The sequence below is a fragment of the Mesoplasma sp. JKS002658 genome (assembly GCF_023566355.1).
GTDB lineage: Bacteria > Bacillota_I > Bacilli_A > Mycoplasmatales > Mycoplasmataceae > Edwardiiplasma > Edwardiiplasma whartonense.
The window spans coordinates 1-57,671 of the sequence record NZ_JAKNSW010000002.1; the positions used below are offsets into that span (position 1 = coordinate 1).

Consider the following 57,671-nt stretch of genomic DNA (forward strand, 5'->3'; position numbering starts at 1 on the left):
CAATGCAATTAGCCAAGTGGACCTATCTGATTTAACAGATATTGTCAAAGAAGTATCAAGTACAACAACAAAAGACAATGCTTTCCAAACATTCTTAGATGCTAATAAAACGCATTACCCAGATTTAGCAGGTAACCTAGTGTTTGACGAAAACTCATTTATTGAATCGACTCATTCAAGTGCAGGTTCTTATAGGATTAATGCAATCCCAAGTGGTAAATACAAAGGAAGTGTTGAAGTAACTATTGCAATAAAAGTTAAAGTTGAACTATCTTCTGTAATTACAACAACTGAAATTACTGGAAGCATTAATCAAGATCAAGTAATTGAAGCCGTTTTACAGGCAAATCCAAATTCTGGTCTTGTTGCTAGTGATCTTGAAGTTACAGATTTTAAAGCACCAACAATTGGTGAAGTAGGTTCAGCAACAATTAAGGCTGTCGATTCAAGTGGATTTATTGGTTCAGCAAATATCACAATCGTTCTCTTTTCTGAGGATTTACAATTAACAGAGATTATTAATAAAATTAAATCTACTCCACCAGGAACCTTAGCTGCTGTTGAAGTTTGAAAAGAATATTTTGCATATTATTCAGAAGATAAGATTCAATACATAATTGATCTTATGGATAGAAAATATACTGTTTCTCCAACTCAATCAGATGCTGATAAGGAGGCAAGTTTAACAACACAAGTGCAATTTAGCGTGGCAGACTTGCTTCATGAAGTAATGGTACTTAAAGATGGTCTAAACCCTGGGTATGATAATTTTAATATGTGGAATCCTGTTGTTGTTAATTTAGATACAACAAATAATACTTTTACAGTTAAAATCTCATTAAACTTTATCTGATATAAATGAAACAATGTGACAGAAACAAGAACGATTACTATTAATTTTCAACAAGTTGAATAATCATAACCTAATTACGACAATACCTTGATTCTTTTAGATATGTTATTTTTAAAATAAAAAAGAAGGATATCATTATCCTTCTTTTTTGTTAGTTTCTAAAAATTCTTTAAGAATTTGGTTGTTTGCTAATCCTGTTTTTAAGTTAAAGATTTGATGATGACCTGGATAAACATTGAGATTATCATCTAATTGAGTTAATTCAATTAATGATTTCTTAAAAAATTTAGTATCACAATAATCAATATCGTGGAAACCGATTTTATCAGAGAAAATAGTATCACCAACAAAGACGGCATTGTATTCTTTAATCAAGAGATATTGACTACCCGGGGTGTGACCAGGGATATGAACAATATCAATGGTTAAATTAGCTAAGGTAATTGTAGTGTCGCCTTTTAAGGTAATTAAGTTTTTAATTGGACCTTTAATGGTGATATTCAAATTACGTTTTGTTGAAAAATTACGTTTAGGATTAAATAAACAATCCTCATCCCATTGGTTGATATAGATTGTTATTTCTGGAAAGGTAATTAAGAGTTGATCAATACCTAAAATATGATCAAAATGACCATGGGTGATGATTAAACTAGTAATAGTAATTTTATTTTCTGTGGCATATTTAATTGCTTCTAAGACAGCATTAGAAGCGTCAACTAAAATTGCTTCTTGATTTTTAATTACTAAGTATGTTCCTTGATTATTAATTTTAGGATCAATAAATTGTTTAATATTTTGATTAAATTTATTCATTAGTTCTACTACCTTTTCTCTGGTCTAGAAGTTATTATAAACATAATAAAAGAGATTAAAAAGTAAAATAATATCTCTGTTCTCGCTATTGTTTATTTATTGACATTTAAAACATAGTTATTACAAATACTTTAATTTATCCTGTAAAATTTTTGTGTAAAAAAATAGAGGGAGAAATAAATAATGGATCATCAAAGTTTAAGTGGAGGGGCAGTTTTTGGTATAGTTATCGGAGTCATTATTGGATTGTTTCTTTTTATCGTTAATCTTGTTTTTCTAATTCAAGGAATCAAATACTTTATTCTTCGCCAAAGAGAAATTTACAAAAATAATCCTGATCTTCTTCCTGAAGTGCAAAATCAGGAAGAAATAGATGAAAAAGCTTCCTAAAAAGTGGGCGTACTAAGAAAACACGTTTAGGATTCATTGGTAAGATTACAAAAATTCTTGTATTTTTCCTTGTTTTTGATTTAATAATCGCACTTTGTAATCTTGAAAAAAGGAAAAAGAAATCAAATCTGAGGTAAGTTTCTTTTCTAAATTTGAAGATGAACAAACTTACCACTCATAAGGTTTTTTTATTTTTCTAACTGCTAAAATCAAATTAACACCAGTACCTTAATTCTCATCTTAATGATTACAAGTAGTTTGGAATGGGAAAAATAAAAGTGAAGGGAATGAAAAATATGAAAATACTTTTATCAATGTTAGCTTTAACTGGAGGAACATCAACAGCGGTGATACCACCTATTGCTGGATTTGTCCAAAGTTCAAATAACGATGATTCGGTGCGAATTAATGGTTATGAAAATCTTGATCAAATTAATGATCCAATTTACATTGAGAACCAGATTTTATCCCGAGAAAATCGTTCTTTTCAACATTCGTATTTAACACCAACCGGGTATTTCTTAGAAAAAGGAAAAGAATACACGGTTGAAATAAATAAAGATGCTCAAGTTAACGATTTGTTGTACCTAAGCATTGGTCAATATGGTACTTATCAAGGTTTAAATGATGGTAAGAATGTGGATTTTGAAACCAAACAGATTATTGGCAATCAAGTTGTTATCACTCCAAAAAATTCAGGAATGTTGTATTTAAAAGATTATCGTTTTACTAATGAAGTTAAAATTTTAAAAATCAGTAATGATCCGATTAAAGTTCCAACCTTTATTGTTGATCAAACTAATCAAGTTGATTTCTTTAAGGAAATTGTGACAACAAAATCTTTTTTTGTGGAAGTAATTTCTAAACATGTTTTTGGTACTTTCCAAACCCAAATGTTTAAAAGTCAAGTTGTTCCTGCTACAGGAGTAAATATTAATGAAACCATTTCTGCTTGGGATAAAGTTTGAGACTATACTAATGAAGCTTATGGTTTAAAAGAAACCTATTCAGGAGTAGCTAAGAAACATCCGCAATTTATTCAAATTGCTAATCCTGATACTGGGGGAGGTTATGCTTATTCTACTAATTATTATCTTTCTTTTCAAAAACAAACCTATGCGAGTAGAGATCTTTTTACTAGAAAACCTAGTGACCAATGGGGGTTATGACACGAAATTGGTCACACTTACCAAACTCCTCAATATAATTGGTCAGGATTGGGTGAAGTTACAGTTAATATCAGTTCTTTATATGTTCAACAAAAATTGGTTGGTGGAAATAGTAGAGTTGATCAACCAGCCCTTATTACCAAGATGAAGCAATTGTTTGCAACCCCTATTGCTGATAAAGATTACAATAGCCAATCTGACCTATTTGTAAAAGTGGCAATGTTTTGACAATTACAAATGGCATTTGGCGACAATTTCTACCCAACTTTATCACAACTTTATCGCACTAATCATCTTGGTGTTAGTGATAAACAACAAGATTTTGTTCAAATTACTTCAAAACTGGTTAACCGTAACTTGTTGCCTTTCTTTGAAAAGTGAGGTGTACAAGTCAGTGATGAAACCAAAGCAATTGTGAGTGAATTACCACCTTTAAAAACTAATATTTGAGAAAATATCATCAATGGTACCCACCAAGCAGTAGTAGAATGACAATTACCAGAATATCAAATCAGTACCCTTACTGATACCATTACTGCTAAAAAAGTAATTAACTTTGGGACTGTTATCAACAAAAATAATTTTGCTGATAATTTTGATTTAGGCCTTAATAAAGGCATTCAAACTGATGAGGTTTACTTTAATTGAATGGATTATTACATTAAAGATAACAAGTATTATGTTCCTGTTAGTTTTGCGGTGCAAACTGATCAAGATTTAAAGAATAATTATTGATTTTATATGCAAGTTTCTTTTGAAAATAGTATTGCTTTAATTGGTTATGCTTATTATCAACGTGGTTTTGTTGGTTTAAACTTATCAACGCACCAGTTTTACTTTGCAGGTTCTAATATTGGTTTGGATGCTACAGAAAAACCAAACATTTACTATACGATTACTGTTCGTAATCAAAATAACCAAGTAACTAAAGAATTCACTTTGACTGGAGCAGATAATGTTGCTGATAGTATCAGACGTTACAACCTACTTAACATTAGCTATCAAGAAGGTTACACTCTAGAAATTAAAACTAAAGTTATTAACAAGAGTCGATTGTTTAATAAAACCCAAAATACTTGAGTTGGAGTTAATAGTTATGACATCAAGTATAAGATTAATAACGACACTTTAATCCGAATCTAAAAAAAAGATTAACCAAACAAAAACTTAGCATTTTGCTAAGTTTTTGTTTGGTTATAGTTTAATTTCTTCTTCTTGAGACTTAAGTTTTCTTTGTTTGTACTTATATTGGTAGTTATTATAGTAATAATAAATTAAGAACAAAACTAAGAAGAGTACAAGAATAATCGCAAAGTAAATAAAGAAATTACCAATATTTTCTTTGATGTTTAAAAAGAAGTAAGGATAAGAATATTTAACCTCGTTGTTAACTACTTGACCTACAAACGTTCCTTTGATTAAAGCATAAGCTAAGTAAATAAATAAGTAACTAATTGCAATTGGTAAGGTTTTAATCGCACTTGGCTTAATGGCTCATTTAACAAACCCACTAGTTAATAGATAATAACCAATCATTGCTAAGGGAGTGAATAAGTGCAATAAGAAAGTATTGAAAAAACTTAATAGTGCTACTGAATCATGAAAATCAGTGTTATTGATAGTGTTTTTAAACAAACTACTTCAAAAAATTACAAAGGTAATTGTGATATAAATTGTCACACTAAATTTAAATCGTCCCAGGTTAATTGTTGGGATTCTATTCTTTTTAAAATAATTAACCAGAGCAAGAATAAAAAAGATTAATACCATCAGATTGGTTTGAATTGTAAAAGTGGATAAAGAATTTCAAAGGTTGGCGCCAAATCCAGAAGGGTACCAAAGGTTGTGCGGGTTAGTAACTACTGGAGCAGTCACGCTTGTTAAGGCATCAACCACCACTGAAATAATTAAGGCACTACTAATGACGATAATTGCACCAATCATTCAGTTTCTTGCTCAGATGGGTTTTTGTTTTGTAATTATTGTCATTTTAACCTCTATTTAATTCGTTATGTTAATCCTCTTATAACCTACAAGAGTAATCACTTTCGTCGCGAGAATGATTAATAAGATTATAAATAAAAAATCCCACTATTTTATTAAAGAATAAATTTGTAAAACTTTGGTAGATAAAATAATCTTTACTTTTATCCAGAGAATTTTCCAATTTTGTACCAAATCTTGTAAAAACGCTTGTTCTTGGCAATTTAAAAGTCCTTATTTGCAACGACTTCTTATCTTCTTTTTTGGTGATTGTAATCAAATCTTAAAGCAGTATTATCACAGCAAGAAGGAAAAAATGTTGCTTGGGTTGGTAAGGCTCGCAACTTTTCTTACTTCGAAGATGAAAGAGGAAACATATGAGAAAAATTTTAACAATTTTAGCAGCAGTTGGTTTAACCACGACTGCAACAACAAACATTATGGCCTGTACACTATCCCCTTCCCTACCAGTTGTAACTCCAGATCCAGATTCTGAGACCCCTGCTTGGGTTTTACAAAAAATCCAGGATAGTGATGATTTCAAAAACTCATCAACAATTGACTTTACTTTTAAGAGTACAAATAAACGAGGATTAAGTTGAACTAAATTTTTGGCATATATTAAGACGATTAAAGCTAATCTAAATATTGATACAATTCCTGCAACTACCCGAGGAACAATGGTGCACCACTTTGCTCACGATTGGTTTAGTGATCATAGTCTTACTCCCCAACAAGTGATGATTAACAATGGGGTTGTTGATGCAGATAAACCAGATGTTGAAGGTTATTTAAATAGTATGGATGGCTGACTTCACCGTGGTGATGCAAATAGTCAATGGTTTGGCTCAGAAGTAAAGGCTGGTGTTGCTGCTTTAAACATGGCGGGATTATTTGACGCGTTATTGTATGAAAACGGGAAGTTTATCATTGCTGATTTTAAAACTGATAGTGATAAGAACATTCAAGACAAGTTTTTACCATACCAACTATCGTTTTATGCCAAAATTTTAAATACGATTTTAGGAGACGATGTTTTTGTGCAAGGAAGGTTGATTCAAATTAAAGCTGATGGTGGTAAGTATGTTGACTATAACTTTGATTTAACCACTTTAAATTCGCAACTAGATACTTGATTAGATCAATACAATAGCACTCATTAACTAAAGTAAAAGATTAAGAAGCAGTAATATCACTGCTTCTTTTTTTGGTGTTTACAGAATTAACCATTGTTATTTTTTGAACAGAGAATTTTCCATTTTCCTAACCAAGGTTAAGAAAATGACAGTTTTTAGCAGTTTTAAAAGTGCTTATCTACAACAATTACCTAAATTATTTTGAAGTGGTTGTAATCAAGCCCTGGTGAAGTAGTATCAAGTCAAGAGAAAAAAGCAGACCAACCTTGGTTTCTTATTTATCTCGAAAATGAAAGAGAAAGGTAGTAAAGTTTATGTCAAAATTACTTACATTATTAACGCTTGCAAGTCTAAGCAATCCAGCTCCTGTTGTTGCAGAAGCAGGAGCAAATCAGAAAAGTACTTCTGAAAGTGATTTGCAACAGATGATCGCTAGCAAGTTAGCAGCCGATGGAGGAGTTCAAGCAACTCTTAATCCGATTGATTATCCCAATTATCCAGCTCCTAGTCATCCGATTGGTGATCCTGCAAACAAGCCATTTCAATGGTACTCACCAATCAATACTGAGGATGGTGGTCTTAATGCTTGAGCCAATGACCCAGCAACAATTTTGTATGATGAAGACAGTGGGTTGTACTACAGTTGAATGTTATTTAGAAACGGGAGAGATTTTCCTTCTGGATGAATTGAAATGACTAGTCCAGATATGAATAACTGAACCCAGGGAGAAGAACGAATTAAAGAAGGACGAGAATTCTTTCCAAAAAGTTTCCACCCCTCAGCAATGGGTGGATCAGTATGATTGGATCGAGAAGGACAGTACTTTGATAAGGGTGATTTAATCTTTGCGATTTCAATGCAAGATTGTACTTTAATGGGAGGAGCCAGCATGACTGGAGACAGTGGAATTGCCTATTACGTGTCTCATGGTTTTGGTCAACCAATCTATAAAGCAGGAATCATTACCCCACAATACATTAACCCAACTGGAACTGATTGACGTGATTCGTTCTTGTACAACACTGATGATGGTTTATACTTTGCTATTGCTGCTGATACTAGGGTCGAATTCTGAAGAATTAATTCTTTTAACGAAAGAGATATTACCAAGGTTGGTGAAATCTATGTTCGTAGTATTGGAGTTGAAGTACCAAACGTTGTTAGATTCGGAGAAAACGAATGGTATATATCTTGTTCTATTCAAGATGCTCACCTTGGTGGTCCTTACCAAAGTTGTGAATGGTTCTTGTGTCACATGGAAGGAGAAACATTTGTTCCCTATGCTCAAGGTTTCCATGAATATGGAACTGAAGGTTATGCCCAACGAGTAGTTAACCCTTACCAAAGTAGAATTGCTGAGTTTGCAATTTCTCGTAGTATGGCTGCTAATTGAACTTATAATACTGATATTTGATCATGAAAAGGTGGGTGTTATGGTTCTGAAAGAATGATTATTCGTGATGACAAACCTTATCTAGAACCATATGATCTAATCGGTGATTACCAAGATAATGGAACTTATGTTTACAAAGTTAAGGCCAGTGATTTAGCGAATGGTTATACTCTTCACTTTGATAAGGGAGATTTCATTTTCTATTATGGTGATGACCGAATCACTTGAGATAACCAAGTAGTTACCGATTTAAGTAAATGAACTACAATTGGTGGAGCAGCAACTGATGATGATGACATTACGATTGTTATTAATAAGTGTACGTTAACTTTCTATGATGAATGACAAGGATGAAACGCCCACTTTATGTTACCAGAAGCAGTAGTTCATGTACCAAATGATGGGGTAATGAGCATTTTACCAAGTCCAACTACTGTTTAGTTGAATATAAAGCAAAATCATTAGTTAAAAAGCTAATGATTTTTCTATCTTACTTGACTACTTTACTACGATTAAACAAATCACCAAAGTTAGTATATTTCTTGTAGTTACTAAAACAAAAAACATCAGTGAAAGTTAGTTTGTCACTAGTTCAATAAATATTAATTCAAATGTTTGAAAGGGTATTTCTCACAATATAATCAGCAGGATTCATGATTTGAAAAGTAGAATTATTTAACGGATCTTGATCATAAAAAGCTTTATATAAGTCAGTAGCAAAAGGATATTTTGTTCCTGGTTTTAAATGAGTCGAATCATTAAAATAAGTATTGCCATCAATTGTGGCAGGTAGATAGTTAGCATTAGAAGCTAAGGTTGATAATGTTAAAGGATTTCCTAATAATCAATCCATAAATAGTTTGACAGTTGCTTCTTTTTCCTGATAGTTTTTTCCAACAGACTTGAATCCACCAATCCCAATTCCTTGACTATAATAAAGGTTATCTCCTCCGTTCAGACTGGCGTTTTTAACAATTGCTAAATCAGTTTTATAGTCATAAGTGGTATTTTTTTGAAAGGCAAATAGTCCTGCACTACTACTAGCAGTGTAAACCATCTTTCCTTTTAAAAATTCATTGGAGGTGTAAGTTTTTACTCCTCCTTTAATCATTGAAGTTGTAAATAATCCACTCTTTTTTCATGATTCAAAATAAGTCGCAATTTGGGGGTTAATATTGTAGCGAAGGTCATAGTTTTGGTATTTGTCTGTGGTGCGATATGAAAAGGTAAAGTTAGGATTATCAGTAGTACCAACTGCTTTACTGTTGTTGTTTTGACTCAAGTAAAGCTGGTTGGGCAAATCATCAAAACCAATTAATGGATCCTTTTTATCAATTTCGAGTTCTTGACCTTTTTTGATAATTTCATCTAAATCTTGATAACTTAGAGAATTGAGTTTTTTAGTATCTCAATCAAACCCTAATTCCTTTAAACGTTTAACGTTAATAACTCCACAATCAAAACTTTTATATAAGGGCAATCCTAATAACTTTTGTTCGCTACCAAATTCATATTCGGCTAATAAGTTTGGATTATAATAATGAGCATAATCACTAAAACTTCGCATATTCTTTCTTTGACTAGAAGCATTATAAATTGGTAGATTGGATGGTTTGGTTAGATATAAATCAGGAAGTTGATAATTACTAATTGTTTTAGTTAAAATGTCTTTGTTATCCCAAAAGATTCTAATTTTAGGCAATTTTTTATCAGTTAAGGTTTGGTTAAACTCGTCTTGTAAACCACTTCAAGCTTGAAATGGCCGACCACTTTGAGCCATCACATCAGCACTTAAAACTACTTGAACTTGGTCATCGCGTTTTGGATGAAAGGGAGTTAAAGCTAAAGTTGCTACCACGCCCCCAATTAAAGGAAGAGAAATTAATAAACTTAAAGTTATTTTTTTCATTCTTTTAAGATTCCTTTCATCAGTTGACGATTTAACCCAATAAAGAGCACAAAAATTGGTGCCATTGATAAAGTGGTGGTAGCCATTTTTAAATTAACTGTACTTACCACTTTATCAATATGAGCAACCTTACCATAACTATTAACTAAAGTGATTGGATCAATGGTATTAATCTTGTATAAGAGCACAGGAATTGTTGCTCACTTTGAATTTGGTTGGAGAATTAAAACAGGTCAAAGCGTACTATTTCAACTGGTGATAAAACATAAAATAAAACTGGTAATGATTGAAGGTAAAATTGCTGGCAGGGCGATGGTTCAAAAAAACTCGTTACTATTCATCCCATCAGCTAAAGCGGCTTTTTTGGTATTTACTCCGATACGATAAAAAGTACTGCGAAACTGATAAATCGTAAAGACATTTCCGACAAAGGGTCAAATTAAAGCAAAGGGAGTGTTTTGTCATCCTAAATTACTATTAAAGATGAAGCGACCTAATAATAAACTTTCAAAAGGAATTGCCATTAAGGCTGTGAAGATTCACATGACGATTTTACCTACTCACGTTTGGTAATAATATAAGGCAAACCCGCCCATTGCAGAAAAAAACATTTGCACCAAGGCTAAACAAAGTGTGGTTCACAAACTGTTTAAAAAGTAGCGTCAAATCGGGTTTCCATCACTTTTAGCAATTGCAAACAAAACCTTATAAGCGTCTGTAGTTCAGTGATGGGGTCAAAGCTTATTACCACTTGCTAGTTCATTAAAACTTTTAAAACTAGTAATGATCATGAAGAAAAAAGGACTAATTACCAGAAGAGCTCCCAGTGTTAGTAAGCCTATTGTGCTGATTTTTTTTATTTTTTTCATAGTTAGTCTTTTTCTTTCTAGTTCAGATTAAACGGTTAATAATAGTCAAGATTAGGATAAAAAACATCAGGGTTACTGATGATGCCCCAGCCTTACCATAGTTTTGAAATTCATTAATTTGTGAATAAATGTAATAAACAATTGTGTGTCCACCTTTTGCTACGGATTGATCATAAGAAAAGAACAAACCAAAGGGGAGAAATTTAAAACCATTAATAATCCCGGTGGTTAACGAATAGAGAATAACGGGAAATACTTCAACGAGATCGATTTTAAAAAATTGTTGTCAGTTAGGAATTCCATCCGCACTTGCAGCCCGATAAAGGTTTTTATCAACAGCAAGAAAGGCGCTGGTAAACATGATAATCCGAAATGGTAGCGCGCCAAAAGTACCAAAAACAATAAGAATTACTTTAATCGTAGCGTCATTTTGGTTTTGGGGAGCAAACAAAACTTGAAAGATCATTCCAATTGCTAAGGTTGAGGTTAGAAAGGGGAGAAAAAAAGCTGATTGTAAAATTCTTGGATGAGCTAGTTTAGAAATTCCCTTAGCGATTAATAAACTGATAAATAAAGTTAAAGGAATCGCACAAACTGTATAAATTGTCGTATTGATTAAAGCGTTGGTAAAGTTGACATCAACAAAGATCTGTTTAAATTGGTAAAAAGAGAACTGATACAATCCTGAATTTGGACGACCGTTAGTAGCATTGTGAAAGACGACATAAATAGGAAAAGCTGCAAAAACCAAAATAAAAGCCAATGCTGGAAATAACCAGTTTAGTTGATAGATTCACCCATATTTAGGCTTCATGGATTAATTCTCCCTTCAAATCAAAATAAAGTACTTTATTAGAACTTAAGAAAAATTCTTCGTTTGGTAATGTTCGGGTGTTGATGTTAAACCCGTTTGATAGTTTTAATTTAAAGTGACTACCTAGGTTTTCGATGTGTTTGATTTTTACTTGACCAAATTGATATTCCCCATCATCATTGAGTTTCAAGTTTTCTGGTTTTACTCCTACATAACCTGTTGAAGTTTCAAGAATGTTAGTTTCACCTATGAACTTAGCAACTCAGGTATTAATTGGGCGATTATAAATTTCGTATGGTTTACCAAATTGAACAACTTCTCCATCCTTCATCACATAAATATAATCACTAATAGAAAGTGCTTCTTCTTGATCGTGAGTAACTAGAAGGGTAGGGATTTTTAGTTTTTTAATTAAATCATGGACCCAATCTCGAGTTGAAACCCTTAGGTTGGCATCAAGAGCACTAAACGGTTCGTCTAATAATAAAATTGAAGGAGTTTTAACAATCGCTCGGGCTAAAGCTACCCGTTGTTTTTGTCCTCCTGAAAGAGTGGCAACATTTTGCTTGACGTGTTTTTCTAAACCTACCAGTTTAGCATATTTTGTTGCTTGTGTTTTTTTATCTTTCTGGTTGCGAATCGGAGTCATGATGTTTTGCAAAACAGTTTTGTTGTTATATAACGCATAATCTTGAAAGACAACTCCAATTCTGCGTTTTTGGGTGGGAAGATTATTTCACACCTGGTTGTTATAGTTTAAACTACCACTTTTAACGTCTAAAAATCCAGCAATGACATTTAGAGTAGTGGTTTTCCCTGAACCTGATGGTCCCAGAATCGAGACGATTTCCCCACTTCTGACCTCTAAATTAACATCTTTTAAAATTTGACAATTAACCTTTTCTAAGGCTAAACAATAAGAAAATTGCGAATCAAAATCGTTCACAATCTGAATTGCAAGCTCAGATTTTTTATCCTTAGCATGGTTTCTTTTTCACTGTTTCTTTTTCATGTTTTTGATTTTACTGTAAATAAAAGTTGAAATGGTTTAACTGTCGATTTTACAGTCCGAGATTATTAGACAGAGAATAAAGGGAATAATTTTTCAGGTAAATATATTAGAAAAGAACAAGTTTTTAATTGGAAACTGCTTTGGAAAAAATGGAAAAACTTTTTTAAAGTTTTTTGTTCTTAACTGTTTCTTAAACGAGTTTTGTTAAAATGAAAGCATACAAGGAGAATTGAGTTCATGGAAAATTATAGATTACGTTATGCCCCTAGTCCGACAGGATATCTACACATTGGAAATACAAGAACAGCATTAATGGATTATTTGTTTGCGAAGCATTATCAGGGAGAGTTTATTTTAAGAATTGAGGATACTGATTTAGAGCGTAATGTTGATGATGCGATTAGTTCTCAATTTAGTAATTTAATGTGGTTAGGGATTGTTCCTGATGAGGCGATTGTCGAAGCAAATTCGCCAATTAGTCAAACTAAATACGACCAATTAGTAGCTAAGTATGGTGAATACCAACAATCAAAAAAATTTAGTCACTATGAACAGTTAGCTCATGACTTAGTTAATGATAATAAGGCTTATTATTGTTTTTGTACACCCCAAGAGTTAGAACTTGATCGTGAAGTCCAAATTGCTCAAGGTAATCCTGCTCCAATTTATAATCAGAAGTGTAGAGTTTTATCTTCAGAACAAGTGCAAGCAAACCTGGATGCGAAGAAACCTTATTCAATTCGTTTTAAAGTTCTTCAAAAAAAGGAATATGCTATTGATGATTTAGTGCGGGGACGAGTTAGCTTTGATTCACAAAACATTGGTGACTTTGTGATTTTAAAAACAAATAAAATTGCCACTTATAATTTTGCTGTAGTGGTTGATGATCATGATATGAAGATTAGTCATGTTGTTCGGGGTGAAGAACATATCTCCAATACTCCGCGTCAGTTAATGATTTATGAAGCTTTTGGTTGAGATGTGCCTGTGTTTGCCCATCTAACTTTAATCGTTGATGAAAACCATAAAAAACTTTCAAAGCGTTCAGGTAATGCTCTATTCTTTATCGAGCAATATAGAACTCAAGGTTATTTGCCTCAAGCGTTATTTAACTATATCGCTTTATTGGGATGATCACCAAAAGGTGAACAAGAAATTCTTTCTAAAGCAGAGTTGATTGCTCAATTTGACCCCCAACGTTTTAGTAAGTCACCAAGTACATTTGATTTAAAAAAGTTACAATGAATGAATTCGGTTTATATGAAAAAGATTAGTGAAGTTGAGTATCTAACTTTTATTAAACCTTTTATTGATAAAAATAAGTTTCCTTGAGAAGAGAAAGATGTTGACCTGGTTTGACTGGATGCAGTTTTATTGTTATTTAAAAACGAAATTGAATATGGAGAACAAATTAATAATCATCTTGGTTTATTTTTCAATCAAACCAAGTTTAGGAGAGAAGATTTAGCAGAAATTAAAACTTTTGGTGACTTTAGTCAATTAATTGACATTTTAGAAGACCAGTTAAACAGTCTAGATACTTGAAAAGTAGAGTCAATTCAAGAATTGATTAAGAAGGTTGGAATTGAAGCAGAGAAAAAAGGAAAAGCTTTGTTTATGCCCATCAGATTATTTACTACAAAAAGTCTCCACGGACCAAGTCTTGCCCAAAGTCTGTACTTGTTAGGAAAAGCACAAGTGATGGAAAACATTCGCATAGTAAAGGAACAAAATCATGACTAAGAAGAAAAGTTTAATTATTCGCGATGCAGTTCATGGTGATATTTATTTTGACCATCCTGTGTTTGCCGAATTAATTGATAGTGCAGAATTTCAACGTCTCCGTAGGGTTGCTCAACTTGGTGGTGCTCAATTTGCTTATCCTACTGCCACGCACACGCGTTTTACCCATTCGATTGGTGTTTATTGAGTGATTAAAATGTTTTTAAAAAATCCTCAAATCAGCAGTGCTTTAACTGTTCACGACCAAGAGTTGGTTTTAATTGCAGGGTTATTACACGATCTTGGTCACGGTCCGTTTTCTCATAGTTTTGAAAACATTACTAACCTTCACCATGAAGAATACTCTCAAAAAATTATTGTTAATCCTCAAGGTAACATCGCTTTGATTTTAAATAAGTATGGTTATAATCCTCAAGATGTAGCTGATATTATTCAAGGAGTTTATCCTAACCAAATTGTTAATTTACTAGTTAGTAGTCAACTCGATGCTGATAGGTTAGATTATTTGAAACGTGATGCTTATTTTGCGGGAGTCAACTATTCTTCACTTGATGTGAGTTGGTTAATTAATAATGCGATGGTAGTTGATCAAAAAATTGCTTTTAATTCTAAAGCAATTTATGCGGTTGAATCATATCTTTTAGGACGCTATCACATGTTTAAACAGGTTTATAACCATAAAATTTCACTTGCTTTTGATGCTTTGATTCAAGTTTGATTTAAGCGAATCAAGGATTTATATCAATTAAATTATCAGTTTGTTCATCCTCGCATCCTTTACTTTTTTGAAAGTTTGTTAAAAGGTGAAGAACTGAGTTTAGAACGTTATTTGCAGTTAGATGATTTTACAATGGATGAAATTTTTAAGTTAACTGCTAGTGAGAGTGATTTGATTCTTGCAGATTTATCAACCAAAATTCTTAACCGTCAGTTCTTTAAAATTTATAAAGAAAACGAAATTGATAAGCAAACAATTCAATCAAGGTTGAGAAAACAAAATTTAGATCCTACCTATTACACTTTTCAATCAGAACCTAAAAAACTTTATGTTTATCAAAACGAACATGTTGGAGGTAAGGATGAAGAAATCTATTTTTACCAAAATGACAAGCAATTAATTACTCTTAGTGAGCTATCAGAATTGAATAGTTCTTTTGAAAAAATCAACAAAGAAAAAGTGCAACAATATATTTTTATTTTTTAAATATTAGTGTAATATAAAGAAATGATTTTACTAAAGGAGCGAAGTGATGGCTAAGTTATCCAATGTGGAAATTGCCTACCAGTTTTTACAAGATCATCCCGAAGGAGTAGAGTTCAATACGGTTTGGAATGAGATTGTCCCTAATATTCATGCTGATAATGAAGATAAAAGTCGCTTAATTGCTGACTTATATGCTGACATGGTGCTTGATAATCGGTTTGGATTAACAAGCGATGGGAAGTGAGCATTAAAAAGTTCACTTAGTCTTGATGACGTTAAGAGAAAATATGACTTTGTTGATTCGTTTGATTATGACGCCGATTTTGATGATATTGATGATGAGGAATTACCTCATGAGCATAGCGACGATTCTCTTGATGGCGAAGAAACCAACATCGATGAGGATGAGGACCAAATTACTGATTTTGATAGTGAAGACTCATACGATGACCACGACGACAACTAGTTGTTAGAACCTATGTTTTAACGACTATTTTTATTTAAAGGAGAAAATAATGGGTAAAGGAACAAAATTTATTTTTATCACAGGAGGAGTGGTTTCTGGTTTAGGGAAAGGAATTACTGGGTCTTCTTTGGGTCGATTGTTAAAGAATACTGGTTTAACCATTTTTATGCAAAAAATGGATCCTTACTTAAACATTGATCCTGGAACGATGAGTCCTTTTGAACATGGTGAAGTTTATGTCACTGATGATGGTGGAGAAACTGACCTTGATTTAGGTCATTATGAACGTTTTATTGATACAAATTTAAATAAACAGTCTTCAACTAGTGCGGGAAAAATCTATGAAGAAGTTTTGACTAAAGAACGCAAGGGTGATTGAGGAGGAAAGACTGTTCAAGTCATTCCCCACATCACTGATGCAATTAAGCAAAAGATTTATCGTGCTGGTGAAAGTTCGCAAGCTGATGTCATTATTACTGAAATCGGAGGTACGGTTGGTGATATTGAATCTCAACCCTTCATTGAAGCAATTCGTCAGGTGCGGATGGAATTAGGAAGAGAAAACGTTTTATTTTTACATGTTGGTTTGTTACCTTATCTTTCTGCTTCTAAAGAATACAAAACTAAACCAATTCAACATTCAGTAAAAGAATTATTGAGTTTAGGAATTCAACCAGATGTGATTATTACCCGTTCAGATAAACCTGTTGAAGTTGATTTACTAAAGAAGATTTCCTTATTTTGTAACATTCCTTTAAACAATGTAATTCAAAATACGAATGCAGACACTATTTATAAAGTTCCATTAGAATTGGCAAGTCAAGACTTACATAAAATTGTCATTGACCAGTTAAAACTAACTCCGCCCCACGAGTTGGAAATGAAAGAGTGAAATAACTTTGTTGACAAAATTAATGGTGTTCAAGGTGAAATTACTATTAGTGTAGTTGGAAAGTATGTTGACTTACCAGATGCTTATCTTTCAGTGGTGGAATCTTTAAAAATTGCTGGTTATGAAAACCATCGCCAAGTTTTGATTAAATGAATTCAAGCTGAAGTATTATCTGCAGATAATGTTGATAAGTATTTAGGCAATGCCCAAGGAATTTTAATCCCTGGGGGTTTTGGTTCTCGGGGTGTTGAAGGAATGATTTTAGCATCAAGTTATGCTCGTGAACACAACATTCCTTATTTGGGAATTTGTTTGGGAATGCAAGTAGCTACAATTAGTATGACTCGTGATTGGTTGAATAAACCTCAAGCGACTTCAACAGAGTTTGATTCAAAGACTCCTGATCCTGTTTTTGACTACATTCGTGGCGTTAATCAAAAAACTCTTGGAGGAACTTTACGTTTAGGAAGTCAACCTACCCAATTAAAGCCAGGTAGCTTAGCCCACGAGTTGTACCAAAGTGATGTTGCTCACGAACGTCACCGCCACCGCTATGAATTTAATGCTGAACTTTATAAAAACGATTTAGAAGCTAAGGGAGCAATTTTTTCAGGAATTTATGAAGAAAAACAACTCTATGAAATTGTAGAAATTCCTAGTCATCCCTTCTTTATTGCTTCTCAGTACCACCCTGAATTTACTTCTCGTCCTAACCGTCCTAACCCTTTATTTAACGGGTTCATTCAAGCAATTGTTAAAAAGAGCGAAAATAATTAAATTATCGACTTTTAAAGATCAATTAATAATTGTCTTTTACCAATAAAGAGATACAATCTCTAAGTAGATAAAGAATAGTTAACAATAATCGATAGAAATGAGGTTTCTTTAAAGAAATGGAATTACTCTTAACTCCTGAAGAGATTGAACATCAGATTAAAGACACTGCAATTGGTGAGAGAAAGGTCGCAATCACGACTAAGCGGATGGATGTTTGACAAAAGAGTCAAAAAATAGAACTGCAAGACCAGTATGATCAAGCAGTTAGAAAAATTCAAATTGCTTTGTTAAAGAAAAAGAATCAAGTAGAACTTTCTAAGTATCGTTTGAAAGCTAGAGAAAGTTTAGCTGATTTTGATGTCTACCAAGCAAAAATTTTAGAAATTAAAACTAGTAAAATTAATGCTAAACTTGACCAAGCGAAGTTTAATCATGATTTAGAGGTGAAAAAACTTCACCATTCTCAAGATGAAAAGGTTACTCTTTTAAACCAAGCCTCTACTAAATTAATTAATAATTTAAAGGAAAATAAGGATTTAACAACAGTTTTAGCCACGATTAATGCTAAACACGATTTGAAGATAAAAGAAGTTGAACTGCAAAAAGAAAGTCGTTTAACTTTGATTAAAAATCACTACGATCAAAACTTTGCTCGTCTTGATGGAAATAGGCTTCGTAGTCTAAAGGTAAACCAAGAAAAACTTCATCGTCTTGAAGTTGATAATGTTGCAGAGATTAATCAGGATTATGTTCTTGAAATTGAACAAATTGAGGCTCAAACTGCTAAAAGATTTAAGAATGCTGATGCTAGTTATGAGAAACTAGTGCGTTTTTATGCGCGAGGAAATGAATGAAAGTTAAAAAAAATTGCCAACCGTAAACAAAAGAATTTAGCATCAATCCAGAATTATCATGATATCCAGATCATGAAGGCGCAACAAAGAAGAGATGATGCAATTAAGGTTAATCAGGAAAAACTTGTTCAATTTAGAGAAACTTATGCTCAACTGGTGGAATCAATTAATACTAAGTTTATTAAAGAAAGTCAAATTCTTGAAGAACAAACTACTAAAAGAATTGCTAAAGCGAACTTTGATTACCAAAAAGATCTTGAGTTTTATCACGCTAAGCAAGAAGTTTTATTAGCAAGTGCTAAGCAACGAGATTATCAAGGTTTTGACCAGAAAAAAGCTGCAATCGAAACGAAGTTTAAAACTCGAACTGAAAAGATTCAAAATCGTACTTTGAAAAAAATAGCTAGTTTGGATAAAAAACTTGACCAAGCATGAGAAAAACATGATAAAAAACTGGCAATTTTAGAAGGTACTCATATTGTTAAAGCTCAAAAGGGTCACGACCGTTTTTTAGTAAAACCACCTTTAACTGATAATGAGTTAAGAAAATTACAATTAACTAATAATGCAATCATTAACGATTTAAAAGAGTACCAAGTTAGCCAAATTGGTAAGTATGAACACCAAATCGACTTGTTGACTCAAAATTTAAACCAAGGAATGATTGATATTGATGATGGAGTAAAGTCAAATGTTGATCAAGCTTCAAAAACCAATATTAGTAAGGTCAACCGTAAGTATGACAAGAAAAACTTTAAGGCTAATTACCAAAAAGAAGCTAATAAATTGATTGAAGAAGACCGATGAAACCATCACTCTGCTCACCAATTGCTAGTTGATCTTTATAATCGTTCTGATAAAAACTATACTCCAGTTTCAATTCTGACAACTGACCTTTATCAAGGACAGAAAACCAAATTCCAAAACTGATGATTAAGTATCAGAATTAAGTATGCTCGTTGTCGCGAATGAAGTTTCAAAGAGTGAATTAGTTTAAAAATTTGGGGAATGCCAGTTTATGTTTATGCTGTTTTGTTTGGAATAATGGCTGCAGTATTGGCTACTGGCTATGCAGAAGTTAATATGATGTACCCAGCCTTTCTTTTGTTCACAATTGCCATTATTGGTGGAACAATCTTTAGTAAGGTGCCAATTTGAAATAAATACCTAGGAGGAGCAGTTATGGGTTGTCTCTTCATTGGTGCATTCCTAGTTTATTTCAATGCTATTCCCAAAGATGGTGATGTTTATAAAAGTATTAAGACTTGGTTTAATAGTCAAGGTTTCTTAGACTTTTATATCTCAGTTATCTTAATCTGTGCAGTGATTGTTGTTCCCCGAAGAATTTTATTAAAAGCATTGGGAGGATTTATCATTATCCTAGCGATTGGTTCTTTGGCTGGTGCTGGAACTGGAATTCTGGGAGGATTAATGGTCGGATTCTCTTCAAAGAAAACCATTATTAACTATATTCTCCCAATTCTGGGAGGAGGAAATGGTGCTGGTGCGGTGCCGATGAGTCAAGTTATTGGTAATAACTGGGGTCAAGCTGTCGGAGATGCTTGGTACTCAAAAGCAATTGCAATTACTGTTATTGCTAACATCTTTTCAATTTTATTTGCTGCAATTCTTTCAGGAGTAGGAAGAGCAAAACCAGAAATGTCAGGAGGAGGAAACTTATCAAGAAGTAATATTCATATTATTGAAGATAAGGTACAACTAAAAGATCGTAATACTGCAGCTGCTCTGGTAATGGTTTTAGGAATTTATGTGCTTTCAACGATTATTTCGAGTCAAATTTTAACCAAAGACCGGATTCATATCACCTTACCAAACTACGCGTGAATGATTATTATTTGTTTAGCCTTAAACTTTACTAATGTTATTCCGCGTGATATGAAAGCAGGAATGGAAAAAATCCAAACCTTCATTTCAAAACAAACTACTTGATTGGTAATGTTGGCAATTGGAATTACCAGCATTGATTTAAAAGCCTTTATTAATGCGTTGACTGGTGAAACTTTCTTAATTACCTTGTTAACTTGTCTTGGTGCTACTTTAGTCCCGATGCTATTAGCGAAATTATTTATGTTCTATCCAGTTGAGGCAGGAATTACAGCTGGATGTTGTATGACAGCTCAGGGGGGAGCTGGAGTAATTGGAGTTTTAGGAGCATCAAACCGGATGAAACTGATGCCTTATGGACAAATCTCAACCAGAATTGGGGGCAGTGTTGTCTTGATCATAGCTTCAGTGCTCTTCTCTAGTTGAAACCCACAGGTGTTTGCCTAAAATTGTGAAAAAGTTTTAAAATTGAGTTAGAAGAAAAGAGGAAATAGAATGAAAATTACCAAAAAAGTGATGAGTGGAAGTGTCGAATCTGGGGATATTTTAGTAACTTTTGAACCAAGTGAAAACCAAGGTTTAGATATTAGATTAACTTCTACTTTTGATAAACAATACCACAACAATATTTTAGAAGTTGTTCGACAAACTTTAAAAGAAAACAACATTGACCAGGGTGTGGTAATTTTAAATGATCAAGGTGCGTTGCCAGGAGCAATCAAGGCCCGAGTTTTAACTGCCATTCAACGGATGGGAGAAACTAATTAATGAAAGGTTGAACCAGAACTACACCAAGAAAACACATGCTTTTTGTTCCAGCAAACAAACCAGCTAATTTTCGTGATTTACCAATTTATCATCCAGACACGGTGATGTTTGATTTAGAAGATGCAATTTCTTTTAGTGAGAAAGATTCTTCACGCTTAATGCTAAGAGAAATGTTAAAAACTCTTGATTACAATACTTATGGAATTGAGGTTTGTGTCCGAATCAACGGGATTGAGACGCCATGATATGAACTTGATATTGCTGCTTGTATTGAAGGTGGGGTTAACATGATTCGTTTGCCTAAAACTGAAAGTGCTGCTGATATTCAACAAACTGTTGCTTTATTAGAAAAGTACGAACAACAATTTAAAGCAGATAAAACTTTAATTTTTGCTGCAATTGAATCAGCAAAAGGGGTTTTAAATGCTAATGAAATTTGTCAAGCCTCAGAACGGGTTGTAGGATTAGCATTAGGTGGAGCTGACTATTTAGTTGACATTCACGGAACTAAAACTGCTCCTAACCGCCAAGAGTTATTGTATGGTCGTCAACACCTAATTCACGTTGCTCATGCTCATAAAATTGATGTTTTTGATGTGATTTATGGTAATACTGCTGATGAACAAGGTTTTATTGAAGAAACCAAGTATGCTTTTGGTTTAGGTTTTTCTGGAAAATCATGTATTCACCCCAACCAAGTGCGTTTAATTAACAACATTGTTTGTCCTACTCCTGACCAAGTAAAATACGCTGTGGGAATGGTTAATGCCTTTAATGAATCAGTAAAAAAAGGTCAAGGAGTATTTTTATACCAAGGAACGATGGTTGATAAACCAATTGTAGAAAAGCAACAAGAAATTGTTGCTTTAGCAAAAGAATTTAACTTATTGAGGGGAGATGAAATCAATGAGTAAGTATGTTAATGAAAAACGCTTATCACAAAAAGTACTTGATTCAATTAAAGGATTGGACTACCCTCTAGTAGCTTTTGATCCAGAACATGAACACGTTAGTCAGGTTAGTGCCGCTAAAAAAACTTTAGCAACACACGAGATTCGCCGAGATAAAGTTGTCGATTTAAAAACTGCCATTAAAAATTCAGGGTTGAGTGATGGCATGACAATTTCTTTTCACCACCACCTTCGTGGGGGAGATATGGTTGTTAACCAGGTGATGCAAGTTATCAAAGAGTTGGGAATTAAGGATTTAACGATTGCGGCTTCTTCTTTTACTGGTGCTCACGATTTTTTAACTAGTTATATGGATGAAGGAATTGTTAGTGGAGTCCAAACTAGTGGGTTGAGAGATAAACTTGGTGAATACATTTCTAGTGGGAAATTGAAAAAACCAGCAATCATTCGTTCTCATGGAGGAAGACCTCGAGCAATTGAAGCTGGTGATTTAAAAATTGATGTCGCCTTTTTAGCAGCTTCAAGTGCTGATGAAATGGGTAATGCTAACGGGTCATTGGGAAAAGCACCGTTTGGAAGTATTGGTTATGCTTTAACTGATGCGCAATATGCTGCTCAAACCATTGTGATTACTGATACTTTACTCCCATTTCCTAATCCTGAAATTGCTCTTTCTCAATCTTTGGTTGATTGAGTAGTTGTCATCGATTCAATTGGGGATCCTTCTAAAATTGCTGGAGGGGCAATTCGTTTAACTTCTTCACCCAAAGAAGAAATTATTGCCCAAAATATCGCTACAGTAATTACTAGTCTTCCTGAATTTAAAGACGGGTTTTCAATCCAAATGGGAACTGGAGGAGCTTCACTTTCATCAATTACCCCAATTAAAAAAGCGATGTTAGAACGTAACATCAAAGGTGGTTGGTGTTTAGGAGGAATTACTAGTTATCAAGTAGCTCTTTTAGAAGAAGGTTTGGTTCAAGGATTGTATGATGTCCAAAGTTTTGATGCTGGGGCTGGTCAATCAGTCCACAAAAACTTGTTAACCCACCACGTGATTTCTGCTTCTCAGTATGCTAATGGTCAAAATGGTTCACCATTTGTTAATCGTCTTGATTTTGTCATTCTTTCAGCTTTAGAAGTTGACCTTAACTTTAATGTCAACGTAATTACTGGATCTGATGGAGTAATTCGTGGAGCTAGCGGAGGTCACTCTGATACGGCTGCAGCAGCAAAAGTAGCAATTGTCGCTTTGCCATCAATTCGGGGGAGACTTGCTTGTGTAGTTGATGAAGTCCAAACTATTATCACCCCTGGAAAGAGTGTTGATGTCGTGGTCACTGATTTAGGAGTGGCGATTAATCCGTTAAGAACTGATTTAATTGAAATTTTAAGTAAGACTAGTTTGAAATTAATGAGTTTAGCAGAAATGAAAAACTTTGCTCAACAAATTGTAGGTACTCCTGAACTAATTGAGTATGACTATAATCATCCAGTAGCGGTTGTAGAATATCGCGATGGTTCAATCAATGATGTCATCTATAAAACCAAGGTTAACAATGAATAGTGAAATGCTGTTTGTTAAGTTAACAATGGATGCTCCCCTTTTGAGTGCGCGAGAATTGCGCACTCTTGTTTTGTTTCGGTGTTTAGAACAGGGTTATGTTGTGGTGACCTTAACCTTAAATATTCCTGGCTTGTCAAAAACTACCCCTAAGAGTCAAGGGTTTTTTCATCACTATTATTATCAAGTTAACAAACTTTTAGAACAACAATTTAAACTTGAACAAAGGTTTAATTGAACTGATCCAAGTGGAGTGATTGGTTATTTTCTTTTGGATGGAAAAAGTGATTCTAGAATGGTTAAACAATTACTTTTAAATTATGAAGAAAGTTTAAAAGTACAAGGACAATTGCTTGACCTTGATGTTTATCAGCGGTCAAAAACAAAAGTTGGGCGGAAACAACTTAATTATCAAGTAAGAAAGTGTTTTTTGTGTAACCAACCAGCCAAAGAATGTGCAGTCAAACAAGTTCATTCTAAAAAGGAACTACAAGATTTTCTTGACCAATTTTTAGTAATTGATTCTTCTTGAAATGATGATCTGATGATTGTAGAAGAACAAGAACTTGATGAAGTTAGTTTTTATCAAGACTTTTTTAACCAGAATCAAGAAACTAATAAGCAAGTGTTAGAATCTTTGCAAATCGCTTTAGCTAAACCAGATTTTGACGATCTTGAACAAATAGCAAGCTTGATTCATTTGGTCGATCAGATTTGTTTAATTTTAAGTCAGCAAAGTTATAATTTAAAAAAAGTAAACCAAACTCTTGAACAAAGATTTTTGTTTCGCTATGAATTGCTAAGAAAATTTAGCAACAAATCTTATTGTTAGAAAGGTAAGTATGATGAATAATTTTCAATTAGAAATGGTTGATTTAAACAATACCGCAGCATTACAAGAAGTTAAAGATTTTTTAACAAAATTTAGTTTAAAAATGGATGATGTTGATCACACTGTAGTAATTAAGGACGAAAATCACCAGATTATCGCTACTTGTTCGAAGTTGTTTAACTTAATTAAGTGTGTTGGGGTGGATAAAGAATATCGTGGTTATGAACTTGCTAACAAGTTAGTAACTTATTATTTAAATATTATCAACGACGAATATGATGAAGCTTTTATTATTACCAAACCAGAATATAACGGGTTATTTCAAAGTATGGGATTTGGGAGTTTGTTTGAAAATGATCAAATTGCTTTTCTGACTTCAAGAATGGATAAAGTTCGTGACTATCAAGCTTATTTGTCCAGAGAAGTTAAAGCAGGGATTAACGGGGTTATTGTGATGAATGCTAACCCGTTTACTAATGGTCATTTAGCATTAGTGGAAACTGCAGCAAAACAAGTTGATAACCTTTACCTTATTCCTGTGTTAGAAAATTTAAGTTTTTTTACTTATCAGGAACGAAAGGTAATGATTGAACAAGGAGTTCAGGATTTAGTGAATGTTAAGGTCTTGAATGGTTGTCCTTATATTATTTCTAAAAGTGTTTTTCCCAGTTACTTTCTCAAGTCGAGTGAAGCAGTAATTCAAGCTCAAACTCAACTGGATGCTAATTTGTTTGTCAAACTTTTCAAAGACCCATTAAAAGTGAAAAAGCGTTTTTTAGGTAGTGAACCTATTTCTCATACCACTGATGTTTATAACCAAACTTTAACCACAATCTTAGAAAAAAATAACATCGAAGTGGTGATTATTCCTCGAGTGGAATTTAATCATCAACCGATTAGTGCTAGTGAAGTTCGTGCTTCTTTAGTTAAGGGTGATTGAAACTTGATTGAAAAGATTACCCCTTTAACTACAGTTCAATTCTTAAAGGAATTAGATTTAACCCCAAGGTTAAAAGCTAATTTGGACAAAATTTATAAAGATAACTAGTAGTTACTAAAAATAAGCAAATCAACCAAAACTAAGAGATCAGCGCTTCCTCCTGGAGAAATATTGTTTTTAATTGCTCAATTATTAAATGTTTCTATTTCAGCAGTTGCTTGCTGATAATTAGTTTGAAGTTTTTTTAAAAGAATTGAAGCACGAATTTGAACTTTACGATAAGAACTAATTCCAATCTTGCTAATTAAAGTAGTATCTTCAATATGAACCAAGAAATAAAGGAGTAAAGTAAAGTTAACTTCGTTTTCTGCTAATTGTTGGTTAACAAGAAGTTGGTAATAGAAATCATAAGCATCAAAAACAACTTGATAACCACTTAAAGCGGTTTGTCGAGCGCCATTTATCCCTTGTTGATAAAATGCCAAGCCTTTAGTATCAAGATTTCCTTTGAAATCTTCTTTTAAAGGAAAACAAAAAGTTTTGATTTCAGGAATAATTTTTGTTTTATCGCGATTCTTTAACAGGGAATAATAAAAGATTCCTAAAGCAAAAATTAAACCTTTATGAGTATTAATTTGATTGGTTTGTTCCAACATTGCTTGTTCGTATTTCAAGCCAATGATACGTAAATCAAGAAAAGTTTTGATTTCATTTAAATTCTTTTCAATTGCTTGTAAGTAAGCGGGGAAAACTTCATAACTTTTATAAAAATCATTGATATCCATATCCTTGTGAGATCCAGAGTTTATTTTGCTGACTAGTCCTAAACTTGGATAACTTTCCATTTCGCTTTTAATTGCTTTCAATGCTGCTTGGTAATAAACCTTTTTGTTTCGCATTTACGCTCCTTTTTAATGACTTAATTTTATAATAAGGTTTTAAAAAAGCAGTTTATAACACCAAAATAATTAACTTAAAATTAATTATTTTTCTATCGAATTTAAAAAGTTTTAGTTCATTCTTACTAGGAATTGAACAAAATAGTGAGAACTATTCTTATTTTGTTGTTCTTGATTGGAAAAACAATGAAACCTTTTCCAATTCTGTTGTAATCGATGGACAAAGACATGAAAATTTTGAGGTTTTAAAAGAAGTTTTGATTAGTAATTTCTTTGCTTTTGCTAACTAAAAACCTTGATCTGATTATTCTTTAAAATTTCCTTAGTTTACTATATAATCTTAGGCGAGTTAGTTAGCAGAAGTTAACTCTTTGGTACGTGCTGTGCCTAAAAAAACTAAAATAGGAATGAAAGGTTAGGAAAAAATATCAGTGGTTGAAAGTTGATAGTTTTTTCTTATAAATGTTATGAATAAAATTAACCAACACTTTGAAGAATTTAAAAAGAGTCGAATTTCTACAATTGTTCGTACTGATGATTATGATCATGCTTTAAAGATTATTGAAGGTAGTCGTGAAGGAGGAATTAAGTTTATCGAAATTACTTTAACTATCCCTGATGCTTATAAGTTAATCACTGAGGCAAGCAAAAAATGATCAGACTTAAAGATTGGGGCAGGAACGGTTTTAACTTTGGATCAAGCCAAAGAATCAATCAAAGCAGGAGCTAGTTATCTAGTTGACCCGGTATGCGATGTAGAATTATTGAAATGATGTAATGAGAACGACATTCTTTTAATTGCTTCAGGAGCCACTCCAAGTGAAATGTACAAACTTTCAATCAATGGGGCTAAAATCATTAAATTTTTCCCTGCAATGATTGGAGGACCAGAAATGGTGAAGATGATTAAAAATCCATTTCCCGAGTTTGAATTATTAGCAACCGCAGGACCAAACTTGAGTAATTTAGATGCCTATTATCAAGCAGGTGTGTTAGGGTGTGGCATTACTGCTGATTTAGGTGGAGCTCCAGTTGGTACTACTGTTGAAGAAATTACAACAATTGCTAAAAAGTATATGGCAATTGTAGCGAAATATTTATAAAAGAAGAGGTTTATAATCATGGATAAAAAAACTGGTGCACAATTATTAATTGAAACTCTAATTAACTTTGAAGTTAAGCATGTTTTCACTGTTCCTGGAGCAAAGATCGATAAAATTTTAGATACTTTTAACGATTATCCCGACGCTCCTAAACTAATAGTTACGCGTCATGAACAAAATGCTACTTTCATTGCGCAAGGAATTGGAAGATTGGCAGAAAAACCAGGAGTGGTGTTAGTAACTTCAGGACCAGGGATTTCAAACTTGGCAACAGGTTTGGTCACTGCAACTAGTGAAAATGATCCTGTGTTAGCGATTGGGGGAAGTGTTAATCGTAAAGATGCCTTAAAAAGAACCCACCAATCAATGAATAATGCGGCTTTAATGGAACCAATTACCAAGTATTCGGCAGAAATTACTAGTGTTGATGCAATTTCAGAAGCAATTTCTAACGCAATGCGAATTGCTTCTCAACCCCGAATGGGAGCAAGTTTTCTTTCTATTCCTAACGATGTTCAAGGTGACACTACTAGCAATATTGCACTTTCTCCAGTTGTTCACGATTCGTTTGGTCATGCTGATACCCAAAAGATTGTGAAATTGGCTCAAGAAATTGCAAGTGCAGAATTTCCAGTAGTTTTACTAGGAATGCGGGCACCAGGATATGCTGAAACTGCTGCTATTCGTGAATTTTTAACTAAAGTTAACCTTCCTGTAGTTCAGACTTTTCAAGCTGCAGGAATTATTAACCGTCAGTTAGAAAGTCTCTTGTTTTATGGAAGAGTAGGATTATTTAAAAATCAACCAGGTGATGAGTTGTTAGATAATGCAGATTTAGTTATCACAATTGGTTTTGATCCAATTGAGTATGATACTGAAATTTGAAACAAAGACCACGATAAAAGAATTTTCCATATTGATGAAACGATTGCAGAAATCGATAATTACTACCGTCCTCATACCGAATTAGTGGGAGATATTGCCAAAACAGTCCATAAATTAATGGAAGTTTCTTCACCACGAGTGATTGATATTGAGTCTGAAAGTGTTTTAAAAACTATTAAAGAAAAGTTGAATAAACAACGTGATACTTATCAAGAAGATCCTAATTTGGTCCACCCACTGCATTTTATTCAAGTCTTAAGAAACTTGCTTGATGATTCTGAATTTGATGTTGTTGATGATCAAACCGTGATGTCAGTAGATATTGGTTCAATCTATATTTGAATGGCACGAAATATGAAAGTTTATGAACCTAAAAAACTTTTATTTACCAACGGAATGCAAACTTTAGGAGTAGCCTTGCCTTGAGCAATGGGAGCAAGTTTCTTACACCCTGGTAAAAAGATGATTTCAATGTCTGGGGATGGAGGATTCTTATTTTCTAGTCAAGAATTAGATACGGCAATTAGAGAGAACTTGAACATTACCCATTTTATTTGAGATGATCATTCCTATAACATGGTTAAGTTTCAAGAAGAAATTAAATATGGCAGAGCAACAGCAGTTGAGTTAGGTAATATTGATTTTGTTGCTTATGCCCAATCATTTGGTGCAAAAGGGTTTAAAGTCGAAAAACCAAGCGAATTAGAAACTATCATGCGGGAAGCTTTAAGTTATCAAGGGGTAGTGGTTGTTTGAATTCCAATTGATTATCGCCAAAACATTGAACTTGGTAAAAAACTTCTAGATAAAATTAATTAGCAGGAGGCAACAATGAAATTAACTTCTTATAGTAGCATCGCTTCTCTTTCGAGTGGTGATTGAGATGGTCACTTTTCTTTGGCCACGATTAAAAAGACTGGTGATTTAGCTGTTGGTACTTTTGATCAAGGTAATGGAGAAATGCTAGCAATCGATGGTGAGTATTATCAATTATTGAGTGATGGGGGTGTGAATTTAGTTCTTGATGAGTGAACCTCTCCTTATGCAGTTAATGTTTTTTTCAATCCTGAGTTTAGTTTAGAATTGAATAATGTTAGTCAAACTGATTATTTAAAAGCGCTTGGTGCAGAAATTGAAAAGCACGGAAATCAATACATGTATGCCATTAGAGTCACTGGTGATTTTAAACAAATTATTTCCCGAACTGTTAGTTTAATTCCTAAACCTTACCCTACAATTAAAGAAATAAATAATATTCAACGGGTAAGAGAATTTGAAAACATTGTTGAAGGTAATATTGTCGGGTTTTATACGCCTAAATATCTAAATACGGTTAGTGTTGATGGTTTTCACCAACACTTTATTAACCATAATCGTGATTGTGGAGGTCACGTTTTAGATTTTCACGCCAGTTACCTAAAGATTGAATTTGCAAAAGTGAAGGAAGTTAACTTATTAATTAACGACCATTCCTTTGACTATCATGATAGTTTACAATCAGAAATTGAATTGGTTGAAAAAAGTAAATAATTATTCATTAAAACCAAGTTTCACGCTTGGTTTTAATTAACTGCTGTTTATTTTCTGGAACGCTATTATATAATAATAGTTAGAAAAGGAGATAAATATGCCAAAAATTTATAGTAAAAGACTAGTTAATGCTCGCAATATGGTGCATGATGCGTTTAAGAACCACTACGCAATTGGTCACTTTAATATCAACAACTTGGAATGAACTAAAGCAGTTTTAGAAACTGCTCAAAGTACTAATACCCCAATTATTCTTGCAACTTCTGAAGGAGCAATTAAATACATGGGTGGTGTGAAAGTTGTCAGAGGAATGGTTGATGCTTTGATGGAAACTTTAGACATTACTGTGCCTGTGGCGCTGCATTTAGATCATGGTCAATCAGTAGAAATGGCCAAAGAATGTATTGATAATGGTTATTCATCAGTAATGTTTGATGGTTCTCACTTACCATTTGAAGAAAACCTAGCCAAAGCTAAAGAGGTTGTTGAGTATGCTAAACAACATGATGTTTCTGTAGAAGCAGAAATTGGTTCAATTGGTGGTGAAGAAGATGGGGTTGTTGGTGAAGGTGAACTTGGTGATCCTGAACAAGCTAAAAAAATGGTTGAAACTGGAATTGACTTCTTGGCTGCTGGAATCGGAAACATTCATGGTCCTTATCCAGATTGATGAAAAGGGTTAAATTTTGATCAATTAGGAAAAATTGAAGATGCAATCCACTTCCCGTTAGTGATGCATGGTGGGTCAGGTGTGCCCCAAGACCAAGTGGAAAAAGCAATTAGTTTAGGAGTTGCTAAAGTTAATATCAACACCGAACTACAATTAGCTTTCCAAAAGGCTACTCGTGAATATATTCTAGCTAATAAAGATACTGATATGAAAGCTAAAGGGTTTGATCCTCGTAAGCTTTTAAAACCAGGATATCAAGCAATTCAAGCAGAAATGAAGAACTTGATTGAATGAATGGGATCAATTGGTAAAGCTGACCAAATTGAAAAATAATTAATTACTTTTAGCTGTGATTGGGAAAATGACTTTCTAGTCATTTTTTTTATTGAATAACAAAAGTAAAAAAACCTTATAAACCCGCATAAAATGGGTATAATTAAAAAGATGTAAAGATAAAATAAGAGTTTTATATCGAAATGAAAACATAGTCCAAAGGAGAAAAGATCTATGCCAAAAAAAGATATTCATCCCCAATATTTTGCTGATGCTCAATTTGTTTGTACCACTTGTGGTAATAAATTTATTGCAGGAACAACTAAGGGTGAAGAAGTAAGAGTTGATATTTGTTCAAATTGTCATCCTTTCTTTACTGGGAACCAAAAATTTGCCAACAACCAAGGTCGTGTTGAGCAATTTAAATCTAAATTCACTAAGCGTGATGAAACTAATGCTAAGGCAATGGCTGATTCAAAAGCAAAAAAAGCTGAAAATCAAAAGACTGCAAAAGACAAGAAATAGCAGGATAATTGTTGTAGGGACAAGATTGAATAATACTTGTCTTTTTTTATTGTCTTTTAAAATTTTGTTTAGACTTTTACTTAAAATTTTGATTATTAATTTAGAATATAGATATTAACCACAGGAGGTTAGAAATTTGAGTTATAAAATTACTAATGCTAAATTTCTTAACCCAAAAATTCTGGTCAAAAACTTTGATTTTTCTACAGAAAAAAATACAATTACTCAAGTTCATTTTCAAAATAACCAACAAAAGAAATTATTTACCAGAATCTTGAAAGGTAAAGAACAAATTGGTGAAGGTCGTTTTCTAGTTGATAGTCTTGATTTAGTTAACCCGAAATTTGTGAAGAATCACGCAACCTTCATTCGCACTGATAAATATATTGAACGGTTTATTCCTGCTAAAATCATTTTGGTTTTATCATCATTGTTCGATCCTAGATTTGTGCGAAACGCCCGGATTAAACACTTAAGAACAAAGTATGACTACCTTTCTTTTTTAAGTTCAAAACTAAACTTAACTGATGCGCAATTGAAAGGAAGACTTGATAAAGCAATTTCTGATTTCATTAATAATGAAACTAAGATTGAAGAAAGAGTACTTGGTGAATTTGAGCAACAAATGCACAAGTTTAACCAACAGCAATCTAATGAAGTTTTTTCTAAACAAAATAGTGTGGTTAAAGTTGTTGCTAGATCATATTACAAAGAAAAGATTAAGTTAGTAACCTACAATTTAACCTTAACTTTTTTTCAAGCGTTATATGATGATGTCTACAAGTTTAACTCTTTAAGAAACTCTTGTACGTGCGAGTACAATGCTAAGAAATCTTCAAATAAAGAAGTACGAAAAGTTTGAAAAGAACTCGCTTATCAACAAACTAAGTATGTTGTCAAAAAACAATTAAAATATATCGGTATTAAAATTAGTGAAAACCGAGCTTTAATTACTAGACAAAATTTATTAGTTAACCAGTTAAAAAAACAATTAAATTTAGAACTGAAAAAGTTTTATTTTCGCGAAAAATTTAGTCGTGACCAAGTGAATAACTTTAACAAAATTTTAAATAACTGACGTCGGTTAAATGATGACCAAGTTGAGATTTTTACCAGATCTCAACAAGATTACTTTTTCAAAGCCTTGGTCAAAAACTCTCAATATGTCGTTAAAGTTTTGGTGGTAAAAATTCACCATTATCACCAACTGGTCTTGAGTAATTCGCTTAAATACCGTTCTAAAGAAGATTTCAAAAAGAATAAGGTTTATTATAAAAAACAAATTATTAGTGTTTTTAAACAAGCTTTAGATTACAACATCAAGTTAATGAAAAAGTTCAATATTAATTTGGATTGGTTTTTAAAGTCAACTTTTAAACTTTCTTCGTTAAATATTTTGTTTGTGAAGATTATTCGTGCGATTAACATGAATCGTGAGAATGTCTTTTTAATGGATTTAGTTCACCTGTTAAGTCAAAATGATTTTGAAAAACTTTTAGCGACAATCAAAATGATGAAAGAAAATCACCCAAAGATGACTTTTACAATCCTTGAATCTAAGGCTGGTAAACTACCTTTTTTAGACCAAAAAATCTATACGCTTAATGATGGTTATTTTGAAGATGCCTTAATTGCTAAACTTATTGATGTCTATCCTGAAACCTACCGCTTTGAGTTGTTTGGAACTCGCAACTTATTTCGCTATGAGTATGAAAACCAACACATTAAACTTTATAATAAACGTGAACCTTATTATCAAGATAATCTTCCTGTTAAAGGTTATGCTTTTATTAATCCCTTTAAGATGAATTATGAAACCACGACTAGTTTTGCTAAAAATAAAATTGCAGTAATTAGTGATTTTAAGAAAACCAATAATTTCAATGATCCCTACATGTATTATTGTAAAAATAAAAAGGGTTATAAATTCTACTTTTATGATTATGATCACAATGATTTGAACAAGGTCAACCGCGGAATTGTTACTTTTGATTTAGCAGCAATTGCCGAGTTTATTGAAATTAAATAACTAAGGAGTCAGAAAATGAATAAATTATTAGCTAAAAAGTTGCATTACTTAATTAAAAAATACCAAACAATCATTATTGCCAAACACGTATTTCCTGATTGGGATGCGCAAGGAAGTGCACTTGGTTTAGCTAATCTGATTCAAGATAATTACAAAGGGAAAACGATTTATGTGGTTGGAGAACGAATTGATGATGATTCTTCTTTTCCCTCAGACCAATTAACCCTTGAAGCGTTAGGAAAAGCGTTACTAATTGTAGTTGATACTGCTAATGCTGAACGAATTGATTTTGAAAACTTTGCTGGGTGTCAAGAAATCTTTAAGATTGATCACCACTTGGTGGTTGATGATTATGGTAACTATAATTTAGTTGATGATACTGCTATTGCTTGTACTCAAATCATTACCCTGTGAGCTGAGAAAATGAAGTTAAAAATTTCTCCCCTAGCAGCAAAAAACTTATACAAGGGTTTGGTGACTGATTCTGGTCGGTTCTTGTTTAGTGGTGTTAATAGTCAAACTTTTCAAGCAGCTAGCATTTTAATGGAGAATGGGGTTGATCTTCACCAAGTTCAAAACGAGTTATACCTTCAAGATTTGAAGGTTAAACAATGACAAAATTATGCCTTTAATAAATTAGTTCTTACTCCTAAGGGGATTGGTTATATTGTGGTTGGTCCAAGTGATTATCAGCCCTTTAATTTAGAATATGACCAGGTTAAAAATGCTCTTTATACGATGAGTGGAATCAAAGAAATTAAAATCTGGTTCACAGTTATTGAAGTTGATCAAGAGTTCAAGGTTTCGTTACGAAGTCGTGATTATGAAGTCAACCAGGTAGCAAGAAAGTTCAATGGTGGGGGGCATAAATTAGCTAGTGGAGCAAAAGTTAAAAACCTAGCAGAATTACCCCAACTAATTAAGGCATTAGAAGCTTTAATTGTTTAATTCCGGCTCAACTCGATGTTTTGCGATTAAACAAAAGAATCGGTACAATATACTAGTTAAAGAAGAGAGGTGGATTTAATGAATCCAAAAACTTATGAGGCTTTGAGTTTAATGGCTCAACGTTTAGACCAAATTAATGATGATTTAATGAAACCAGAAGTTCTTGGTGATATTAAACGTTTAACCCAATTAAATAAGGAACGTGCTGATTTAGAAACAAAAGTAGCAAAGTTTAATGAGTATCAGGTAAACGAACAAGTAATTAATGATTCAAAAAAAATGCTTGAAGAAGAAACTGATAATGAAATGATTACTTATTTAAAGCAAGAATTAGAAACAGCTTTGAACCAAAAAGAGTTGTTAATCCAACAAGCTCAAGCTTTATTGATTCCTAAAGACCCGAATGACGACAAGAACGTTATTATTGAAATTCGTGGTGCTGCGGGAGGAGATGAAGCCAACATTTTTGCTGGTGATTTGTTTAGAATGTATTCTCGTTATGCTGAAAACCAAAACTGGAAAATTGAAATTCTCGAAGCGATGCCTGGAGAGGCGGGAGGATATAGTCAGATTTCTTTCTTAGTGAAAGGAGAAGGAGCTTATTCAAAACTAAAGTTTGAATCTGGAGGTCATCGGGTTCAACGGGTTCCTAAAACCGAAGCTAAGGGTCGGATTCAAACTTCAACTGCAACAGTAGTGGTTTTACCTGAAATTAGTGCTGTAGAAATTGATATTAAACCATCAGATTTACGAATTGATACTTATCGAGCATCAGGAGCTGGTGGTCAACACGTTAATACTACTGATTCAGCAGTTCGAATTACTCATTTGCCTACCGGGATTGTGGCTTCTTCTCAAGATGGCCGCAGTCAATTTCAAAATAAGGAATTAGCAATGAATGCTTTACGAGCAAAAGTTTATGAAGTTGAACAAGAAAAACAAGATGCCCAGTTACATGCCCAAAGAAAAACTGCTGTTGGTACTGGAGCAAGATCTGAAAAGATTCGTACTTATAACTATCCTCAAAACCGGGTAACTGATCACCGGATTGGTTTAACGATCAACAAATTAGACCAAATTATGGAAGGATCACTTGACGAGTTGATTGATTCTTTGATTAATGATGATCAAAAACAAAAAGTAGCGCGCCATTTAGAAACTGATGAAAATTAATCAAGCGTTTTTACTTTTAACCACGACTTTTGCTGATATTTTAGCTAAAAGTGATGTCTATGAATTGTTAGAAGTGATCTTAAAGCGTAGTTATGCAGAAATAGTTTTGGGAATGGCTGATGTTTTAACTTCTGAAGAAATCCAGACTTTTAATCAAGTAGTATCACAATTGAAAACTCGCTACCCTGTAGCTTATATTACCCGTCGAAAGTTCTTTTATAAGGACTACTTTTATGTGAACCAAAACGTTTTAATTCCTCGCGAAGAGACTAGTTTGATAGTCGAAATTGGTTTGGATTTTTTAAAAACCAATTACCTTAACCACCAAGCAATCTATTATGATTTTTGTACTGGTAGTGGTAATGTGGGTTTGTCAATTCAAAAATATTTCCCTAACCTTATTAGTTATTTAACTGACAACTCTTTTGAAGCTTTAGAAGTGGCACAATCTAATCAGATTGGTTTGAATTTAACTGATGTTAATTTTATTCACGGAGATTTTCTTTCTCCCCTGTTAAATCAAAAAAAATTTCTTAAAGCAAATTTAATTACAGTTAATCCACCTTATATTGATTCTAATGATCCTTGAATTGCAGAGAATGTTAAAAAATATGAACCTCATAACGCTTTATTTGCACCAAATCAAGGTTTGTTTTTTTATCAAGCGATGGCTGAACATTACTACGAAATTGTTGATAAAACCCAAAAATTTTTGATTATTATGGAGTTTGGTGCGAACCAAAAAGCAGAAATTGAAGCAATTTTCACCAAAAAGGTTCAAAATGATACTAAAATTAACTTTATACAAGATGCTAATGACCATTATCGGTTTATTACAATTAGTAATTAGTAAGGAGGTGTGAAATGCTTGGTTGATTAAAGTTTAAAAGTTATTTTAATTGAAGTATGCGTCACCAAAATCCAGGAATCCAAGCGCGTAATTTCCATTTGCTCTGAGTAATTTTGCGAAGTTTTCTAGTTTTGCTTTTGATTACGATTCCTGTAATGGTCTATGCTTTTGTTTTGTACCAAAACACCAATGTTGAACATTATATCAACTATACTAGCGATCATCACCCAATTTGATACTATTTACACCTTCCTAACGGGAAAGTAATGAAACCACTTCTTTGACTTGGCTTTGGGTTTTTAATCTTTGCTTTTGGGTTAATGATCTTCTTTAAACCCTTTGTTAGTGGAAAAACCGCCACTACCACCAAGTATGTTTTTGTTGGAATTATTACAGTAGTAATTGTTGTTGCTTTTCTTTTCTTTGCCTTATCTCAATATAAATATTCACAATTTCAAGACTTCTTTTATTATGAAATTCATTCTACTGGAGATAAGCAAGAATGAGCACAAGGACTAGCAAAATCATTTCGTGATAACTATGTGAATGGGATTAGTACTTATAATTGACAAGCAACTGCTGTGGTTTGATGAGTACTGATTGTGCAAATAATGGTAGTTTTTGCAATGATTGTGGGCTTACAAAATGCCGTCTATGACCATCAGTTTGTGAATGAGGAAACTCCACAAAAAGAATTAGAAACTTTTGAACAAATTATGATTATGGACCGTTTTTCTCGTCGGATTAGTAATCTGTTTAAGAATAATGAACATAACGTTTCAATTTTTATGAGCGTGGTTGCTGGATTAATTATTATTCCTAACCTAATTTATGCGATTCTTTATACTACTCCGGGAACAAATTTAAATGCGTTAGTTTCTTGGTCTTATAAGTTACCTCGCTTCTTAAAAGATAACCTTGATCAAGCTCCTCTTAACGATTTGCAAGGAATTGAAAGTAGTTATTATGGTAGTTTGTTTGTCATTGGTTCTTTCCCTTTGATTTGTTTGGGATTAACGATTTCAACACTTTTTTTCTTCCTAGCAGCATTGTTTCGGGGGAAACATCTTTCTAATAAGTTGTTTATACTTGAAACCACCCTACTTCTTATCTACCTTTTATTATTAATTTCAGTGATGTTTGTAGCTAAAATTTACATGCACCGGTTACAAAGTTATTGAAATGCACCCGTTACTGGTCCTAATGGTACTACTACGCGTGCGATTAATTTTTTTACGATTTTAAAAACAAGTATGAAAAGTGACGAAGCTGATAGTGATTTTAACCAGTTAATTCATCATTTTAAAATTTCAGGATTAATGAATAGTCATGGTTTTGAAATGGAATGATTATCTGGTTCTTCAATTATTGGAGAAGCAGTTATTAGTTATAGTTTTGTGATTGGTGCTTTTGTGATTATCAGTTATGATATTGTTAAGTTAACTCACGAGCGCAATGTTATAACCAAGAAGGCGAATGGGAACAAGACTTTAAATTAAGGATAGAATGAGATTATTAAACCCAAAAGAACAACAAACAATCATCAATTGCTTAAATCAAGGTGAAATTTTAATCTTGCCAACTGATACAATTTATGGGTTAAGTGGTCGTGTTGATGCTAAATTAAAAGTGAAAATCAACCGCTTGAAACAAGCTGATCAGGAAAAACAACTGATTATTTTAGTCAACAGTTTGGCAATGGCTGAAAGTTTGGTTAAAACCACTCCTGATAGTTTAAGTTTATTAACTAGTAGTGAACCAACGACAGTTATTTATCTTAGTAAAACCACTCCTGAGCAAACTTTGGCCTTACGGTTGGTGAAACGTCCTGATATTCAAGCAATTATTGATCAAACTGGTCCATTATATTCTACTTCAGTCAATGTTCACCATCACCCATTCTTGCAAACCAAGAAAAGCTTAGAAGAGTTTGATCCTTCTTTACAAGTTTTTTATGTTGGTGAACTGAATGGGCAACCTTCAAGAATCTATAATAGCTTAACTAGAAAGTACGAACGATAAGAATGAAAGGGATTGACTTTAATGATTTAACATCAGGAATTACTTTCGATCTTAACGTTAAACAATATCGTTTAATCCAAGATGTGTCAAGGTTTTCTTATCATCAACAAACTCTATTAGCTAATTGGGTTGATGATAACAATTGAGTGCAATTACCTCAACTTTCAACGTTATTAACAAAAGTTTATCCTTATCTTGAACATCCTGCTCAAAGTATTGTTAATTCGATTATTGCAAGAAACCAAAGAATTAATGATTTAATTCTGCAATCATTACAAAGAAGAAACAGTGAAAAGTTGGTTTTTTATCCTGAAACTGAAAAAGATGAGTTTGTTTTACAAATGGCTCGTGACTTTATTAATCTTTTGAACAAATTAATTTATAAGTATGAATTAACTATTCTTGATGGTTTTAAAACATTTATCAACAACGATATTAACCATCCTTTTATTGGTACTATCGATATTATTGCAAAGAGCAAGACTAACGGGTGGTACTTATTTTTGTTAAAAACTAGTAAGACGAGTTATTTGGCAAAAGATTATGCCCAGGCGTTTTTACAAAAAACTTTAGTAGAATCAAACAGTAAAATTAGAATTAAAACTAGTTTCTTACTTAATCCTCGTCAAGAACAAGTTTGGTTACCTATTCCTGAAATTAGTCAAAACATTCAGTTTGCTTTATTGAATTAAAACGCTTTGACAAGAATTATAACTTTTACTGTGTCAAGGTTTCAAAATTGAGTAAAATAAAATTATTCTTTTTGAAAGGGTTATAGTAAAGATGAAATATGAAATTGTGAATGATTTCAAAAATAATAAACATTATTATTTAGAGTTCTTAAATATTGTCAAGAAAAATAGTTCAGAGGCCAGCCTTACGTTTGAGGATTGAATGATTAGAATTAAATGAGATGATAACTACGTTCCGTTTGGCCTGACTGATGAGTATGGCGCCTTAATTGCTTTTTGTGGGGTCAGAAAAACAATGATTAGTGTCTATGACCGGAAGTATAGTGCTGCCCAGTTGGGAAAGGTTTATACTAAACGAGAACACAATAAAGATGAGATTAGTAAAATCTTAATTAAAAAGATTATTACCAAGTATGAAAACATTGTGGATTTAATTTACTTGTTTGATCCTTCACCCAATAATGAGTTTTTATGTCAACAAGGCTTTGAATTAATTCCCAATTATGCGTGCACGATGGAGTGAGATGGAGAAAAGAGTGTTAGTAATTCTGGGGTGCGAAAAATCAACATTGATAATCAAGGTGAAATGAATAATCTCTATGATGAGATTAAACATTCTTCACACATGTCAAAAGTGATTAACACCAATGGCGATGCGTTAATTAAAACTTACAATATCATGAAATATTATCCGAGAAACGTATTTCATGTTCCTTCATTAGATGTCATTATTATCTCAACAATTGAAAACACAACTTTTAACTTGTGGGGAGTTTTTTCTAAAAGTGAATTTGATATTGATAAACTTTTAAAGTTAGTAGTGCCTCAACATGTCAAAACCGTGTCGTTTGGTTTTATTCCAACCCATCCTCAAATTAAGTTAACCAATGATCAAAGTCCTAAAACGATGCGAAACAGTTTGGTTAATTCGCAGTTATATATCAAACAAATCTCTGTTGCTTTAGATAAAAAGGTTTTAAAATTTCCTATTCTCGCAGCCTAATTTTCAAAAATGTATTATTTTGAAACATTTTAAGTTTTATTTTGATACAATAGTTTTGAGGAGGGGATTTTGTGCTAACCCCAGCCAATGTGATGGAGAATCTTTATGAAATTAAAGATTTCTCAGAATTGGTTGTTGCTGCTAGTAATTATGAAGATCCGGTGTTTGTTATTTTTTCTGATTGATATAAAACACCCTATTCACCATTATTAGATAAGAATTTACAAACTTCTATTCAATATTGACCAGATTCCATGCTTTTGGATTTATGGAATCCTGATACGACGCATAACTCAAAAGGAGTGATTGTCCTTTTTGAGCGGGTCGAGGCTATTATTAACTTGCAATCATTCCAAGCAAATTTAAAAGAGTATGGGATTGATCTCAAAACTTTTGTTGTTGAAAAACAAGAAGCAGCGTTTTTTGACAAACAAAATCGTCCCGCTCGTGAAATAGACCCTGAGCGTTTAAAAGAATTAGAAGAAAAACGTAAAGCTGTTGAAGAACGCAATAAACAGTTCGAATACGATATTGAAAAAAACCAAGATAAATATGATATTCTCTTTAGTTATTTAGGCTATATGGCTGCTCTTTTTCTTCAAAAAGAGCTTTTTGTGGTTGATAAATGGCAAGAAAAGTTTAAAAGTTTAACCCCATTGGCAATTCAACGTTACTTTTTTGCTAACTTAATGTGAATCTTTATCAATGATAAGAATTCTCTGGCAAAAACTTTGGGAATTGATTTGTCATCTGCTAAGATAAAATATATTTACGCTGAGTTTTTGTACGCTTATACCCAAAACTATTTTGAAAACGATTATAAAATTGTTTTTGACAAAAATACTCCTGATTTTACGCATCACCGCCGGTTGATGTTATTAATGTATCGGTATCAAGACTATTTTGAAAGCGAAATTCTTCAACAAGCCCTTGAGCCTGTAACAAGTGATTTCTTTAACCACATTGATGGTTTTATTCAAGCATTAAATGACCAAGGTTTGGCGTTTGTTATTGAACAAGATGCACTTATTGCCCCAACTGCTAAGGCAAGTGAACGAACTGATTCGAAAAACGCTTTAGATAATTTACAATATTTTATTAAGGGTTATGTTGATCAAGTTCATGAAATTATTTCAGCATATAATCTCAGTGTTAAACACCGGAAAGAATAAGAAAATCGATGAAAAAGAAAATTAAGTGAAATGCCGCTAAGAAAATTTATCAAAAAGTTAAAAAAACCGATCTTCCTAAAGGGATAGTTGAGATCGTTAAACAGGCCAATACTCATAATATTATGATTGATTTTTTTGTGACTCTATTAGCAGAAAATGATAAGAATTATCAAGATTATGGTCAACATATGGGGTTAATTAAACTTTGTACAATTAAACTTTTTGCTAAACTCTTTGGTCATGAAAATAACCTTACTTTAAGTCGTTATGTTGATAATTTTTACCACCAGTATGCTGAAACTTTAAATCTCCCTAACAATCATCCTAATTTAGAAAAACCAGTAGCGATTGAACATAAGATTGTTGATGCTCAAGACTTAATTCTCTTTAATAACCATCATCATTATTGTGTTATTGCCTGAATTTTTGCTAGTCCTTTTCTTGAAACCACGACAGGAAAACTTTATTATGAATTTGCTTATTATGCACAAATGTATATCATTTTAAACCTTTACTCAAACCAACATTTTATCCCAGATAATTATGAAGTTTATTTGGCTAAACTTGATATTCAGTTAAAGATGATTAAAGTTTTGGCGCAAATCACCCCACAAAATTATAATCACTTGGTGAAGAAAATTAACAACTGATTTGATAAAATGGAACGCAAGGAAGTAAAAATGAGAAAGGGAATTTAAAAAAAGAAATTATGAAAAAAAATTTAGCTGCCTTCTTATCGTTAATTTTTATGTTTTCGATAGTTTTATTAGCAATCATCTTTTTAAGTATTTTTGTTGACGCCAACTTCTTATATACTTTAATTACTTTTGAAATCCTCGCTTTAATTATGGCTTTTTTAGTAGGAATGCAACAAAAGCGTCGGTTGGATGTCAAAATTCGGTGAGCATTGTTTCTAATTTTTGTACCAGTTATTGGAGTCTTTTCTTATATTTTCTTTGGGCGGCAATATAAATATTCTGTTGATGACAAGTACAAGTACGTGAACTTTAAATACGATATTATTGAAAAACAAAAGCAAATGGTTGCTAAGAGTAGTGAGATTTTAGCAACTAATCCGGAATTTAAACGTTCTTTTTTAATTGCTAATAACGAGCAGGGTGATTTACCTTATACTAAAAGTAAGGTTGATTTGCAGTTTAATGCTAGTCAAGCTTGAATTAACATTTTCCGTGATTTGGACCAAGCCCAGAATTATATTTTAATTAATTATTATATTATTGAAGATGGTGAACTTTTTAGAAACTTGACCAAGTTACTAATCAAAAAAGCTCAAAGTGGTGTTCAAGTTTATTTGATTTTTGATTTTATTGGTTCTTATGGAAAGTTTACTTATAAAGAACAAGTAAGGTTAACCAGAGCAGGAGTGCATCTAACTGCTTATTCTAAATTACTTTTACCTTTTTTAAGTTGAAAGGCTAATTATCGGACTCACCGTAAAGATATCGTGATTGATGGTAAAATCGGTTATTATGGTGGTTCAAACATTTCTGATCAGTACGTTAATCGTACCGCTGAATATGGTTTTTGACATGATGAGCAGGTTCGCTTGGTTGGGGATGCGGTTGGAGGTTTGGAAAAAATCTTTGTCTCTGACTGAGCGTATTGTACTGGTAAAGACTTAGCTGCTGAAGTTTCTGGTTTAGGGGTGGAGACTAAGGTTACAACTCCTTTTTCTGAGTCTGAGCAAAGTATTGTTCAAGTGGTCGCTTGTGGTCCAAACCATAGTAGTTCATCGCACTTAGACATTCTTTTAAATTTGATTGCTTCAGCCCAAAAACGGATTTGGTTATCAACTCCTTACTTTGTTCCTCCAAACGAACTAATTGTTGAGTTAGCATCAGCAGCAAAGTCAGGTATTGATGTCCGTTTAGTCCTTCCAGGAATGACTGATAAGTTCTTATTATTAGATGTTTCTAAAAAACACACTGACTTATTGTTTGATAGTGGAGTTAAGATTTATACGATGAACAATGTGTTCAATCACACTAAGGCTTATTTAATTGATGATGAAATGAGTTTTGTTGGTTCAACTAATCTTGATTATCGTGCTTTATTTTCTGATCAACAGACAATGGGCTTGGTTTATAGTCGCGAGTTTAATCAACAGTTAAGTCATCGATTTGAATGAGATTTTCAAGTTAGCAAGAAGTACAGTCAAAAACCTTCTCGTGAACATAATTTTTTAATTCGGGGAATGATATTATTGGTTAATTGAGCCGCCCCTTTATTATAATAAATAAGGAGGGTTTGAATTATTAAAACAACTAAAGGATTGAAAGAGAAAAGATATGAAAAGTAAAGATGAAATCTTAGCGGAGTTAAAAGCTAATGGGTGAAACTCCAGTGATACTGATAAAGTGGTCGTTGACCAGTTAATTCCTGCACTATCTGAGTTTATTCCTTCTCAAGAAAAAGTTTTAAGTGGGTTGTGAGGTTTTGGTTTAGACTATCAAAACCAAGCAACGACAAATAAAGAATTATTTATCACCACTACTGACCAGATTTTGATGGCAAGTGTTGATGAGACACAACCACAACAACAAGTTGTGGTTAAACACCATCCCCTGGAAAATGTCCATAAAGTTTTAATTCAAGATTCACCAAATGCTAATAAACGGGTGGATGTTATTTTAATTATGGTTGATGATACTTGATCAATTGATACCTTGGTAAGTGATGATTTAATTAAGCATTTCGAAGATAATATGAACCAGTTGCTTCCTCAATCTAAAATTGATGACCAAACTTTTGATATGACCCAAAAAGCAGAAACAATTAGAATTCAAACTGATGAAGATGATTCCCGTCAAGATGAGGGTCAAACTTCAAAAAAAGGGAATTGATTGACCCATTTATTTAAAAGTTTTTCTCTTAAGGATATCTTTAGAAACTTAGAATTCTGAAATATGGTTTCCTTAATAGTGGCAGTTGCAGTGTTAATTACTGCTTCAATTGCGACAGCAGGAATTACTCGTGAAAGTGTTTATATTCCTAATGGGATCTTTACTTTAGTCTTTGGAGTTATTGGAATGTTGGCAATGATTGTGATTAGTATGGTGCGGTGGGATGAAAATAAATTCTCAGCTGATTTATACCGGAGTTTATTTGGTGGTTTAGTTTATTTGCTAACATTTGTTTTTGGAATTGTCTTTTCTACAGGTTCAAGTTCAGCTAGTGCGTTAGGAGCAGTAGCAATTGTTTTATCAGTTTTATTAATCTTTGATGGTGGTTATACGATTACGCGTCATTATTTAAACTACTAAAAAGCTAGAGTAAAAAGTGGGTGACCACTTTTTTATTTTTAGTACAATTAGAACAAGGTTTAAGAAGGAGAAGAAGATGGAAGTTAATTTTAATCAACTTTTAAGTCATGATTTAAATCAAATTTATAAAGAAGTAAAGTTCCACTCTGATTATCCTTACCAAGCTGCTGATTTAGTGTTTTTAAAAACTTATCGTGATTTAACTACTCTGGTTGAAATTGTTGAGTTTAAAGCACTTTTTGACCAACTAAACAATAGCTTCATTACTGGTACCTGAATTTGTGATGATCAAGTTAAAGCGGTTTTTCTTGATTCTTATAATCACTTCCAAGGGACTTATACGCAATTAAAAGCTTTATGAAAAATCTATCAAAGTCCCCAAATCATCTTGAACAAAACATCCCAACTTCAGTTTCAAAAATTAGTTAAGACAACTATTGAAACTCAACTTGGAGCTTTAAACTATCACTTCCAAGAGTTTTATTTAACCTTAAAATCTAGTGGTGAAGGAAAAGAACTATTAAAGTTATTAACGACAATCTTTCCTGAGTTAATGAAAACTTCTCAAGACTTAGAAACTTTAATTAATTTGATGTATCAATTTAACCAGAATCAATCAATTTTTGTAAATCAAGAGTTTAGGAGTAAGATAAAGGTTAATCAGTTTAGAGAGTTTAAACTTGCTTTAAAAAAGGTTTTTTACTCTTTTGAACCATTGATTAAAGTTTATAACCATTGGATTTCACTTGGTAGTTTAACTTTTGATGGTCCAGAATTGATTGATTTGAATAACTAAGGAGCGATTATGCAAACAAACCCTAATTTTAAAAAGCGTTTTTATTACATTAGTAATCGCTATATGAAATTGATTTTAAAAACTAGAAAACTCAAAGCAATTAAAGAGATTGTAGTTGATGTTAACCCAGAGCTAAATTGTTATAAAAACTTTGTTATGGAAAGTTTTCAAACCTATGATGTCCATAATCTTAGTTTGAAGGTTTATTATTCTTTATTACCCAGTGCTTTTTTAAAGCGCCCCAAACTTTTGAACCAGGCGTTAATCGAATTGAACCAGGATGGTTATATTTATTTACGTAAAAACCTCTTGCACCATTATTATTTGGTTGATAATCAAAAAACTTGAATTGATTTAACCTGCGGGCAAACAATTAATCCTGATATGACAGATTTAATTCCCTCTGATTTGATGCTTGGTCAAGAAACAGGAGAAGACTATAAACTCTTTCATGATATTGATGAAGATACTTTATTATTGATTAATCCTGAAGAAAACGATCAAAACCAACCTCAGTTTATTGATTCACCAATCACAACAAAGTATTTAACTATCGCTCAAATTGAAGCATTAGAAAAGATGGAAGTGGTCGCTAATTTATTGGCCAACGTTTTTGCTAAAGAATGTTTAGAATGTGAAAAGTTAACATCAGTGCAAAAGGCGACCTTAAAAGAAATTATTGAGTATAACAACTGGGTAATTAAAACTAAACAACAACAGTTTGAAAAACAAGTTTCACCAGATAATCTAACTAAAAAGAAACGTTTAAACAAATCAATTCAACAATCAATTCACCTTGATATAAAAAATAGTTTAATTGATTCTCAAACTTGTTTATCAAAAAACAACTACTTTGATGAAAGCTTTAACAAAGTTATTAACCAAGAAAGCAAGAGAATCTTTACTGAATTAGGGTGAACAGAAATTAGAAAACTAGTCATTAATGATTATCCTGACTTATTTACTTTTTTAGGTAATTTATTAAGTCAATCAGTCAATAAACAAAAATCAAAAATTGCGCTTAAACCAAAACTTAAGAAAAACCAAAACGAGATGTTGCAATAATCGCTTGCTCAAGTTTGTTGGTCAATTAAGTCATCAAGATTATCTTTGATTAATTCAAAAATTTAACAACCAACCCTCTCATCAGAATAGTTTAAAAGCAACTAATCTGAGTAGAGAACAACGAATTGCACTTTTAGAGTTCCTAATTAAAAAAATATCGTCATAAACCTTTGTTTTTATCACGATATTAGTTATAATATTTTTTGTGTGGGTTCAAAACACACGGCAATGTGAAAGGGGGAAATAGACATGCCAACAATTAACCAATTAGTTAAATCTAACCGTGAAAAGAAAACTTGAAAAACTAAAGCACCAGCCCTTAACCGTGGGATTAATACTTTACAAAAAAAAGTTACTAAAGTTTCTTCACCACAAAAACGCGGAGTATGTACTCGGGTAGCGACAATGACACCTAAAAAACCTAACTCTGCTTTACGTAAATATGCACGGGTAAGATTAACCAACGGGATGGAAGTTAATGCTTATATTCCAGGAGAAGGACATAATTTACAAGAACACTCTGTGGTCTTAATCCGAGGAGGAAGAGTTAAGGACTTACCAGGAGTTCGTTATCACATTATCCGTGGAACTTTAGATACCCAAGCTGTTAATAATCGTCAACAAGCTCGCTCACGTTATGGAGCAAAAAAACCAAAAGCTTAAGTTGATTATTAAAGTCTTTTAAAAACATGATGAAAATATTAAATAAATTTAGAGAGAAAAAGGAGGGAAACTATGCGTAAAAATCAAGCTGAAAAAAGAGATGTCTTACCAGATCCAGTTTATAATTCAAAACTAGTTACTAGAACAGTTAATAAAATTATGTTGGATGGTAAAAAAGGAACTGCCCAAACAATTTTGTACCAAGCCTTTGAGATTATCAAAGAAAAAACCCAAGAAAATCCCATTGATGTTTTCAATAAAGCAATTGAAAACATTCAACCACATTTAGAATTAAAAGTGCGTCGAATCGGAGGGGCTAACTATCAAGTACCAGTCGAAGTTTCTGATGAAAGACGAGTTACTTTAGCTTTACGTTGATTAATTAACTATGCTCGTTTAAGAAACGAAAAAGAAATGACGATTCGTTTAGCAAATGAAATCATTGATGCTTCAAAAAATATCGGGGGCGCAGTGAAAAAACGTGAAGATACCCACAAAATGGCTGAAGCAAATAAAGCCTTTGCCCACTACCGTTGATAATTCAACGGCTTTATTAATTGAAATAGGAGGAAACAAAGAAAATAATGGCAAGAGAATATGCTTTAAAAGATTACCGAAATTTCGGAATCATGGCTCATATTGATGCAGGAAAAACAACGACCAGTGAACGAATCTTGTTCCATACAGGGAAAATTCATAAAATTGGTGAAACCCATGAAGGTGCTTCACAATTGGACTGAATGGCTCAAGAACAAGAACGGGGAATTACTATTACTTCTGCAGCTACTACAGCATTTTGAAAAAACCACCGTTTTAACATTATTGATACTCCTGGACACGTGGATTTCACTGTTGAAGTTGAGCGTTCACTACGAGTATTGGATGGAGCAATTGCAGTGTTGGATGGACAAAGTGGAGTGGAACCTCAAACTGAAACTGTTTGACGTCAAGCAACTACTTATAAAGTACCAAGAATTGTTTTTGTTAACAAAATGGATAAGACTGGAGCTGACTTTGAATATTCAGTCAAAACCATTGGTGAACGTTTAGGAGCACATGCTGCTCCCATTCAACTACCAATTGGTGCTGAAGATGATTTTGATGGAATTATTGATTTAGTGGAAATGAAAGCTTACCACTATGATGGTGCTCCTAATGAAAACCCTACAGAAATCGAAATTCCTGAGAATTTAAAAGATCATGCTCAAGCTTTAAGAATGGAATTGATTGAAGCAGCAGTTGAGTATGATGAAGAATTAATGCTGAAATTTTTAGATGGTGAAGAAATTAGTATTCCTGAATTAAAAGGCGCAATCCGTAAAGGAGTGTTATCAGCAAACTTCTTCCCGGTGTTAGCAGGTTCTGCTTTTAAAAATAAGGGAGTAAAATTATTATTAGATGCAGTAGTTGATTATTTACCCTCACCTCTTGATGTTCCTGCGATTAAAGGAGTATTACTTGATGGAAGTGATGATAGTCGTACTTCAAGTGATGAAGCACCCTTTTCAGCATTAGCGTTTAAAGTGATGACTGATCCGTTTGTGGGAAAATTAACTTTCTTCCGGGTTTATTCTGGAGTTTTAGAAAAAGGAAGTTATGTTTTAAACTCAACTAAAGACCGAAAAGAACGCGTAGGACGAATCTTACAAATGCACGCTAACCACCGAACTGAGATCGATCAAGTTTATGCTGGGGACATTGCTGCAGCTGTAGGGTTAAAAGATACAACCACTGGAGACACTTTAACTGATGATTCCCACCCAATTATTCTTGAATCAATGGAGTTCCCAGAACCAGTAATTCAGTTAGCTTTAGAACCAAAAACTAAAGCTGACCAAGAAAAAATGGGTTTGGCGTTGGCAAAATTAGCTGAAGAAGATCCAACCTTTAGAACTTATACTGACCAAGAAACTGGGCAAACAATTATTGCGGGAATGGGTGAATTACACCTTGATATCATCGTTGATCGCTTAAAACGTGAGTTTAAAGTCGAATCTAATGTTGGTGCTCCTCAAGTTTCTTATCGAGAAACTATTAAACTACCTGGTAAAGGCGAAGGAAAATATATTAAACAATCAGGAGGACGGGGATCGTATGGTCACGTTGTCATTGAATTTGAACCTAACCATGACCAAGGTTTTGAATGGGTTGACAAAATTACTGGAGGAAGAGTTTCTAAAGAGTATATCAACGCTGCTAAGAGTGGTTTAGTTGATGCTCTTCAAAACGGAATTGTTGCTGGTTATCCAATGATTGATGTTAAAGCAACAATTGTTGATGGGTCAATGCATGATGTCGATTCTAACGAATTAGCGTATAAAATCGCGGCTTCATTTGCCTTGAAAGAAGCAGCTAAGAAAATGCAACCTGTGCTGTTAGAACCAATTATGAGTGTCGAAGTAACTGTTCCTGATGAGTATTATGGAGATGTCATGGGAAATATTTCTTCAAAACGTGGTTTGATTGAAGGATCAGAACAACGGGGAAATGCTCAAACGATTAAATCTAAGGTTCCGTTGACTGAGATGTTTGGGTATGCAACTGAATTACGTTCTTTCACTCAAGGTCGGGGAAATTACACAATGATTTTCTCTCACTATGCTGAAGCACCAAAAATGGTCGCTGAAGAAATTATCAAAAAAAACTCAAAATAATTGATCATCAAAGTTAGTTCTTGCTAAGTCAATCAATTATAATTAGAATTAGATAAATAAGAACAAGTTTCGCCCCACTTAGGGGCGGTAGTACCTTACACGTGTAAGGATCGATAATAGTTGATAAGACTAGCTATCGTTTAAGAAAGGAAATAGAAAAATGGCAAAACAAGCATTTGATCGTAGTTTACCTCACGTTAATATCGGAACCATTGGTCACGTTGATCATGGGAAAACTACTTTAACCGCTGCAATTACCAAAGTTTTAGCAGCTGATGGTGGGGCTGAATTTACTGATTACGCCCACATCGATAAGGCACCCGAAGAAAGAGAACGGGGAATTACTATCAACACTTCTCACGTTGAATACAAAACTAAAAAACGTCACTACGCACACGTTGACTGTCCAGGACATGCTGATTATGTTAAAAACATGATTACTGGAGCTGCTCAAATGGATGGAGCAATCTTAGTGGTTGCTGCCACTGATGGACCAATGCCTCAAACTCGTGAACACATCTTGTTATCACGTCAAGTAGGAGTACCACGTATGGTTGTCTTCTTGAATAAGTGTGACATGGTTGATGACGAAGAATTAATCGATTTAGTGGAAATGGAAGTTCGTGACTTATTAAGTGAATACGAATTTGATGGGGATAATACTCCAGTAATCCGTGGTTCAGCTTTAGGAGCACTAAATGGTGATCAAAAATGAATGGATGCAATCCATGCTTTAATGGATGCAGTGGATGAATACATTCCAACTCCTGAAAGAGATAAAGAAAAACCATTCTTAATGCCAGTAGAAGATGTTTTCACTATTACTGGTAGAGGAACTGTAGCTACTGGAAGAATTGAACGTGGACAAGTTAAAGTTAATGACGAAGTTGAAATCGTTGGTTTAACTACTAATCCAAAGAAAACTGTGGTTACTGGATTAGAAATGTTTAGAAAGTTATTAGACTACGCAGAAGCTGGAGATAATGTTGGTGCATTATTACGGGGAGTTGATCGTAAAGATATCGAACGTGGACAAGTGTTGGCAAAACCAGGAACTATTCACCCTCACACTAAGTTGAAAGCCTCAGTTTATGCTTTAACTCAAGAAGAAGGGGGACGTCACAAACCATTCTTTAATAAATACCGTCCTCAATTCTACTTCCGTACCACTGATGTTACTGGAGAAGTTCAGTTACCACAAGGAACTGACATGGTCATGCCAGGAGATAACGTGGAAATGGAAATCGAATTAATCAAACCAATTGCTGTTGAACAAGGAACCAAGTTCTCAATCCGTGAAGGTGGAAGAACAATTGGAGCTGGAACAGTTATTGAAGTTGAAAAATAGTCAACTTAAATTAGTTCAAATCAAGTAAACAACCACTATATAGTGGTTGTTTTTTCTTTGTCAAGCAAAAATGCTATAATCAAGGTAATGATTTTTTAAAGGGAGAAATTTATATGATTAAATTAAATGCCACTGATGCAAGTGATTTAAAAGTAGTTGTTGCCACTGATGCAGAAATTGAAAATAACCACTTTTTAAAAGCTACCAAAGATAGTTTCTTAGTTGACTTTGGTCAAAAAACTGTTTATTTAAAGTTAGATTTGAAAGCAGAAGATCGTCGCAAGGAACTAAAGAAAGTGATTAATAGTTTAGTTGTTAAAAATGTTGCTAACCTAAGTCTTGATCTTGATGCTTTGATTAAAGTTTATAGCAATGATCAGTTTAACGCTGAACAAATCTTTAATACGGTTGTAGAAACAATCGCTTTTGTTAGTCACCCTGTATACAGTGATAAAAAAACAAATTCTAAAAAACCAGATTATCTTTATAATTTAACAAGTCTTGATGACAAGTTTAATGATTTATTTACTAAAGCATTAATTAAAACAGAAATGGTTAATTATGCGCGTGATTTACAAGACACTCCCCCTAACTTAGCAACTAGTGAATGATTGGCTGAAAAGATTAAAGCTGATGCTAAAACGATTCCAGGAGTAAAGTTAACAGTTCTGGGTTTAGAAGAAGCAAAAAAACTGGGGATGGGACTTTTGCTTGCAGTTAACAGTGCTAGTGAGTTTGAACCCCGAGTAGTAATTGCTGAATATAATGGAGAAGCAAGTAAACCAAAAACTGTCTTGGTTGGAAAAGGGATTACTTTTGATAGTGGAGGTTATAACTTGAAACCTTCTCAATTCATGAAGGGGATGAAGTTTGACATGTCAGGAGCAGCGATTATGATTTCAACTGTTTTTGCGCTTGCCAAAGCCCAAGCAAAGGCGAATGTGGCTGCGGTAGGAATGTTTACTGATAATCGCATTGGTGGTCACGGAACTTTACCTGAATCAGTGATCAAATCAATGAATGGTTTAACTGTTCAAATCGATAATACTGATGCGGAGGGTCGTTTAGTTTTAGCTGATGGTTTAACTTATGGAGTTAGAGAATTAAAAGCAGAACGTTTAATTGAAGCATCGACGCTAACAGGAGCAATTAGTGTAGCATTAGGTCCCTGAGCAACAGGTGGATTTACTAAATCTGATGCTTTGTGAAAAGAAGTAAAGAATGCAAGTCTTCAAACTGGAGAAGCAATTTGAAGATTACCAATTTATCCAGAACACTTAGAAGTGATGAAAAAGACTCCAATTGCTGATTTAACTAATTCTGAACCAGGAAGAAATGCGGGATCTTCAACTGCTGCTGCTTTCTTAAATGAATTTGCTGAAGGTTTAGATTACATTCATTTAGATATTGCAAGTACTGCTGATGACAGTGATCGTGGTACAGGAGTTTTAGTTAAAACTTTATTTGAATTATTGGCTAATTAGTCTTTGTCTTACCCCATTTGGGGTTTTTCTTTGCAAGAATTGAAAAATGGTATAATTTGCTTAATATCCAAGTTAATGTCTTTGATTAAAGGAAGGATTTATGGTTAAAAAACAGGTTATTTCAATGTGAATTGACTTTACGAGTGCTTATTCTTACCTTGCTTATACAAATTTAAAAAAAGCTTTAAACCAAACCAAGCGTTATGATTTAATCATTGAGTTAAAGTCCTACCAAATGCTTCCAGATTTTGATTCTCAAAATTCTCACCAAGTGCAAGGATTTAAAAAGTTGCTTCATGATGATCAGAAAACTTTTGAAAATCCTAAGTTAACCCAGATGCTAAAGAGTAATGGTTTGAAACTTGAGTTTAAAAATGTTAAACCACTTAATACTATTGATGCGCACCAGTTATTACATTTAGCTAAAACCCTTGATCCGAGTTTTGATTTAACTAACGACTTGGCCCGGGTATTTTTCTTAAATTATTGGAGCAAAAATAAAAATTTAGCATCAGAGAGTGAACTTTTAAAAATTAGTCATGGTGCTGGCATCGAGCAAAAACTGGTTAAGGAAGTTTTTGCTACTAACGATTATTTAAAAGCAGTTTTTCTTGATGAACAAGAGGGAATTAATCAAGATATTCAGGGTGTTCCTTTTATTGTTTTCCCCAATCAAGAAAAACTTTTGGGTACTTGTAGTGTTGAACAATTAAAAAGAATTATTAGAGAAATTAAACTAATTGATGAAAATTAGGTCATAGAAAGACAAAAAATAATGAAACGAAAAGATGCGGATAAAAAATATCAATGAGATTTTAGTCATTTGTATACTAGTGTTGATGATTGAAAAAAAGATTTGGATCAAATTGAACGCCTTGGTGAAGAACAAGCCAAGTTCAAAGGAAAACTAAATACCTTAGAAAACTTTAAGTTATTTGAAGGGCATGACCAACAAATGGCATTGATTTTGAATAAATTGGTCGTCTATTTGCATTTGGGTGATGTTGACCAAACCAATACTTTATACCAAGAATTAGAAGGTCTTTTAACAAATGTTTGGCAAAAAGTTAACGTTCAAACTGCTTGGGTTGCTCCAGAAGTAAAAGAAATTGGTGAAGAAACTATTTTGGGATGGATTGATCAAGAGTCTCAATTAGCTCCTTATCGTTTGGGATATGTTAATTTTTTCAAAGAAGCTGCTCACGTTTTATCTACTCATGATGAAGAGTTACTTAGTAAAGTAGCGCGAAGTCGGGGATTAATTGGGGGAATGTATGATAGTCTTGCTTTTGCTGATAACCAAGAGCAAAAACTTGTTTATCACGACCAAGAAGTTGTTGTGACTGGAGCATTACAACTCGAAATTATGCAAGATAGTGATCCAGTTAAAGACCAGAAGTTACGTCAAGAAGTAAATTTGTTAATGAATAAAGGGTTCATTGATAAGAAACATTCTTTTGCTAAAGTTTATGATGGGATTATGCAAAGTTCTAGTGAAGGGATTAAATTAAGAAATTATCCTAGTGCGTTAGCTGCAAGTTTACAAGGTGATAATGTTCCTGTGGAAATTTATTTAAAGTTACTTGAAGTTGCTAGAAAAAACATCCAGGTTTTTAAAGATTATAACTTGTTGATTAAAAAAGCCTTTGGTTTAGAAAAATTTTATCCCACTGATCGACAATTAAAATTGGTAAAAGAATATCACCAAACTTTTAGTGTTGAAGAAGCGCAAACAATTATCAAAGAAGCTTTAAGTGTTTTAGGAGAAGAGTACTTAAAAAATTTAGCAATTGCTTGGTCACCGCACCGGATTGATTATTATGAAGATACCAATAAAACTAGTGGTGCTTATTCTACGGGAGGAAATGGGGTTGAACCAATCATTTTGATGAACTGGGATGATAAGTTAAATTCAGTGACCACCCTTGCTCATGAATCTGGTCATTCGGTGCACACCTTATTTGCTGATGCTACTCAAACCTATCCTTTAAACGAGTATCCAATTATTCTTGCTGAAGTTGCTTCAACAGTTAATGAACATTTGGTTTTTGATTATTTAATTACCCACACTACTGATAAAAGTGAAAAGATTTATCTGTTACAACAACGAATCTTTGATTTAATGTCAACTTTTTATCGTCAGGTACAGTTTGCTGACTTTGAGTATCGTGCACACAGTTTGGTAGAACAAGAAGTACCCCAAACTGCTGAAAGTTTGGCAAAATTATTTAATGAAGTTCAGCTTGATTATGGTTATGATGTTTTTGATTCTAATCAAGAAAGTGATAGTCAATACGTGTGACCACGAGTATCACACTTCTTCCATTCGCCTTATTATGTTTATAAATATGCAATTGATGTAACAGCAAGCTATAAACTTTATACAGATATTAAAAACGGTAATACTGATAGTTTATTAACCTTTTTAAAAGCGGGTGGATCAAAAGATCCTTTGGATGTGTTAAAAGATGCCGGAATTGACTTTAGTCAAGAAACAACTTATGAACCATTAATTCAAGCAATGCAGGAAATGGTTAATGAACTTGACCAATTGCTAAACCAAAAATAGTTACCAATAACCAATCATTTAAAATGATTGGTTATTTATTTTTTAATCGCGCTGATTTTGTTAAGAATAAGTCGGAATGCTGATTTTCTTGGTAAATAACCAGGTACTAAGTAATTTCTAAACATTTCTTTTTTAAAGAAGAATTGTTGTTGAATTTGACTAATTAAAAAGTGAAGCACCATGCCCCAACCAAACATCAGAATGATTAAATCCATTGTCATTTTCAAATGGTTGGTCGTATAACAAAGAAACCAAATACCGTAATATCCTAAATTCACTATTAAAGAATTGATCGTATTATATTTTGTTTTTCCTGTACCGATAAAAAGTGCATCAGGAATAATTGTTAAAGCATAGAAGATATAAAAACCAAACAATTTTAAAACAATTAGAGTAATTTCTTGGTAATTATCAAGTTTTTGAATTACTTGGAAAAAACCACTTCAACCAGGAATTGTACAAATTCAAATTAACACAATGAAAAGCAAAATTAAGTAATAATTAGTTTCCTTAGTTTGAAAATAGTCCTCAGCAGCATCTCGTTTGATCACTTCTGCTAAAGCGGTGATTGGAATTAATAATCAAGTTCAAATGAAATTATTAGCAACCCAATAGTTTCCTTGTTCATTTACCATATTAACCATTTTCACAACCATTAAAGCATAAATGATATTATCAATAAAAACTTGTAAACCAGAAAAGACTCCAATATGGATTCAATTTTTCAAAATTCTTCAATCACCTTTTTTAAACCAGGATATTTTTAGATAACCTTGAATTGTTAATAAAACAATACTTAGAACAGTGATAAAAGCATTAGCAGTAATGTTTGAATAGGCAACGCCATTAACTTGATAACGGGGAATAAAAACAAAATCTCCAATTACCATAAAGACAGTTTGAAAGATTAAGAAAAGGTAGATATTATAACTTTTGTTCACTACGACAAAAATAACATTAATCGTTGCAGGAATGATGCTAATAATAAAGGCGATTGTTTCTAATTGAAGATAATCTTGCACTGCTTTTAAATCGGTTTCTTCAGGATTCATGAATTTTATTAAAGAATGAGCATAAAAATAAACCCCAATGAAGAAAAGAGTATATAGAAGACAAATAATAATCCCAATTTTAAAAGTAATGTAGGCAAAACGTTTTTCTCTAATTAGTTTAGTAAGAATCGCGTATAAAGGAATAATTAAAAAAGCTTTAATTGTTTCATCAATCAAATCAAATCATTCCATTTGACCGATTATATCTACTCCACTAGTGGAAGTTTGTGAAGAGACTAAAAAAGTTCTGATGGTTGTATAAAGTGCTGGTAATAGTGCTAAAGCGCACAGCGCAATAAAGAGTTTTCAATTAAAAGTTTTCAGGTTAATGAAATTCTGTTGAATATAACGTTTAAAGTTCATTAAAATTTATCCTATCTCTTTAGTGATTTTTTCTCGATATAATTCCACTCATTTTTGACTCCACTCCACTCACTGTTTAACGCGATTATAATTAATCGCTTTTAAAGGAGTATTAGCGAGGCGTTTATCCATCAAAACCATCATTTTAGTGGCGAAATTGTTTTTTGTTTCTTCTTCTGGATGATAAGCATCAATTACTGCTAAGAGATCTTTAAAAATTTGTTCATTATCACGGAATGGATATTTTCCGATATTGATTCAAACTCAACATAAAAAAATTAAATCTTCATAGTCATCACCAATTTTTGTGTGATCTCAATCAATGATTCCTACTAATTTTTGATCTTTAAAAATTACATTCATTGGTGATAAATCATCATGAACATAAACTTTACCTTGGAGTTTTGGTTTAGATAATTGGTGCATTTCTTTTAAACATTTAGCTACTTGAATAGTTGAGCTTAAAGGCATTTCTTCAACAAAATAACTCGTTTTCCCTTCAAAATAAGCAAAGATATCATTGTTATTTTCTTGACCATAATAGGTTGGTGCATAAGGAAACTTGTTTTCATTTAAGAAAGTAAGACATTGATATTCAATTTGATTATTACTAATTTCTTTAAAGACTTTTTTATTTTGGTTGTAAACTAGACTTGCAGAAAATCCATCAGTAAAAAAGCGTTTATTAAACTTTAACTCATCAACTAGATGATTGATTTCGCTAATTAATTTAAAAAATTCATCACTAATGTCTGGTAACACATTGAGAGAAATCAAAATAAAATTACCATAAACTTGTTCTTGATTAGAAACAAAACCATTTTCATCCAAATTTAAATCAAGAAGATTTTTCTTAGAGATAATATTTTTTAAATTTTCAACTTGTTTTTGATTAAAATCCCAAGCAAAGTTAAGAATTTTAATGACGAGATTATTTCTTTCTTTGTTACTAGTTTGGTTTGAAAGGAGTGCTTGACAAACCAAACCCAGTACTGGGTTTATGAAAATTGTTTCTAAGTTTTCTTTATTTTCTTGTTGAGTTAGTTGGTACTTGTTATCTTTTAATAATCAAGATTTTCGATAAGAAATAATCTTAAATAACGAATCAAAAATCACTGGAGTTCTGCTAATCGTTTTCAAAAAATCAGGATTAAAAATCGCTTCATTTTTTGAAAAACTTTGATTAATCATTGAGATAATAACTTCTTCACTCCACTCTTGATAGGTAGTTGAATCATCATTTTCTAATAATAATTGGTTAAATTTTTGTTCAAAAGGCTCTCTCATGTTTTAAAACGTCTTTAGACTTCTTCTCCGTTTAAAAGTTGTTCTAAATAATAACCAACTCCACCATCATGATTAGATTTTCAAGTAATTCCATCAGCAACAGTTTTCAAAGTATCAGATCCATTAATCATCGCCACTCCATATCCCACAGCTGTAATCATTCGATAGTCATTCATTTGGTCTCCAAAAGCAAT

At 32.8% G+C, this 57,671-nt stretch carries 51 protein-coding genes (1 of these 51 running past the window's edge); 41 read left to right on the forward strand and 10 right to left on the reverse strand.

The window, feature by feature from the left end:
* Nucleotides 1-916: hypothetical protein (locus LD125_RS02055; RefSeq protein WP_250137563.1), on the forward strand; the 916-nt coding region annotated here is incomplete at its 5' end.
* A 72-nt stretch (nucleotides 917-988) separates the two neighbouring features.
* On the opposite strand, the gene LD125_RS02060 is transcribed toward LD125_RS02055, so the two are convergent.
* Entirely contained in the window at nucleotides 989-1,666 is a 678-nt protein-coding gene (locus tag LD125_RS02060) for an MBL fold metallo-hydrolase (protein ID WP_250137562.1), read from the reverse strand.
* 183 nt (nucleotides 1,667-1,849) lie between these two features.
* Here LD125_RS02060 and LD125_RS02065 point away from each other — a divergent pair, with 183 nt between their 5' ends.
* Complete coding sequence (locus LD125_RS02065; protein ID WP_250136268.1) at nucleotides 1,850-2,056, forward strand: hypothetical protein; 207 nt, start codon at nucleotides 1,850-1,852, stop codon at nucleotides 2,054-2,056.
* Between the two features lie 296 nt (nucleotides 2,057-2,352).
* Nucleotides 2,353-4,368 carry a M60 family metallopeptidase gene (locus LD125_RS03950; protein WP_250137561.1) on the forward strand — a complete coding sequence of 672 codons (2,016 nt, stop codon included), beginning with the start codon at nucleotides 2,353-2,355 and terminating at the stop codon, nucleotides 4,366-4,368.
* Between the two features lie 51 nt (nucleotides 4,369-4,419).
* On the opposite strand, the gene LD125_RS02075 is transcribed toward LD125_RS03950, so the two are convergent.
* On the reverse strand, nucleotides 4,420-5,214 hold the full coding sequence (locus LD125_RS02075; RefSeq protein ID WP_250137560.1) for a hypothetical protein: 795 nt from the start codon (nucleotides 5,212-5,214) through the stop codon (nucleotides 4,420-4,422).
* A gap of 371 nt (nucleotides 5,215-5,585) precedes the next feature.
* Here LD125_RS02075 and LD125_RS02080 point away from each other — a divergent pair, with 371 nt between their 5' ends.
* Both LD125_RS02080 and LD125_RS02085 read left to right on the forward strand, forming a co-directional pair.
* The gene (locus tag LD125_RS02080) at nucleotides 5,586-6,371 is read left to right on the forward strand and encodes a lipoprotein (protein ID WP_250137559.1); all 786 of its coding nucleotides are present in this window, start codon (nucleotides 5,586-5,588) and stop codon (nucleotides 6,369-6,371) included.
* A 287-nt stretch (nucleotides 6,372-6,658) separates the two neighbouring features.
* Nucleotides 6,659-8,179, forward strand: a complete 1,521-nt coding sequence (locus tag LD125_RS02085; RefSeq protein ID WP_250137177.1) for a hypothetical protein — start codon at nucleotides 6,659-6,661, stop codon at nucleotides 8,177-8,179.
* Between the two features lie 49 nt (nucleotides 8,180-8,228).
* On the opposite strand, the gene LD125_RS02090 is transcribed toward LD125_RS02085, so the two are convergent.
* From LD125_RS02090 to LD125_RS02105, 4 genes are read right to left on the reverse strand one after another with little or no spacing between them, the layout of a single operon-like run.
* Nucleotides 8,229-9,647, reverse strand: a complete 1,419-nt coding sequence (locus tag LD125_RS02090) for a hypothetical protein (protein ID WP_250137558.1) — start codon at nucleotides 9,645-9,647, stop codon at nucleotides 8,229-8,231.
* The gene (locus tag LD125_RS02095; protein ID WP_250137176.1) at nucleotides 9,635-10,516 is read right to left on the reverse strand and encodes a carbohydrate ABC transporter permease; all 882 of its coding nucleotides are present in this window, start codon (nucleotides 10,514-10,516) and stop codon (nucleotides 9,635-9,637) included. The genes LD125_RS02090 and LD125_RS02095 overlap by 13 nt, the downstream gene beginning before the upstream one ends.
* Nucleotides 10,452-11,330: a carbohydrate ABC transporter permease gene (locus LD125_RS02100; RefSeq protein ID WP_250137175.1), complete on the reverse strand. Its 879-nt coding sequence runs from the start codon at nucleotides 11,328-11,330 to the stop codon at nucleotides 10,452-10,454. Before LD125_RS02100 ends, LD125_RS02095 begins: the two co-directional genes overlap by 65 nt.
* Entirely contained in the window at nucleotides 11,320-12,342 is a 1,023-nt protein-coding gene (locus LD125_RS02105) for an ABC transporter ATP-binding protein (RefSeq protein WP_250137557.1), read from the reverse strand. Before LD125_RS02105 ends, LD125_RS02100 begins: the two co-directional genes overlap by 11 nt.
* A gap of 237 nt (nucleotides 12,343-12,579) precedes the next feature.
* Here LD125_RS02105 and gltX point away from each other — a divergent pair, with 237 nt between their 5' ends.
* The 10 genes from gltX (at nucleotide 12,580) to citC (ending at nucleotide 25,246) form a co-directional block, all read left to right on the forward strand.
* Nucleotides 12,580-14,085 carry a glutamate--tRNA ligase gene (gene gltX, locus LD125_RS02110; RefSeq protein ID WP_250137556.1) on the forward strand — a complete coding sequence of 502 codons (1,506 nt, stop codon included), beginning with the start codon at nucleotides 12,580-12,582 and terminating at the stop codon, nucleotides 14,083-14,085.
* Complete coding sequence (locus LD125_RS02115; RefSeq protein ID WP_250136278.1) at nucleotides 14,078-15,289, forward strand: HD domain-containing protein; 1,212 nt, start codon at nucleotides 14,078-14,080, stop codon at nucleotides 15,287-15,289. The genes gltX and LD125_RS02115 overlap by 8 nt, the downstream gene beginning before the upstream one ends.
* Before the next feature lie 46 nt (nucleotides 15,290-15,335).
* Nucleotides 15,336-15,755, forward strand: coding sequence for a DNA-directed RNA polymerase subunit delta (rpoE, locus tag LD125_RS02120; RefSeq protein WP_250136279.1), 420 nt, complete (start codon nucleotides 15,336-15,338; stop codon nucleotides 15,753-15,755).
* Nucleotides 15,756-15,804: 49 nt separating this feature from the next.
* Nucleotides 15,805-17,424, forward strand: a complete 1,620-nt coding sequence (gene pyrG / locus LD125_RS02125) for a CTP synthase (protein ID WP_250137172.1) — start codon at nucleotides 15,805-15,807, stop codon at nucleotides 17,422-17,424.
* Between the two features lie 116 nt (nucleotides 17,425-17,540).
* Nucleotides 17,541-20,570 carry a 2-hydroxycarboxylate transporter family protein gene (locus LD125_RS03955; protein ID WP_250137555.1) on the forward strand — a complete coding sequence of 1,010 codons (3,030 nt, stop codon included), beginning with the start codon at nucleotides 17,541-17,543 and terminating at the stop codon, nucleotides 20,568-20,570.
* Nucleotides 20,571-20,618: 48 nt separating this feature from the next.
* Nucleotides 20,619-20,891 (forward strand): citrate lyase acyl carrier protein, encoded by a 273-nt coding sequence (citD, locus tag LD125_RS02135; RefSeq protein WP_250136282.1) that lies wholly within the window; start codon nucleotides 20,619-20,621, stop codon nucleotides 20,889-20,891.
* The gene (locus LD125_RS02140; RefSeq protein WP_250137554.1) at nucleotides 20,891-21,805 is read left to right on the forward strand and encodes an HpcH/HpaI aldolase/citrate lyase family protein; all 915 of its coding nucleotides are present in this window, start codon (nucleotides 20,891-20,893) and stop codon (nucleotides 21,803-21,805) included. Before citD ends, LD125_RS02140 begins: the two co-directional genes overlap by 1 nt.
* The gene (gene citF, locus LD125_RS02145; protein ID WP_250138377.1) at nucleotides 21,789-23,369 is read left to right on the forward strand and encodes a citrate lyase subunit alpha; all 1,581 of its coding nucleotides are present in this window, start codon (nucleotides 21,789-21,791) and stop codon (nucleotides 23,367-23,369) included. Before LD125_RS02140 ends, citF begins: the two co-directional genes overlap by 17 nt.
* Nucleotides 23,362-24,198, forward strand: a complete 837-nt coding sequence (locus tag LD125_RS02150) for a citrate lyase holo-[acyl-carrier protein] synthase (RefSeq protein ID WP_250137168.1) — start codon at nucleotides 23,362-23,364, stop codon at nucleotides 24,196-24,198. Before citF ends, LD125_RS02150 begins: the two co-directional genes overlap by 8 nt.
* A 13-nt stretch (nucleotides 24,199-24,211) precedes the next feature.
* The gene (citC, locus tag LD125_RS03960) at nucleotides 24,212-25,246 is read left to right on the forward strand and encodes a [citrate (pro-3S)-lyase] ligase (protein WP_250137552.1); all 1,035 of its coding nucleotides are present in this window, start codon (nucleotides 24,212-24,214) and stop codon (nucleotides 25,244-25,246) included.
* Here citC and LD125_RS02160 read toward each other — a convergent pair.
* The gene (locus LD125_RS02160) at nucleotides 25,243-26,037 is read right to left on the reverse strand and encodes a triphosphoribosyl-dephospho-CoA synthase (protein ID WP_250136287.1); all 795 of its coding nucleotides are present in this window, start codon (nucleotides 26,035-26,037) and stop codon (nucleotides 25,243-25,245) included. The genes citC and LD125_RS02160 overlap by 4 nt on opposite strands.
* A gap of 467 nt (nucleotides 26,038-26,504) precedes the next feature.
* Here LD125_RS02160 and LD125_RS02165 point away from each other — a divergent pair, with 467 nt between their 5' ends.
* The 26 genes from LD125_RS02165 to pepF all read left to right on the forward strand — a co-directional run bounded on the left by LD125_RS02165 (nucleotide 26,505) and on the right by pepF (nucleotide 54,775).
* Nucleotides 26,505-27,140 carry a bifunctional 4-hydroxy-2-oxoglutarate aldolase/2-dehydro-3-deoxy-phosphogluconate aldolase gene (locus LD125_RS02165; protein WP_250137551.1) on the forward strand — a complete coding sequence of 212 codons (636 nt, stop codon included), beginning with the start codon at nucleotides 26,505-26,507 and terminating at the stop codon, nucleotides 27,138-27,140.
* Nucleotides 27,141-27,158: 18 nt separating this feature from the next.
* The gene (gene alsS / locus LD125_RS02170; RefSeq protein ID WP_250137550.1) at nucleotides 27,159-28,844 is read left to right on the forward strand and encodes an acetolactate synthase AlsS; all 1,686 of its coding nucleotides are present in this window, start codon (nucleotides 27,159-27,161) and stop codon (nucleotides 28,842-28,844) included.
* 12 nt (nucleotides 28,845-28,856) lie between these two features.
* Nucleotides 28,857-29,555: an acetolactate decarboxylase gene (locus LD125_RS02175; RefSeq protein WP_250136291.1), complete on the forward strand. Its 699-nt coding sequence runs from the start codon at nucleotides 28,857-28,859 to the stop codon at nucleotides 29,553-29,555.
* 97 nt (nucleotides 29,556-29,652) lie between these two features.
* On the forward strand, nucleotides 29,653-30,558 hold the full coding sequence (gene fba / locus LD125_RS02180; protein WP_250137163.1) for a class II fructose-1,6-bisphosphate aldolase: 906 nt from the start codon (nucleotides 29,653-29,655) through the stop codon (nucleotides 30,556-30,558).
* A gap of 174 nt (nucleotides 30,559-30,732) precedes the next feature.
* Nucleotides 30,733-31,023: a 50S ribosomal protein L31 gene (gene rpmE / locus LD125_RS02185; protein WP_374982216.1), complete on the forward strand. Its 291-nt coding sequence runs from the start codon at nucleotides 30,733-30,735 to the stop codon at nucleotides 31,021-31,023.
* A 136-nt stretch (nucleotides 31,024-31,159) separates the two neighbouring features.
* Nucleotides 31,160-33,052, forward strand: coding sequence for a hypothetical protein (locus LD125_RS02190; protein ID WP_250136293.1), 1,893 nt, complete (start codon nucleotides 31,160-31,162; stop codon nucleotides 33,050-33,052).
* 15 nt (nucleotides 33,053-33,067) lie between these two features.
* Nucleotides 33,068-34,000, forward strand: a complete 933-nt coding sequence (locus tag LD125_RS03965) for a DHH family phosphoesterase (protein WP_250137549.1) — start codon at nucleotides 33,068-33,070, stop codon at nucleotides 33,998-34,000.
* Nucleotides 34,001-34,078: 78 nt separating this feature from the next.
* The gene (gene prfA, locus LD125_RS02200) at nucleotides 34,079-35,173 is read left to right on the forward strand and encodes a peptide chain release factor 1 (protein ID WP_250136295.1); all 1,095 of its coding nucleotides are present in this window, start codon (nucleotides 34,079-34,081) and stop codon (nucleotides 35,171-35,173) included.
* The gene (prmC, locus tag LD125_RS02205) at nucleotides 35,163-36,023 is read left to right on the forward strand and encodes a peptide chain release factor N(5)-glutamine methyltransferase (RefSeq protein ID WP_250137548.1); all 861 of its coding nucleotides are present in this window, start codon (nucleotides 35,163-35,165) and stop codon (nucleotides 36,021-36,023) included. Before prfA ends, prmC begins: the two co-directional genes overlap by 11 nt.
* A 14-nt stretch (nucleotides 36,024-36,037) precedes the next feature.
* Nucleotides 36,038-37,522 carry a hypothetical protein gene (locus tag LD125_RS02210; protein WP_250137547.1) on the forward strand — a complete coding sequence of 495 codons (1,485 nt, stop codon included), beginning with the start codon at nucleotides 36,038-36,040 and terminating at the stop codon, nucleotides 37,520-37,522.
* Nucleotides 37,523-37,529: 7 nt separating this feature from the next.
* Nucleotides 37,530-38,045, forward strand: coding sequence for an L-threonylcarbamoyladenylate synthase (locus tag LD125_RS02215; RefSeq protein ID WP_250136298.1), 516 nt, complete (start codon nucleotides 37,530-37,532; stop codon nucleotides 38,043-38,045).
* 2 nt (nucleotides 38,046-38,047) lie between these two features.
* Complete coding sequence (locus LD125_RS02220) at nucleotides 38,048-38,737, forward strand: hypothetical protein (RefSeq protein WP_250137546.1); 690 nt, start codon at nucleotides 38,048-38,050, stop codon at nucleotides 38,735-38,737.
* Between the two features lie 91 nt (nucleotides 38,738-38,828).
* Entirely contained in the window at nucleotides 38,829-39,740 is a 912-nt protein-coding gene (locus LD125_RS02225; protein ID WP_250136300.1) for a hypothetical protein, read from the forward strand.
* A gap of 71 nt (nucleotides 39,741-39,811) precedes the next feature.
* Complete coding sequence (locus tag LD125_RS02230; protein WP_250136301.1) at nucleotides 39,812-40,912, forward strand: hypothetical protein; 1,101 nt, start codon at nucleotides 39,812-39,814, stop codon at nucleotides 40,910-40,912.
* A gap of 8 nt (nucleotides 40,913-40,920) precedes the next feature.
* The gene (locus tag LD125_RS02235) at nucleotides 40,921-41,610 is read left to right on the forward strand and encodes a hypothetical protein (RefSeq protein ID WP_250136302.1); all 690 of its coding nucleotides are present in this window, start codon (nucleotides 40,921-40,923) and stop codon (nucleotides 41,608-41,610) included.
* A gap of 11 nt (nucleotides 41,611-41,621) precedes the next feature.
* Complete coding sequence (cls, locus tag LD125_RS03970; protein WP_250137545.1) at nucleotides 41,622-43,166, forward strand: cardiolipin synthase; 1,545 nt, start codon at nucleotides 41,622-41,624, stop codon at nucleotides 43,164-43,166.
* Nucleotides 43,167-43,221: 55 nt separating this feature from the next.
* Nucleotides 43,222-44,196 (forward strand): hypothetical protein, encoded by a 975-nt coding sequence (locus LD125_RS02245; protein ID WP_250137544.1) that lies wholly within the window; start codon nucleotides 43,222-43,224, stop codon nucleotides 44,194-44,196.
* A 76-nt stretch (nucleotides 44,197-44,272) separates the two neighbouring features.
* Nucleotides 44,273-44,992, forward strand: coding sequence for a hypothetical protein (locus LD125_RS02250; protein ID WP_250137155.1), 720 nt, complete (start codon nucleotides 44,273-44,275; stop codon nucleotides 44,990-44,992).
* 63 nt (nucleotides 44,993-45,055) lie between these two features.
* Nucleotides 45,056-46,057 carry a hypothetical protein gene (locus tag LD125_RS02255; protein WP_250137899.1) on the forward strand — a complete coding sequence of 334 codons (1,002 nt, stop codon included), beginning with the start codon at nucleotides 45,056-45,058 and terminating at the stop codon, nucleotides 46,055-46,057.
* A gap of 249 nt (nucleotides 46,058-46,306) precedes the next feature.
* Complete coding sequence (rpsL, locus tag LD125_RS02260) at nucleotides 46,307-46,720, forward strand: 30S ribosomal protein S12 (protein WP_250136307.1); 414 nt, start codon at nucleotides 46,307-46,309, stop codon at nucleotides 46,718-46,720.
* Nucleotides 46,721-46,792: 72 nt separating this feature from the next.
* On the forward strand, nucleotides 46,793-47,260 hold the full coding sequence (rpsG, locus tag LD125_RS02265; protein WP_250136308.1) for a 30S ribosomal protein S7: 468 nt from the start codon (nucleotides 46,793-46,795) through the stop codon (nucleotides 47,258-47,260).
* Nucleotides 47,261-47,304: 44 nt separating this feature from the next.
* Nucleotides 47,305-49,374 (forward strand): elongation factor G, encoded by a 2,070-nt coding sequence (fusA, locus tag LD125_RS02270; protein WP_250137542.1) that lies wholly within the window; start codon nucleotides 47,305-47,307, stop codon nucleotides 49,372-49,374.
* 160 nt (nucleotides 49,375-49,534) lie between these two features.
* Nucleotides 49,535-50,722: an elongation factor Tu gene (gene tuf / locus LD125_RS02275; RefSeq protein ID WP_250136310.1), complete on the forward strand. Its 1,188-nt coding sequence runs from the start codon at nucleotides 49,535-49,537 to the stop codon at nucleotides 50,720-50,722.
* Nucleotides 50,723-50,835: 113 nt separating this feature from the next.
* Nucleotides 50,836-52,206 (forward strand): M17 family metallopeptidase, encoded by a 1,371-nt coding sequence (locus LD125_RS02280; RefSeq protein WP_250137152.1) that lies wholly within the window; start codon nucleotides 50,836-50,838, stop codon nucleotides 52,204-52,206.
* 100 nt (nucleotides 52,207-52,306) lie between these two features.
* Nucleotides 52,307-52,960, forward strand: a complete 654-nt coding sequence (locus LD125_RS02285) for a DsbA family oxidoreductase (RefSeq protein ID WP_250136312.1) — start codon at nucleotides 52,307-52,309, stop codon at nucleotides 52,958-52,960.
* A gap of 21 nt (nucleotides 52,961-52,981) precedes the next feature.
* Nucleotides 52,982-54,775, forward strand: a complete 1,794-nt coding sequence (pepF, locus tag LD125_RS02290) for an oligoendopeptidase F (protein WP_250137541.1) — start codon at nucleotides 52,982-52,984, stop codon at nucleotides 54,773-54,775.
* A gap of 35 nt (nucleotides 54,776-54,810) precedes the next feature.
* On the opposite strand, the gene LD125_RS02295 is transcribed toward pepF, so the two are convergent.
* The 3 genes in view from LD125_RS02295 to LD125_RS02305 are tightly spaced (at most 14 nt apart) and all read right to left on the reverse strand, a layout consistent with a single transcriptional unit that may run on beyond the window.
* Nucleotides 54,811-56,190, reverse strand: coding sequence for an MATE family Na+-driven efflux transporter (locus LD125_RS02295; RefSeq protein WP_250137540.1), 1,380 nt, complete (start codon nucleotides 56,188-56,190; stop codon nucleotides 54,811-54,813).
* 6 nt (nucleotides 56,191-56,196) lie between these two features.
* A complete protein-coding gene (locus LD125_RS02300) occupies nucleotides 56,197-57,477 on the reverse strand; it encodes a phosphotransferase (RefSeq protein ID WP_250137539.1) in 1,281 nt (426 codons plus the stop codon).
* A 14-nt stretch (nucleotides 57,478-57,491) separates the two neighbouring features.
* Nucleotides 57,492-57,671 carry the 3' portion of an HAD-IIB family hydrolase gene (locus LD125_RS02305; RefSeq protein WP_374982218.1) on the reverse strand. Its footprint extends 756 nt past the window's final position, so the window shows 180 of its 936 coding nt (coding positions 757-936); its start codon lies off the right edge, out of view; it ends in the stop codon at nucleotides 57,492-57,494.